General features: G+C 63.0%; 56 protein-coding genes and 1 pseudogene (1 of these 57 running past the window's edge). 26 read left to right on the forward strand and 31 right to left on the reverse strand.

Features of this window, described 5'->3' with window-relative positions; translation table 11 throughout:
* Positions 1 to 154 precede the first annotated feature (154 nt).
* From R3F72_RS13045 to R3F72_RS13065, 5 genes and pseudogenes are all read right to left on the reverse strand, one after another.
* Positions 155 to 436 (reverse strand): copper resistance protein B, encoded by a 282-nt coding sequence (locus R3F72_RS13045; RefSeq protein ID WP_143543278.1) that lies wholly within the window; start codon positions 434 to 436, stop codon positions 155 to 157.
* Between the two features lie 10 nt (positions 437 to 446).
* Positions 447 to 1,436, reverse strand: a pseudogene (locus R3F72_RS13050) (multicopper oxidase domain-containing protein); the annotation flags it as partial.
* A complete protein-coding gene (locus R3F72_RS13055) occupies positions 1,406 to 1,609 on the reverse strand; it encodes a hypothetical protein (protein WP_087719668.1) in 204 nt (67 codons plus the stop codon). The pseudogene R3F72_RS13050 and the gene R3F72_RS13055, both read right to left, overlap by 31 nt.
* On the reverse strand, positions 1,596 to 2,261 hold the full coding sequence (locus R3F72_RS13060) for a response regulator transcription factor (protein ID WP_087719667.1): 666 nt from the start codon (positions 2,259 to 2,261) through the stop codon (positions 1,596 to 1,598). Before R3F72_RS13060 ends, R3F72_RS13055 begins: the two co-directional genes overlap by 14 nt.
* 9 nt (positions 2,262 to 2,270) lie before the next feature.
* Complete coding sequence (locus tag R3F72_RS13065; protein WP_087719666.1) at positions 2,271 to 2,768, reverse strand: cupredoxin domain-containing protein; 498 nt, start codon at positions 2,766 to 2,768, stop codon at positions 2,271 to 2,273.
* A 404-nt stretch (positions 2,769 to 3,172) separates the two neighbouring features.
* Here R3F72_RS13065 and R3F72_RS13070 point away from each other — a divergent pair, with 404 nt between their 5' ends.
* A complete protein-coding gene (locus R3F72_RS13070) occupies positions 3,173 to 3,619 on the forward strand; it encodes a DUF411 domain-containing protein (RefSeq protein ID WP_087719665.1) in 447 nt (148 codons plus the stop codon).
* A 51-nt stretch (positions 3,620 to 3,670) separates the two neighbouring features.
* On the opposite strand, the gene R3F72_RS13075 is transcribed toward R3F72_RS13070, so the two are convergent.
* Together R3F72_RS13075 and R3F72_RS13080 are read right to left on the reverse strand one after the other, a co-directional pair.
* A complete protein-coding gene (locus R3F72_RS13075) occupies positions 3,671 to 4,180 on the reverse strand; it encodes a cytochrome b (RefSeq protein WP_179208907.1) in 510 nt (169 codons plus the stop codon).
* A 327-nt stretch (positions 4,181 to 4,507) separates the two neighbouring features.
* Positions 4,508 to 6,688 (reverse strand): malate synthase G, encoded by a 2,181-nt coding sequence (locus R3F72_RS13080; protein ID WP_332779849.1) that lies wholly within the window; start codon positions 6,686 to 6,688, stop codon positions 4,508 to 4,510.
* A gap of 235 nt (positions 6,689 to 6,923) precedes the next feature.
* Between R3F72_RS13080 and R3F72_RS13085 the strand changes: the two genes are divergently transcribed.
* The 3 genes from R3F72_RS13085 (at position 6,924) to R3F72_RS13095 (ending at position 9,674) form a co-directional block, all read left to right on the forward strand.
* The gene (locus tag R3F72_RS13085) at positions 6,924 to 7,925 is read left to right on the forward strand and encodes an alpha/beta hydrolase (RefSeq protein WP_332779850.1); all 1,002 of its coding nucleotides are present in this window, start codon (positions 6,924 to 6,926) and stop codon (positions 7,923 to 7,925) included.
* Entirely contained in the window at positions 7,922 to 8,443 is a 522-nt protein-coding gene (locus R3F72_RS13090; protein ID WP_332779851.1) for a hypothetical protein, read from the forward strand. The genes R3F72_RS13085 and R3F72_RS13090 overlap by 4 nt, the downstream gene beginning before the upstream one ends.
* Positions 8,444 to 8,561: 118 nt before the next feature.
* A complete protein-coding gene (locus tag R3F72_RS13095) occupies positions 8,562 to 9,674 on the forward strand; it encodes an aminotransferase class I/II-fold pyridoxal phosphate-dependent enzyme (RefSeq protein ID WP_087719660.1) in 1,113 nt (370 codons plus the stop codon).
* Between the two features lie 10 nt (positions 9,675 to 9,684).
* Here R3F72_RS13095 and R3F72_RS13100 read toward each other — a convergent pair whose 3' ends face one another.
* Together R3F72_RS13100 and R3F72_RS13105 are read right to left on the reverse strand one after the other, a co-directional pair.
* The gene (locus tag R3F72_RS13100; RefSeq protein ID WP_332779852.1) at positions 9,685 to 11,205 is read right to left on the reverse strand and encodes a YifB family Mg chelatase-like AAA ATPase; all 1,521 of its coding nucleotides are present in this window, start codon (positions 11,203 to 11,205) and stop codon (positions 9,685 to 9,687) included.
* Between the two features lie 199 nt (positions 11,206 to 11,404).
* Positions 11,405 to 11,731, reverse strand: a complete 327-nt coding sequence (locus tag R3F72_RS13105) for an accessory factor UbiK family protein (protein WP_087719658.1) — start codon at positions 11,729 to 11,731, stop codon at positions 11,405 to 11,407.
* A 317-nt stretch (positions 11,732 to 12,048) separates the two neighbouring features.
* Between R3F72_RS13105 and R3F72_RS13110 the strand changes: the two genes are divergently transcribed.
* From R3F72_RS13110 to glnK, 3 genes are all read left to right on the forward strand, one after another.
* Entirely contained in the window at positions 12,049 to 12,387 is a 339-nt protein-coding gene (locus tag R3F72_RS13110; RefSeq protein WP_071231037.1) for a P-II family nitrogen regulator, read from the forward strand.
* 25 nt (positions 12,388 to 12,412) lie between these two features.
* Complete coding sequence (locus tag R3F72_RS13115; protein WP_332779853.1) at positions 12,413 to 13,663, forward strand: ammonium transporter; 1,251 nt, start codon at positions 12,413 to 12,415, stop codon at positions 13,661 to 13,663.
* Positions 13,664 to 13,832: 169 nt separating this feature from the next.
* A complete protein-coding gene (gene glnK / locus R3F72_RS13120) occupies positions 13,833 to 14,171 on the forward strand; it encodes a P-II family nitrogen regulator (protein WP_087719656.1) in 339 nt (112 codons plus the stop codon).
* A gap of 136 nt (positions 14,172 to 14,307) precedes the next feature.
* Here glnK and R3F72_RS13125 read toward each other — a convergent pair whose 3' ends face one another.
* Complete coding sequence (locus R3F72_RS13125) at positions 14,308 to 15,084, reverse strand: ferredoxin--NADP reductase (protein WP_087719655.1); 777 nt, start codon at positions 15,082 to 15,084, stop codon at positions 14,308 to 14,310.
* Positions 15,085 to 15,238: 154 nt separating this feature from the next.
* On the opposite strand from R3F72_RS13125, the gene R3F72_RS13130 reads away from it, so the two are divergent.
* A complete protein-coding gene (locus tag R3F72_RS13130; RefSeq protein WP_332779854.1) occupies positions 15,239 to 16,165 on the forward strand; it encodes a LysR family transcriptional regulator in 927 nt (308 codons plus the stop codon).
* A 28-nt stretch (positions 16,166 to 16,193) separates the two neighbouring features.
* On the opposite strand, the gene R3F72_RS13135 is transcribed toward R3F72_RS13130, so the two are convergent.
* From R3F72_RS13135 to hemE, 8 genes are all read right to left on the reverse strand, one after another.
* Positions 16,194 to 16,619, reverse strand: a complete 426-nt coding sequence (locus R3F72_RS13135; protein ID WP_071231041.1) for a baeRF12 domain-containing protein — start codon at positions 16,617 to 16,619, stop codon at positions 16,194 to 16,196.
* Between the two features lie 152 nt (positions 16,620 to 16,771).
* The gene (locus R3F72_RS13140) at positions 16,772 to 17,500 is read right to left on the reverse strand and encodes an amino acid ABC transporter ATP-binding protein (RefSeq protein ID WP_442978350.1); all 729 of its coding nucleotides are present in this window, start codon (positions 17,498 to 17,500) and stop codon (positions 16,772 to 16,774) included.
* A gap of 132 nt (positions 17,501 to 17,632) precedes the next feature.
* Positions 17,633 to 18,742 carry an amino acid ABC transporter permease gene (locus R3F72_RS13145; protein WP_332779856.1) on the reverse strand — a complete coding sequence of 370 codons (1,110 nt, stop codon included), beginning with the start codon at positions 18,740 to 18,742 and terminating at the stop codon, positions 17,633 to 17,635.
* Position 18,743: 1 nt separating this feature from the next.
* On the reverse strand, positions 18,744 to 19,934 hold the full coding sequence (locus tag R3F72_RS13150; RefSeq protein ID WP_087719651.1) for an amino acid ABC transporter permease: 1,191 nt from the start codon (positions 19,932 to 19,934) through the stop codon (positions 18,744 to 18,746).
* An 85-nt stretch (positions 19,935 to 20,019) separates the two neighbouring features.
* A complete protein-coding gene (locus R3F72_RS13155; RefSeq protein ID WP_087719650.1) occupies positions 20,020 to 21,048 on the reverse strand; it encodes an amino acid ABC transporter substrate-binding protein in 1,029 nt (342 codons plus the stop codon).
* A gap of 311 nt (positions 21,049 to 21,359) precedes the next feature.
* The gene (locus R3F72_RS13160; RefSeq protein ID WP_256961282.1) at positions 21,360 to 21,728 is read right to left on the reverse strand and encodes a VanZ family protein; all 369 of its coding nucleotides are present in this window, start codon (positions 21,726 to 21,728) and stop codon (positions 21,360 to 21,362) included.
* Positions 21,729 to 21,794: 66 nt separating this feature from the next.
* Positions 21,795 to 22,289: a thiol-disulfide oxidoreductase DCC family protein gene (locus tag R3F72_RS13165; RefSeq protein WP_332779857.1), complete on the reverse strand. Its 495-nt coding sequence runs from the start codon at positions 22,287 to 22,289 to the stop codon at positions 21,795 to 21,797.
* A complete protein-coding gene (gene hemE, locus R3F72_RS13170) occupies positions 22,261 to 23,349 on the reverse strand; it encodes a uroporphyrinogen decarboxylase (RefSeq protein WP_332779858.1) in 1,089 nt (362 codons plus the stop codon). The genes R3F72_RS13165 and hemE overlap by 29 nt, the downstream gene beginning before the upstream one ends.
* 229 nt (positions 23,350 to 23,578) lie before the next feature.
* Here hemE and ribA point away from each other — a divergent pair, with 229 nt between their 5' ends.
* From ribA to R3F72_RS13185, 3 genes are all read left to right on the forward strand, one after another.
* Entirely contained in the window at positions 23,579 to 24,214 is a 636-nt protein-coding gene (gene ribA / locus R3F72_RS13175) for a GTP cyclohydrolase II (RefSeq protein ID WP_110631072.1), read from the forward strand.
* A 150-nt stretch (positions 24,215 to 24,364) separates the two neighbouring features.
* Positions 24,365 to 25,087, forward strand: coding sequence for a PAQR family membrane homeostasis protein TrhA (gene trhA, locus R3F72_RS13180; RefSeq protein ID WP_332779859.1), 723 nt, complete (start codon positions 24,365 to 24,367; stop codon positions 25,085 to 25,087).
* Between the two features lie 127 nt (positions 25,088 to 25,214).
* Positions 25,215 to 27,074, forward strand: a complete 1,860-nt coding sequence (locus R3F72_RS13185; RefSeq protein WP_332779860.1) for an ABC transporter ATP-binding protein — start codon at positions 25,215 to 25,217, stop codon at positions 27,072 to 27,074.
* 18 nt (positions 27,075 to 27,092) lie between these two features.
* Here R3F72_RS13185 and R3F72_RS13190 read toward each other — a convergent pair whose 3' ends face one another.
* From R3F72_RS13190 to R3F72_RS13200, 3 genes are all read right to left on the reverse strand, one after another.
* Positions 27,093 to 27,599 (reverse strand): DUF421 domain-containing protein, encoded by a 507-nt coding sequence (locus R3F72_RS13190; protein ID WP_087719644.1) that lies wholly within the window; start codon positions 27,597 to 27,599, stop codon positions 27,093 to 27,095.
* A gap of 129 nt (positions 27,600 to 27,728) precedes the next feature.
* A complete protein-coding gene (locus R3F72_RS13195) occupies positions 27,729 to 28,058 on the reverse strand; it encodes a DMT family transporter (protein WP_332779861.1) in 330 nt (109 codons plus the stop codon).
* Positions 28,058 to 28,375: a DMT family transporter gene (locus tag R3F72_RS13200; RefSeq protein WP_322528246.1), complete on the reverse strand. Its 318-nt coding sequence runs from the start codon at positions 28,373 to 28,375 to the stop codon at positions 28,058 to 28,060. Before R3F72_RS13200 ends, R3F72_RS13195 begins: the two co-directional genes overlap by 1 nt.
* 102 nt (positions 28,376 to 28,477) lie before the next feature.
* On the opposite strand from R3F72_RS13200, the gene R3F72_RS13205 reads away from it, so the two are divergent.
* Positions 28,478 to 29,062 carry a TetR/AcrR family transcriptional regulator gene (locus tag R3F72_RS13205; protein ID WP_322528247.1) on the forward strand — a complete coding sequence of 195 codons (585 nt, stop codon included), beginning with the start codon at positions 28,478 to 28,480 and terminating at the stop codon, positions 29,060 to 29,062.
* On the opposite strand, the gene R3F72_RS13210 is transcribed toward R3F72_RS13205, so the two are convergent.
* The 5 genes from R3F72_RS13210 to R3F72_RS13230 all read right to left on the reverse strand — a co-directional run bounded on the left by R3F72_RS13210 (position 29,063) and on the right by R3F72_RS13230 (position 33,867).
* Positions 29,063 to 29,662, reverse strand: coding sequence for a methyltransferase domain-containing protein (locus tag R3F72_RS13210; RefSeq protein ID WP_332779862.1), 600 nt, complete (start codon positions 29,660 to 29,662; stop codon positions 29,063 to 29,065).
* Positions 29,663 to 29,903: 241 nt separating this feature from the next.
* Positions 29,904 to 30,677 carry a co-chaperone DjlA gene (djlA, locus tag R3F72_RS13215; protein ID WP_332779863.1) on the reverse strand — a complete coding sequence of 258 codons (774 nt, stop codon included), beginning with the start codon at positions 30,675 to 30,677 and terminating at the stop codon, positions 29,904 to 29,906.
* 10 nt (positions 30,678 to 30,687) lie between these two features.
* Positions 30,688 to 32,664: a 1-deoxy-D-xylulose-5-phosphate synthase gene (gene dxs, locus R3F72_RS13220; protein ID WP_332779901.1), complete on the reverse strand. Its 1,977-nt coding sequence runs from the start codon at positions 32,662 to 32,664 to the stop codon at positions 30,688 to 30,690.
* Between the two features lie 17 nt (positions 32,665 to 32,681).
* On the reverse strand, positions 32,682 to 33,572 hold the full coding sequence (locus R3F72_RS13225) for a farnesyl diphosphate synthase (RefSeq protein WP_332779864.1): 891 nt from the start codon (positions 33,570 to 33,572) through the stop codon (positions 32,682 to 32,684).
* The gene (locus R3F72_RS13230) at positions 33,562 to 33,867 is read right to left on the reverse strand and encodes an exodeoxyribonuclease VII small subunit (protein WP_322529621.1); all 306 of its coding nucleotides are present in this window, start codon (positions 33,865 to 33,867) and stop codon (positions 33,562 to 33,564) included. Before R3F72_RS13230 ends, R3F72_RS13225 begins: the two co-directional genes overlap by 11 nt.
* A 393-nt stretch (positions 33,868 to 34,260) precedes the next feature.
* Here R3F72_RS13230 and R3F72_RS13235 point away from each other — a divergent pair, with 393 nt between their 5' ends.
* Both R3F72_RS13235 and serA read left to right on the forward strand, forming a co-directional pair.
* Entirely contained in the window at positions 34,261 to 35,427 is a 1,167-nt protein-coding gene (locus R3F72_RS13235) for a zinc-dependent alcohol dehydrogenase (RefSeq protein ID WP_332779865.1), read from the forward strand.
* A gap of 366 nt (positions 35,428 to 35,793) precedes the next feature.
* Positions 35,794 to 37,044: a phosphoglycerate dehydrogenase gene (serA, locus tag R3F72_RS13240; protein ID WP_332779866.1), complete on the forward strand. Its 1,251-nt coding sequence runs from the start codon at positions 35,794 to 35,796 to the stop codon at positions 37,042 to 37,044.
* Positions 37,045 to 37,141: 97 nt separating this feature from the next.
* On the opposite strand, the gene R3F72_RS13245 is transcribed toward serA, so the two are convergent.
* Both R3F72_RS13245 and R3F72_RS13250 read right to left on the reverse strand, forming a co-directional pair.
* A complete protein-coding gene (locus R3F72_RS13245; RefSeq protein ID WP_087719624.1) occupies positions 37,142 to 37,321 on the reverse strand; it encodes a hypothetical protein in 180 nt (59 codons plus the stop codon).
* Between the two features lie 82 nt (positions 37,322 to 37,403).
* Positions 37,404 to 39,503, reverse strand: a complete 2,100-nt coding sequence (locus R3F72_RS13250) for a TonB-dependent receptor family protein (RefSeq protein ID WP_332779867.1) — start codon at positions 39,501 to 39,503, stop codon at positions 37,404 to 37,406.
* Between the two features lie 243 nt (positions 39,504 to 39,746).
* Between R3F72_RS13250 and R3F72_RS13255 the strand changes: the two genes are divergently transcribed.
* Positions 39,747 to 40,544 carry an SDR family NAD(P)-dependent oxidoreductase gene (locus tag R3F72_RS13255; protein WP_332779868.1) on the forward strand — a complete coding sequence of 266 codons (798 nt, stop codon included), beginning with the start codon at positions 39,747 to 39,749 and terminating at the stop codon, positions 40,542 to 40,544.
* A gap of 435 nt (positions 40,545 to 40,979) precedes the next feature.
* Here R3F72_RS13255 and R3F72_RS13260 read toward each other — a convergent pair whose 3' ends face one another.
* Entirely contained in the window at positions 40,980 to 42,212 is a 1,233-nt protein-coding gene (locus R3F72_RS13260; RefSeq protein WP_332779869.1) for an amino acid deaminase, read from the reverse strand.
* Between the two features lie 220 nt (positions 42,213 to 42,432).
* On the opposite strand from R3F72_RS13260, the gene R3F72_RS13265 reads away from it, so the two are divergent.
* The 4 genes from R3F72_RS13265 to R3F72_RS13280 all read left to right on the forward strand — a co-directional run bounded on the left by R3F72_RS13265 (position 42,433) and on the right by R3F72_RS13280 (position 46,931).
* A complete protein-coding gene (locus R3F72_RS13265; RefSeq protein WP_332779870.1) occupies positions 42,433 to 43,296 on the forward strand; it encodes a MurR/RpiR family transcriptional regulator in 864 nt (287 codons plus the stop codon).
* 28 nt (positions 43,297 to 43,324) lie between these two features.
* Positions 43,325 to 44,794 (forward strand): N-acyl-D-amino-acid deacylase family protein, encoded by a 1,470-nt coding sequence (locus R3F72_RS13270; protein ID WP_332779871.1) that lies wholly within the window; start codon positions 43,325 to 43,327, stop codon positions 44,792 to 44,794.
* Between the two features lie 64 nt (positions 44,795 to 44,858).
* A complete protein-coding gene (locus tag R3F72_RS13275) occupies positions 44,859 to 45,251 on the forward strand; it encodes a RidA family protein (protein WP_071231068.1) in 393 nt (130 codons plus the stop codon).
* A 189-nt stretch (positions 45,252 to 45,440) separates the two neighbouring features.
* Positions 45,441 to 46,931 carry a sodium:solute symporter family protein gene (locus R3F72_RS13280; RefSeq protein WP_332779872.1) on the forward strand — a complete coding sequence of 497 codons (1,491 nt, stop codon included), beginning with the start codon at positions 45,441 to 45,443 and terminating at the stop codon, positions 46,929 to 46,931.
* 77 nt (positions 46,932 to 47,008) lie between these two features.
* On the opposite strand, the gene R3F72_RS13285 is transcribed toward R3F72_RS13280, so the two are convergent.
* Entirely contained in the window at positions 47,009 to 47,491 is a 483-nt protein-coding gene (locus R3F72_RS13285; RefSeq protein ID WP_332779873.1) for an ureidoglycolate lyase, read from the reverse strand.
* A 386-nt stretch (positions 47,492 to 47,877) separates the two neighbouring features.
* Between R3F72_RS13285 and R3F72_RS13290 the strand changes: the two genes are divergently transcribed.
* A complete protein-coding gene (locus tag R3F72_RS13290; protein ID WP_332779874.1) occupies positions 47,878 to 49,317 on the forward strand; it encodes an NCS1 family nucleobase:cation symporter-1 in 1,440 nt (479 codons plus the stop codon).
* A 28-nt stretch (positions 49,318 to 49,345) separates the two neighbouring features.
* On the opposite strand, the gene R3F72_RS13295 is transcribed toward R3F72_RS13290, so the two are convergent.
* Positions 49,346 to 50,239, reverse strand: a complete 894-nt coding sequence (locus R3F72_RS13295; RefSeq protein WP_332779875.1) for a LysR family transcriptional regulator — start codon at positions 50,237 to 50,239, stop codon at positions 49,346 to 49,348.
* Positions 50,240 to 50,396: 157 nt separating this feature from the next.
* Between R3F72_RS13295 and R3F72_RS13300 the strand changes: the two genes are divergently transcribed.
* From R3F72_RS13300 to R3F72_RS13325, 6 genes are all read left to right on the forward strand, one after another.
* Complete coding sequence (locus R3F72_RS13300; protein WP_332779876.1) at positions 50,397 to 51,110, forward strand: SDR family oxidoreductase; 714 nt, start codon at positions 50,397 to 50,399, stop codon at positions 51,108 to 51,110.
* A 63-nt stretch (positions 51,111 to 51,173) separates the two neighbouring features.
* A complete protein-coding gene (locus tag R3F72_RS13305) occupies positions 51,174 to 52,226 on the forward strand; it encodes an SDR family oxidoreductase (protein ID WP_332779877.1) in 1,053 nt (350 codons plus the stop codon).
* Positions 52,227 to 52,467: 241 nt separating this feature from the next.
* Entirely contained in the window at positions 52,468 to 53,418 is a 951-nt protein-coding gene (locus R3F72_RS13310; RefSeq protein WP_332779878.1) for a 4-hydroxyproline epimerase, read from the forward strand.
* 66 nt (positions 53,419 to 53,484) lie between these two features.
* Positions 53,485 to 54,435, forward strand: a complete 951-nt coding sequence (locus R3F72_RS13315; RefSeq protein ID WP_332779879.1) for a dihydrodipicolinate synthase family protein — start codon at positions 53,485 to 53,487, stop codon at positions 54,433 to 54,435.
* Positions 54,436 to 54,574: 139 nt separating this feature from the next.
* Positions 54,575 to 55,237, forward strand: a complete 663-nt coding sequence (locus R3F72_RS13320; protein ID WP_332779880.1) for a GntR family transcriptional regulator — start codon at positions 54,575 to 54,577, stop codon at positions 55,235 to 55,237.
* A 41-nt stretch (positions 55,238 to 55,278) separates the two neighbouring features.
* A protein-coding gene (locus R3F72_RS13325) for an NAD(P)/FAD-dependent oxidoreductase (RefSeq protein WP_332779881.1) crosses the window boundary here: on the forward strand, positions 55,279 to 55,940 show its 5' portion. 640 nt of this gene lie beyond the right edge of the window; only the first 662 of its 1,302 coding nucleotides appear in the window; the start codon lies at positions 55,279 to 55,281; the stop codon falls past the right edge of the window.

Genomic DNA, 55,940 nt, shown 5'->3' on the forward strand with positions numbered 1-55,940 from the left:
GCATCTGCCGGTCATCGCGGCGTGGGCGTCCACGCCCAGCGGGCGTGCCAGGCGAAACGATATCTTCAATCAATGTCCAACCCTGATCGGAAATCTCGTAACGTCCTGCCATGACAATACCTCCAAGTCTGAGGGAGGAAAGGCTAGCAAGACATCATTTTTCAGACAAAGCGTAGACGTTTTCGCCTTCCGACTTGATGTACACACGGTTGACGTCACCGCCGTACCAGCCTTGAAAATCCCATACAACGGTATCCAGGCCTTTATCAGGCATGCTGTATTCAAGCCTGTCGAACAGCGCCATGCCCATGTTGTGTTCCTGCATGGGCGAGGGCCAACTCTCTGGAGCGTCGTAGCCGTCATCGGCGTTGGCCGTTGCCGTGGTGACCACCATGAACGCCGCGCTGGCAGCGGTCAGGAAATGCTTGGTCTGCATGAAAGCCTCCTCAAGAAACCTGAACAACGCGGAACATGCCGGCATCCATGTGGTAAAGCAGATGACAATGGAAGGCCCAACTGCCTTCGGCATCCGCCGTGATCAGCGCCGAAACCCGCTCGCCAGGCTTCACGTTCAGGGTGTGCTTGCGTGGAATCAGCTCGCCTTGACCGTTTTCCAGCTCCATCCACATGCCATGCAGGTGAACGGGGTGCTCCATCATGGTGTCATTAATCAGGATCAGGCGTAGGCGCTCATTCTTTTCGAAGTGAATGGGGCCTGAGACTTCGCTGAACTTCTTGCCGTCGAACGACCACATGTAGCGCTCCATGTTGCCGGTGAGGTGAAGCTCCAGCTCACGGCCGGGTTCGCGGCGGTCGGGCCAGGGCGTGAAAGATTTCAGGTCGCGGTAAACCAGCACGCGGCGCTCATCGGGATCAATGCCAATGCCGGGCTGGCCAAAGCGCGACCCCGGCTGTGCTTCACCAGCAGCCAGCATGCCGTTCTCCCGGATTTTGGCCTGTTCACTCTCCATGCCCTGCATTTCACTATCAGACATGCCTGAGTGATCCATGCCCTTCATATCGCCGTGGTCCATGCCCTCCATATTGCCGTGGTCCATGCCCTCCATCCCACTCGCGGACATGTTGGAATGATCCATACCGTCCATGTGGACGCTCATAGCCTCCATGCCGCGGTCGGCAATCTGGCGGCGCTCAGGGATCTTCGCCTGCATACCTTCGCGTGGGGCCAACGTGGCGCGGGCGTAGCCGCTACGGTCCATGGATTCGGCGAAAATCGTATACGCCTGATCGTCTTCGGGTGACACCAGAACGTCGTAAGTCTCGGCAACGCCAATAAGGAATTCATCCACGGGCACAGGTTGAACCGGCTGGCCGTCGGCGGCCACCACGGTCATTTTGAGGCCAGGGATGCGAACGTCGAAGTAGGACATCGCCGAGCCGTTAATCACCCGCAACCGCACGCGCTCACCCGCCTTTGCGTGATCGCGTACGCCGCTTCGCGTTTCAGACGCTCGCCCAGGAAGTCCTTGGCCAGGCTTTCCAGAAACACGCCGTGCAACAGCCACGTCAGGCCGACCACGAGCAACGCGACGCCCCCTAGCCAGGTCAGCAGACGCACCCGCAAGCTGCGTCGGTCAACGTGAAACAAAGATATAACCTTGGCCGCGGCGAGTCTGGATGACCGACTTGCCCAGGTAGCGACGCAGGCGTGCCACGTAAACCTCGACCAGGTTGGGGGCGGCGGCGTCTTGCTCCAGGGCGTAGAGTTGCTCCAGCAAGCGTTCCTTGGAGTGTATGCGGTCTGGGTGATGCATCAGGTAGCGCAGCAGCCGATACTCGGTGGCGGTCAACGAGCGCCATGCCGCGCCTGCACTGCAGACTCGCTGGCCCGCTTCATCCAGCGACACGCCATTCAGCGTGACGACTTGGGAGACTTGCCCGGACCGCCGGCGCAACAGGGCCTTCAGGCGCGCCATCAGTTCGGCTTCGTGGAAGGGTTTGGTGAGATAGTCATCGGCCCCGGCCTCCAGGCCGACCACTTTGTCTTCCCAGGTATCGCGCGCAGTGAGTATCAGAATCGGCATGGTGCGCTTTTGCTTGCGCCATTGCACCAGCAGATCCAGTCCCGAGCCATCGGGCAGGCCCAGGTCCACGATGGCGAGCACGTATTCTTCGGTGGCCATGAAAGACGCAGCCGCCTGGACAGAGGCGGCCACATCGACCAGGTAACCGTTGTCTTTCAGACTCTCCGCCAGGCTTTCCGCCAGCAGGTCATCGTCTTCCAACAGCAACAGTTTCATCGCGCTACGTCACAGGTTGATATCGCCATACATGCCGGATTCGTAATGCCCTGGAATGTTGCAGGCATATTCGAGGTGCTCGACACCGGTGGGTGCCGTCCACACCAGTGTTCTGGTTTCCCCCGCGCCGATGGTAACCGACGGCATCCGTCCGCCGTGCTCGCCTTCCGCCATGTCATGACCGCCGTGACCGCCGTGACCACCGTCGCCGTGGCTGCCCATCTCTTGCATCATTTCGCGGTGGGCTTCCTGGGCGGATTCGTCACCGATCACGAACTCATGCTCGATGCTACCGGTATTGGTGATCTCGAACTTGACGGTCTCGCCCGGGGCAATGTTCATTTCCTCGGGATCGAACCACATATCGCCAGCTTCAACGCTGATCGTACGTTCCACTTCGGCATTGCCGTTCGCCCCGTGGCCGCCCTCGTGCTCGCCTTCGGCCCAGGCTGTTACGGTCATGCCGCTCATGATGGCAAGCGTCAATGTCAGGGATGTCTTCTTCATACTCGGTACCTCATCGCGTGCAAGTATCAAACTACTGACTGGGCATTTATAAGATACCAGCCTGAAACGAGCCTGAACCCTTTGATGAGTCATGTCTGGTCGGCCTTGCGTCTTCCCCCGCCAGTTGACCGATCCATGGGTATTTTCCTGGCGGACGGCATGGCACGCTTGACATGAAGGCAAACCATAGGTTGTAAGCTTGAAAAGGCTATTCAACATCACACTACCATCAAGAGGCCCCTATGAATGCCGACTGCTTCGCATTAATGGGTTCCATGGGGTGGCTAGGCTGGCTCATGCCCCTCACACTTTTGTTACTCGTCGGGTTGAGCATTGCCTCGCTTACCAAATATCTATTCCACCGCTCTTAGTGGTTGTCAACGCCACCCAATCAGGAAAACACCATGAAAGGAACTTCGCTCTCGTTATGGATCTCGGGCGTGTTGTTGCTGGGCACCTCAGCGGCCCAGGCAGCCCTGCCCGATGAAGCGACAATTTACAAGGATCCACAGTGTGGTTGCTGTGATGGCTACGTGCGCCATCTGGAAGAACAGGGCGTCAACGTCACCAACGTGCATGACGCCGAGCTGGGTAAAATCAAGCAACAAGCGGGCATCCCCCATGGCCTGGGCTCATGCCACACTATTGCAATGGGGGGGTACTGGATCGAGGGCCACGTGCCGATGGAGGCCGTAAAGGCACTGTTCGAAGAACGGCCCGAGGTGGACGGCATCGGATTGGCGGGAATGCCGACGGGGACACCGGGCATGCCCGGCGAACAAAGCGCACCTTACGATATCTACTCGTTCAGCGATCAAGAACATGCACCATTCATGACGCTGGAACCATAACCGACCTGGCCTGGCGAGTCATGCCCGCCAGGCCACGGCAGCCGGCTTCCCTCAGGTGTTCGCTTTCCCCACCATGCGCTTTAGCGTGCCGTCTCGACGGATCAGATGGTGAAACAGCACCATGAACACGTGTCCCATCACCAGTGCCGTCAGCACATAGGCAAACAGGCCATGGAGCGCCTGAGCCGCTTCCGCCAGCGGGGTGTCGAGCCCCTTGGTCACCAGATGACCGAAAAGTTGCACGCCGTAGCCTTGCAGCAAACCGCTCAACGGTACCATGAGCAGGACCACATAGAGGAAGACATGCCCCAGCAGTGCCGCTTTGCTCTGATGCGGCGGCCGGTGGCGCATTTGGCGGCAAAGCCAGAGCAGGCGTACCACGACAAGCGCCAACACCGTCACGCCAATCGTCATGTGCCATGGCTGCACGTATTGGCTCAGCCAATTGCCCGGTTGCCAGCGACTCATGTAGACACTGGTGAGTTGCAGCGTGACCAGCAGAGCGGTTGCCCAGTGCAGCAAGCGGCTAATCGCGCCGTAGCGTTCACGTGAATCCGTCATGGCCATTGGCGTTTCCTCCTCCTGGTTTCTTGTTCTTGTCTCCATGATCCATAAAAGAAGGCAAATGGCTCGGCCGCGCGCAACGTACCGCGGCTGAACGGCAGCGCAGTACCGTCGAGACCTTGGGGTAGCATGGCATAAGCCTCTCCCGGTTCAGGAACACGGCAGGTTATACGCCATGAAACTGAAACGACGCTTAATAAATACGCCATCACGGACGCTCGATACCATGTGGCGAGTCACGGGGAGGTGGGAAGCGGGAAGCGGGAAGTGGGGAGTGCCTGGGTGTCGCCTGCCATCCGGACAGGCGACACACATGACCATCGCTTAGTGCTTCGCCTTGTGCACCGCGCGCCAGTGGTGCAGCAACGGCTCGGTGTAGCCGGAGGGCTGCTCGCGTCCCTTGAAGATCAAATCCGAGGCGGCCTGGAAGGCGGTGGAGTCGGCCAGATGCGAAGTCATCGGCGTGTAGCCGGGGTCGCCGGCATTCTGCTCGTCCACGACCTTGGCCATGCGCTCCAGCGTCTCGCGCACCTGCGCTTCATCCACGATGCCGTGGTGCAGCCAGTTGGCGATGTGCTGGCTGGAGATACGCAGCGTGGCACGGTCTTCCATCAGCCCGACATCGTGGATATCCGGCACCTTGGAACAGCCGACGCCATGTTCGACCCAACGCACCACGTAGCCGAGAATGCCCTGGCAGTTGTTGTCGAGCTCCTGCTGGATCTCTCCGGCGCCCCAGGCGGCCTTGGGGTCGACCGGCACGGTCAGCAGGTCATCGAGCAGGTCGGTTTCGCCCTGATCTTCCAGGTCGCGCTGAATGGCGTCCACATCGATCTGGTGATAATGCAGCGCATGCAGCGCCGCCGCCGTCGGTGACGGCACCCAGGCAGTGTTGGCGCCGGCCTTCGGATGCCCCACTTTCTGCTCGAGCATCGCCGCCATCAGATCCGGCATTGCCCACATGCCTTTGCCGATCTGGGCCCTTCCGCGCAGCCCGCAGGCCAGCCCGATTTGTACGTTGCTGCGCTCATAGGCGGCGATCCACTTGCTGCCTTTCATGTCGCCCTTGCGCAGCATCGGTCCCGCGTTCATGGCGGTATGCATCTCGTCGCCGGTACGATCGAGGAAGCCGGTATTGATGAAGGCGACCCGCGAGGAGGCCGCGTCGATGCAGGCCTTGAGGTTGACGGAGGTGCGGCGCTCCTCGTCCATGATGCCCATCTTCAACGTGTTCGCAGGCAGCCCGAGCAGTTGCTCGACACGCCCGAAAAGCTCGTCGGCAAAGGCGACTTCCTTGGGGCCGTGCATCTTGGGCTTGACGATATAGAGCGATCCGGCACGCGAGTTGCCACGCTCCTGCTTCAGATCATGCAGGCCGATCAGCGAGGTCATCACCGCATCCAGAATGCCCTCGGGAATCTCGCTGCCCTCGCCATCGAGAATGGCCGGCGTGGTCATCAGGTGGCCGACGTTGCGCACGAACATCAGCGAGCGGCCCGGCAGCGTCAGCGAGCCACCATCCGGCAGGGTATAGTCGCGATCCGGATTGAGACGCCGGGTCACGGTCTTGCCGCCCTTCTCGAAGCGCTCCTCGAGATCGCCCTTCATCAGGCCGAGCCAGTTGCGATAGACCAACGTCTTGTCTTCGGCGTCGACGGCGGCGACGGAGTCCTCGCAATCCATGATCGTGGTGACCGCCGCCTCGACCAGCAGATCCTTCACGTGCGCCGGATCCGTCTTGCCGATCGGATGCTCGGCATCGAACTGGATCTCGAGATGCAGGCCATGGTTGGAGAGCAGGATCGCCTCGGGCGATGCCGCGTCGCCGCGGAAGCCGACGAACTGGCCGGGATTCTTCAGGCCGGTGTCGCGCCCGCCTTCGAGCGTGACCGACAGCCGGTTGTCGCGAACGGCATAGCCAACCGCTTCCCGATGCGACCCGGTAGCCAGCGGTGCCGCCATATCGAGCACGTTGCGCGCGTAGCCGATCACTTTGGCGCCCCGCTTGGGGTTGTAGTCACTGCCCTTCTCGGCGCCATCGGCCTCGCTGATCACGTCGGTGCCGTAGAGCGCATCGTAGAGGCTGCCCCAACGCGCATTGGCCGCGTTGAGCGCATAACGCGCGTTATTGACCGGCACCACCAGCTGCGGCCCGGCCTGGCGCGCGATCTCGGCATCGACGTTGGTCGTGGTGGCCTGCACGTTGGCCGGCGCCTCGACCAGATAACCGATCTCCTTCAGGAAGGCGCGGTAGGCCGACATGTCCTTGATCTCGCCCGGATTGGCCCGGTGCCATTCATCGAGCCTGGCCTGGAGGCGATCGCGCTCGGCCAGCAGTTCCCGGTTGCGGGGGGCCAGATCGTGAACCAGCGCATCGAAGCCGGCCCAGAACGCCTCGGCCTCGACGCCGGTGCCCGGCAGGACTTCGTCGATGATGAAGCGTTCGAGCTCGGCGGCTACCTGTAGCCGGTGATGAGTGGTACGTTTTGTCGTATCGGATGTCATGTCAGCCTCCAGATCGGCGGTCGCTCGGGCCACGGCTATCTACTTGCAATGCCATCGATCCCGAAAAAGCGTTTGTGGAAAATATTTCCATAACCGTTCGACATCATAATCAGCCCGGCGGGCGTTGTCTCCTTCGACCTTCGTTACCACCATCGTTACCCACCAGCCCGCCTAGGGCCTGTCATGGTCTAGACAGCACACGGCGAGTAGCATAGAAGGACCAGGAGACACACGCATGCTCGACTTTTCGCCACTGAAGGCCGTTGGCACCGTCCGCCATATCGAAGCGCCCGCCGATTCGCCGCTGGCGAGCTATCTCGACCACTACCGGCTGGCGGCACTACTGCAAGCCGATGACGATATCCGGCTCCATGCCGGTTTTCTGCAGGCCGAGGGAGAGGGAGGCCGAACCTTCGAACTGTGGACCCAGGTATGGGCCCCGCCCGCGCCTCGCGGAACGATCTTCGTGGTTCACGGTTACTTCGATCATCTCGGTCTTTATGGCCATCTGCTCGAGCGCCTGCTGGCACAGAACTGGCAGGTCGTGATGTGGGATCTGCCCGGACACGGGCTCTCCAGCGGCGCCCGCGCGACCATCGATGACTTTACCGATTACGTGAAGTGCTTCAACCACATCGAACGGCAGATAGCGGATTTGTCTCTCGCCCCGGGGCCGTGGCTGGCGATCGGACAGAGCACCGGCGCCTCGATCGTGGCTACCGATGCGCTGGCTCGCGGCGAACAGGCGCCCTGGCAAGGCCTGGTACTGCTGGCGCCGCTGGTCCGTCCCTGGGGCTGGAATCAGTCGCGCTGGCTCCACCGTATCGCCAGCCCTTTCGTGGATACCATTCCCCGCAAGTATCGCGCCAACACCACCAACCTCGATTTCGCCGATTTCCTGCGTCTTCACGACCCGCTGCAGGACGATCATCTGGCCTTGACCTGGGTCACCGCCATGCGCCGCTGGATGCCGACACTGCTCAAGCGCCCGCCCAGCGAGCTGCCCGTGCTGATTCTGCAGGGGGAGCAGGATCTGACCGTCGACTGGAGCTGGAACCTGAAGGCACTGCGCAGGAAGTTTCCGCAGGCCCAGGTGGTGCGCCATCCCGAGGCACGACACCATCTGGTCAACGAGGCGGAGCCGATTCGCCGCGTCCTGTTCGCGGCGCTCGACGACTTCCTGATGCGCTTCGCCGCGACGCACCCGCCCGCCCCCCTGATCAAGCCGGTGCCATGAAGCCGCTGTTCGACACGCTCCTGCTCGGTGCGCTGCTCATCCTGCTCGGCGGCTGCGCGGGGCTGGCCCCGGCCCCGCCGGACGCTCGCGAAGCGCTGCGGGGGCTGGCGGACAACGCGGCGCATGGATTGCTCGAGGCTCCGCCCTGGGCGCCCGCCGACCCTGCTGCCGTCACGATCCTGCTGCAGCCGGCGGAGGTCGACGCCACCTTGCCGATCACGCCCGACGCGCTCAACGAAGCGTTGGCACGCGGGCTGCTGAGCCAGGAAAATTCTCCTCATGTCCTGGACTGGATGCCCGCCTCGATGTCGCGGAGCAGCAGCGAACAGTGGCTGCTGCAGGCTCGCCTGAGCGCCGAGGCACCGCCACTGCGCTTGAGCGACCGCGTCCTGCAGCCCTATCGGCTGCAGTTCGACCTCTCCCGGCCGGGAGACGAGCGCTCCCATTGGCAGTGGCAAGCCAGCGGTGCGGTGGATCTCGATGCGCTGCCGGAGACCGAATCCATGCCGGCACCGTGAGTCTCGCCGGCGCCGTGAGTCTCGCCGGCAATCACCCGCTATCCTTGTCCGCCATCGCCAACTGTTACTCTCAACCACGACCGCCATTCACATCGCCAACGTCATCACCGAGATGCCCATGTCACGCTTTGCTCGTCACCTCGTCGACCAGGACGGCCCCCACAACCCGTTCCCCGGGCTGCAGGCGCTGGAACGCCGCCTAGGTCATTCACTCCCCCACCGCATCGGCTCCAATGAGGGGCTCGACATGCCCCACCGCGCACTGACGGCGCGATTCGGCAGCGAGTTCGCCGATCTCGCCCGCACCTACGGCGACGCCGAAGCGTGGCAGGTTCGCCGGCTGCTGGCCGAAAGCCTGACGCTGCCGGAAGATGCCCTGCTGGTGGACGCAGGCGCGGACAGTCTGATGGCGCTGACGCTGCGCGCCCTGTGCGAACCGGGCGACACGGTCATCACCAGCGCGGGTACCTACCCGACCTGGAGCTACTTCGTGCGCGGGCAGGGCTGCCGTCAGGTGGAAGTCGAGTATGCCGCCGGCCCAAAATATCTGGCGCCGGATCTCGGCGCGCTGGCGGCCGCGGCCAACCGCGAGAACGCCCGCGTCGTCTATCTCGCCAACCCGGACAACCCAAGCGGCCACCTCCACAGCGACGCCGACGTGCTGGCGCTGCGCGAGAGTCTTCCCGACGACTGCACGCTGGTGCTGGACGAGGCCTACCATGACTTCCGCGACGATGCGTGGTCGCCGGCCGCCAGCGCGGTATGGCCCGGCGTGATCCGGCTCCGTACCTTCTCCAAGGCTCATGGGCTCGCCGGCCTGCGCGTCGGTTATGCCATCGCCACGCCGGAAACCCACGCCATGCTGTCGAAGGTGAGGATTCACTACGCCGTGTCGTCGCTGGCGCTGGCGGCCGCGGAGACCGTGCTGATGCATCCCGACGAAACTCGCGAGCACGTGGCGGCGGTCGTGAACCGGCGCGAGGCGCTGAGCCAGTGGCTGCGCGACTGCAGCGCCGAAGTGCTGCCCAGCACGACCAATTTCGTCGCGCTGCGACTGAACGATGCCGAACAGGCCAAGAGGGTTCACCAGCGGCTACTGACGGAGGGCACGCTGATTCATCGGCCGGCACACCCGGCATTGGGTCACGTGCTGCGTATCAGCGCGCTCGATGACGCGCTGGTGCCAGGAAGACTCGAGACGCTGGCCTCGGCGCTGCCAGACGGGATTTGAGCAGCCCGGATCAGGCGCGCGTGGGGTCGTTGGCCTTCAACATGCGATCCAGCTGGCGATAGCCGATCGCCTCCATCAGTTGCGCCTTGCCGACTCGCGCTTCACCGCCGAGGTCGGCCAGGGTCAAGGCCACGCGCAGCACGCGATGGTAGGCCCGAGCCGAGAGGTTGAGGCGGTCCAGCACGCTGGCGAACCACTGACGTTCATCCGAGGATAGCGCGCATGCCGCTTCCAGCTCGGGGCCCGGCAGATGGGCATTGAGTGATCCTCGCGCCTGCTGGCGCTCGCGGGCGGCAAGCACCCGCTCCATCACGCTGGCGGAAGACTCGCCGGGCGTCTGGTCGGTGAGCTGCGTCGCGGGTAGCGCCGGCACTTCGACCTGCAGATCGATGCGATCCAGCAGCGGCCCGGATAGCCGCGACTGGTAGCGCTGGATCTGCGCCGGGCTGCAGTGGCAGCGCTGACGCGGATCCCCGAGATGGCCGCAGGGGCACGGGTTCATCGCGGCAACGAGCTGGAATCGGGCCGGAAAGCGGCGCTGGTGATTAGCGCGCGAGATCAGGATCTGGGCGGATTCCATCGGCTCCCGCAGGACCTCCAGCACATGGCGGTCGAACTCCGGCAGTTCGTCCAGGAACAACACGCCCTGGTGCGCCAGCGATATTTCGCCGGGCCGCGGCCGTGAACCCCCGCCCACCAGTGCGACACTGCTCGAGGTGTGGTGCGGGTTGCGAAACGGCCGCTGCCCCCAGCGCTCCATGATCGGCAGACCGCAGACCGAGCGCACGGCCGCGACCTCGAGCGATTCGTCCTGGGTCAGTGGCGGCAGGATGCCGGCCAGGCGGCTCGCCAGCATGGTCTTGCCGGTGCCTGGAGGCCCCGCCAGCAGCAGGTTGTGGCCACCCGCCGCCGCGACTTCCAGCGCTCGGCGCGCCTGATGCTGACCTTTGACGTCCGCCATGTCGGGCTGCGCCACGCGAGCGCGAATTGGCGCGCCAAATTGGTGCGGGGTGAGTTTCTCGCGACCCAGCAGGTGACCGACCACGTCGAGGAGATGCCCTGCCGCAAAGACTTCGACGCCATCGGCCAGCGCGGCTTCGTCGGCATTGGCGAGCGGAACGATAAGGCCGCGGCTCGCCCGGCGCGCCGCCAGCGCCGTGGGCAGAACACCGGTAACGGGACGTAGCGCCCCGTCCAGCGCCAGTTCGCCGACGACTTCGAGCTTCTCGGCCGCTTCGACAGGGACCTGGCCCGATGCCATCAGGATGCCGAGCGCAATGGGCAGGTCGAAACGCCCGCCGTCCTTGGGCAAGTCGGCAGGCGCCAGGTTGAGCGTGATGCGGCGAGAAGGGAATTCGAACCCGGCATTGATGAGCGCACTACGAACGCGCTCGCGGCTCTCCTTGACCGCCGCTTCCGGCAGCCCGACCAGCGTCAGCCCCGGCAGGCCGTTACTGAGATGCACTTCGATCAGGACTTCCGGGGCCTCGAGTCCGAGGCTGGCGCGGGCGCGCACGATGGCAAGGGTCATGTCGTCTCCCAGGTCGGCACCTGGGCTGTCGCCGCAGGCCAATAGCATGCCAGAGCGGCATGCCCTTCAGCCTATACAACTACATTCTGTTACGCGTTATCGCAACCGTTGGTAACGACAGGAAGCGGATATGTCGCAATACGGGGTTCGACGGGAGCCAGCCATCCGGAAGATAGGCCCCGATAGGGACTCGTTTCGATCAGGGCTTCGTGCCATCCGCGCTGCCATCCACGTCATCGGCGGGCGGCGCATGGGGCTCGATCTTGGGCTGGGACGCCTGCTCGCTCTGGAGCGTGTTTTCCAGCGCGGCGACCTGCTCCTCCAGCGCCTCGACGCGCTCCCGCGTGCGCTGCAGGACTTCCATCATGATGTCGAAATCTTCCCGGGAGACGATTTCCATGCGCTCCAGCGCCCCGCGCAACACGCCCTGCACGTTACGCTGAATATCCCCCGGCGCCTGAGACGCGCCATGCAACCTGTCACCCAGTTGTCTGGTCAAGCGTTCGAATCGATCCTGTGCCGACATGACGTTCTCTCCTTGCTGCCTGGTGCGTTGATAACCCGGACCTTGATGATAGTGCCTCGAGATAGAGCCTTGAGATAGCCTCGATGGCTGGCCATTCAGCATACGCAAAGTCGCGCCATCTCGCTTGCGCATAAAAGGTGCAGACGCAAAACCCGAATGCATTTCTTTGGTGCATTTGCCCGGAACGCTAGTGACGAATCGACACGTCGCCTCGCCGAACCCTTACTCAAGTCATTGATTTTGAAACAACCTGGTGCGAGTGGCATGTGTCCTGCCTGTAACCTGAAGGCGCAAGCCGACTACGGGAGAGATAAGGGATGAAACTCATCACCGCCATCATTAAACCCTTCAAGCTCGACGATGTGCGTGAAGCACTGGCCGACAACGGCGTGCAGGGCATCACCGTCACAGAAGTGAAAGGGTTTGGTCGTCAGAAAGGCCATACCGAGCTGTACCGCGGCGCGGAGTATGTCGTCGACTTCCTGCCGAAGGTGAAGGTCGAAGTCGCTGTCGAAGACGATCGTGTCGATGGTGTGCTGGATTCGATCCGCAATGCCGCCAACAGCGGCAAGATCGGCGACGGCAAGTTGTTCGTCACGCCACTCGAAGATGTGATCCGGATTCGCACCGGGGAACGCGGGGCCGACGCCGTTTGACGGCGCGGAACGAGGAGACAAAAGAATGAATGATCAAGTAGTTCAACTTTCCTATGCGCTCGACACCTTCTACTTTCTGGTGACGGGTGCTCTGGTGATGTGGATGGCGGCCGGTTTCGCCATGCTCGAGGCGGGTCTGGTACGCGCCAAGAACACCACCGAAATCCTGACCAAGAACGTTGTCCTCTACGCCATTGCCTGCACCATGTATCTGCTGGTCGGCTACCACATCATGTACTCCAGCGAGAGCGGCGGTTTCTTCCCGAGCCTCGGCTTCCTGATCGGTGCGGAAAACAGCGTCGACGACGTGATGTCCAGCGGCGGTGACATCTACTATTCCGCGCGTTCCGACTTCTTCTTCCAGGTCGTCTTCGTCGCGACAGCCATGTCGATCGTTTCCGGTGCCGTTGCCGAACGCATGAAGCTGTGGGCGTTCATGATCTTTGCCGTCATCATGACCGGCTTCATCTACCCCATCCAGGGCTACTGGAAGTGGGGCGGCGGTTTCCTCGACGCAGCCGGTTTCCAGGATTTCGCCGGTTCCGGCGTCGTCCACCTGTGTGGCGCGACTGCCGCTCTGGCCGGGGTTCTGCTGCTGGGCGCACGCAAGGGCAAGTACGGCAAGAACGGCGCGATCTACGCCATCCCGGGCGCCAACCTGCCGCTGGCCACGCTGGGTACCTTCATTCTGTGGCTGGGCTGGTTCGGCTTCAACGGTGGCTCCGAGCTGATGGTTTCCAATGTCGATGAAGCCAACGCCGTCGCTCAGGTCTTCGTCAATACCAACGCAGCCGCAGCCGGTGGTGTCATCGCCGCGATCATCCTGGCCAAGCTCTGGTTCCGCAAGGCGGACCTGACCATGGCATTGAACGGTGCCCTGGCCGGCCTGGTCGCCATCACTGCCGAGCCGCTGGCCCCGACCGCTTTCGGCGCTACGCTGATCGGCGCAGTGGGCGGCCTGCTCGTGGTCATCGCCATCGTGACCCTCGACAAGGTCAAGATCGACGATCCGGTCGGTGCGATCTCCGTCCATGGTGTGGTTGGCATCTGGGGCTTGATCGCCGTTCCCCTCTCCAACGGTGACGCCACCTTCGGTGCACAGCTGCTGGGTATCGTGACCATCTTCGCCTGGACCTTCATCGCCAGCTTGATCGTCTGGGGCATCATCAAGGCGGTCATGGGCATCCGGGTCTCCGAAGAGGAAGAATACGAAGGCGTCGACATCGCGGAATGCGGTATGGAAGCCTATCCTGAATTCAACGTCGGCAAGAAGTGAGCCGATACACCGAGTGAGCTGGCGTGCTCCCCTGGCCCCCTTCGGGGGGCCTTTTTTAATTCCCGCGATTGGCGGTGTATGCTTAAACTAGCAATCGTCGAGTATTCATAACGGCTACTCAAAGACTTGAGCGCACATCATCCGCCTATCGCACGCGAGGAGAACTTCCATGAAACTGGTTACCGCCATTATCAAACCGTTCAAGCTGGACGACGTGCGTGAGTCTCTATCCGAGATCGGCGTACAAGGCGTTACCGTGACCGAGGTCAAGGGTTTCGGGCGTCAGAAAGGTCACACCGAGCTCTACCGTGGTGCCGAGTACGTGGTCGATTTTCTCCCCAAGATCAAGCTCGAAGTCGCCGTCGACGACAACATGAGCGATCAGGTGATCGACGCCATCACCAAGGTGGCCAACACCGGCAAGATCGGCGATGGCAAGATCTTCGTCTCTCCACTGGAGCAGGTCATTCGGATTCGTACCGGCGAGACCGGCAAGGACGCGGTTTAAAGCTGCGAGAATCAGGATGCCGCCCTTGAGCGAGAAGATGCCAGCGACGATATCGTCGCTGGCATCTTTCCGTTCGGAACTAGAAACCGGCTTTTGGTTTTGCTCGAAGCCCGTAGCTCGCGACTCGTGGCTAGGGTTACTTCTCGACGAACGCCCGCTCGATGACGTAATCCCCCGGCTCGCCCATGCGCGGCGATATGGCGAAACCCAGTTCGTCGAGCAGCCCGCTGGTTTCCTCGAGCATCGCCGGGCTGCCGCAGATCATGGCCCGATCCTGCTTCGGATCCAGCGGCGGCAATCCGGTATCCTCGAACAGCTTGCCGCTGCGGATATGGTCGGTCAGACGCCCCGTGGTGTGGAACTCTTCGCGAGTCACCGTCGGGTAGTAGACCAGCTTCTCACGGATCTCGTCACCCAGGTATTCATGCGCCGGCAGCTCCTTGGAGATGAAATCGGCATAGGCCAGCTCGCTGACGGTCCGCACGCCATGGATCAACACGACCTTCTCGAAGCGTTCGTAGACTTCGGGATCCTGGATCAGGCTCATGAAAGGGGCAAGGCCCGTACCCGTGGAGAGCATATACAGGTTGCGCCCCGGCAGCAGATCGTCGCAGACCAGCGTGCCGGTGGGCTTGCGGCTGACCATGATCTGATCGCCGACCTTGAGATGCTGCAGACGCGACGTCAACGGGCCGTCCTGCACCTTGATGCTAAAGAACTCGAGATGATCTTCGTAGTTGGGGCTGGCAACAGAGTAGGCACGCACCAGCGGCTTGCTGTCGACTTCCAGGCCGATCATGACGAACTGACCATTCTTGAACCGCAGGCTACGCTCGCGCGTCGTCCGGAAGCTGAACAGCGTATCGTTCCAGTGATGAACGCTCAGCACCTCTTCCAAGGCAAACTTGCTCATGACCCGCTCCTTAATCTCTTAACACGGACAGTAATAACGAAAAAGAATAAACTGGTTTCAGAATAGATAGATTAAGTATAAGAAAAGGCCGGTATTCTGTTAAGTGGGTTATTTGGATAACCTATATCCATAAAATCGATAACGGACGCTTCCCATGCGCTATACCCTGCGCCAACTCGAGGTTTTCGTGGCGATTGCCCAGCACCAGAGCGTTTCTCGGGCCGCCCGGGTGTTGTCGATGTCGCAATCGGCGACGAGCACGGCCCTGGCGGAGCTGGAGCGTCAGTTCGACTGTCAGTTGCTGGATCGCCTCGGCAAGCGTCTCAAGCTGAACGCGCTGGGTTTTCAGCTACTGCCCAAGGCGGTCGCCTTGCTGGATCGAGGGGAAGAGATCGAAGAGCTGCTGCAGGGCCAGAGCGGCATCGGCTCGCTGGAGGTAGGCGCCACGCTGACGATCGGCAACTATCTGGCGACGCTGCTGATCAGCGACTTCATGCAGCGCTATCCGGAAAGCCGGGTCAGGCTGCAGGTTCGCAATACCGCCTCCATCGTCGAACGCATCGCCTTGCATGAGCTGGATCTCGGTCTGATCGAGGGCGACTGCCAGCATGACGATATCGTCATCCAGCCCTGGATCGAGGACGACCTGACCGTGTTCTGCTCACCCCGCCATCCGCTGGCCGGCGAAGGCACCGCCGATGTCGAAAGGCTGCTGCGCGAAGCCTGGATCATGCGCGAAGTGGGCTCCGGTACGCGCCGGACGCTGGAACATGCCATGCGACATCGCCGGGGCCGCTTCAATATCCTGCTGGAACTGGAACACACCGAAGGGATCAAGCGTGCCGTGGAGTCCGGCCTCGGGATCGGCTGCGTATCGCGTCTGGCGCTCAGGGACGCCTTCCGCCGAGGCAGCCTGGTGCCGATCGCGACGCCCGAGCTGGATCTGACGCGTCGGTTCGCGTTCATCTGGCACCGTCAGAAGTACCTGACGACCGGCATGCGGGAATTCCTGCGGCTGTGCCGGGAGATGACGGCCGGCATTCAGCGCAGCGATCAGATCGATCTGCCGTCGATTCCCTGAGAAATCGACGGCATCACGAATAAACGCTTCACCAGCCCAGTTTCTGGGCAATCTCCTCTTCGCTGGCTTTCGAGAGATCCTTGTCGATCGTCTGGGTCACGCACTTCATCGTCGTCTTGTCGAGCTTATCGCGCAGATGGCCGAGAAACCTGGGCTCGGCGATCAGTACGATTTCGTCCGCCTTGCCCTGGGTCCGGGCGTCACGCAGATAGGTGGCAACTTCCTTGGCGAAAAACTCGGCTTCCTTCTCCGAAGTCGCCTGATCATTGCCGGTATGACGCTGGCTGGCGCCAGGGCCGGAGAACGCCTCGCCTTGACCACCGGTTCGAAGATCGCCGGCATGCAAACGCCCCTCGGGATGCGTCAGCGTATGCACTTCACGCAGTACTCTCGCTTCGCGGGCGAAGATACGGGCGCGTGACGCGTCGGCAGCCACTACATAAGTCTTGTCCATGATCGATTCTCCTGTTCCGTGGATCGTTCCTCTAGCGTGGTAGAGAATCGCGCCGCGCTCAACTGGAGGTTGAACGAATACGCCCTGCCGTTCGGCAGGGCGCAGGATGAGACCTTCTTCGACGCCAACAGGCAGCTAGCCTCCAGGGTTCATCAATGACCCAAGATCTGGCTGAGAAACAGCTGTGTGCGCTCCGAGCGCGGGTTGTTGAAGAACTCGGTGGGCGGCGCTTCCTCGATGATCTGGCCCTGATCCATGAAGATCACCCGATCGGCCACGGTCTTGGCGAAGCCCATCTCGTGAGTCACGCAGAGCATGGTCATGCCTTCATGGGCCAGCTCGATCATGACGTCGAGCACTTCCTTGATCATCTCCGGGTCGAGGGCAGATGTCGGCTCGTCGAATAGCATCACCTCGGGACGCATGCACAGCGCCCGGGCGATCGCCACACGCTGCTGCTGGCCGCCGGATAGCTGGCCGGGATACTTCAGCGCCTGATCGGCGATCTGCACGCGCTCCAGGTACTCCATGGCGGTCTTCTCCGCCTCGGCGCGCGGCTTCTTCTGCACCCAGATCTGGGACAGACAGCAGTTTTCCAGCACGGTCAGGTGCGGAAACAGGTTGAAGTGCTGAAAGACCATGCCGACATTGCGACGAATCTGTTCGATCCGCTTGACGTCATGGGTCATCGGCACGCCGTTGACCACGATCGAGCCTTGCTGATGCTCTTCCAGATGATTGATGCAGCGAATCATCGTCGACTTGCCAGAACCCGAAGGTCCACAGATGACGATACGCTCGCCTTTGGTCACGGTCAGGTTGATGTCGCGCAGCACATGAAAGCTGCCGTACCACTTGTTGAGATGATCGATTTCGATCATCGGTCCGTCGCTGCCGGGCGCGGTTGTCGGAGACGCTGTCGCTTCGCTCATGGCAATGATTTCCTGATCACGATCTTGTTGTGTAAGGGCACGAGTTGTGTGAGGGCATGAATTCGGAGACGTTCATCGCTCTCATCGTTTATGTCCGGTATTCAAGCGCCGCTCGATGTACTGGCTGTAACGGGACATGCTGAAACAGAAGACCCAGTAGACCGCCGCCGCGAACACGTAGCCCTCGGTGGAGAAGCCGAGCCAGTTCGAATCGGTCAGACCCGCGCGGATGATCGCCAGCAGATCGAACAGGCCGATGATCAACACCAGCGAGGTGTCCTTGAACAGCGCGATGAAGGTGTTGACGATGCCCGGGATGACCATCTTGAGCGCCTGCGGCAGGATGATCAGCCCCATGCGATGCCAGTAACTCAACCCCAGCGCCTGCCCGGCCTCGTTCTGCCCCTTGCCGATCGCCTGCAGGCCACTGCGAATGACCTCGGCCATGTAGGCACTCCAGAAGAACATGATGCCGATCAAGGCTCGCACCAGCTTGTCGAAATCGATGTTACCCGGCACGAACAGCGGCAGCATGACCGAAGCCATGAACAGCACCGTGATCAAAGGCACGCCACGCCAGAACTCGATGAAGATCACGCAGACGCCCTTGACGAAAGGCATCTTCGAGCGCCGCCCCAGCGCCAGGATGATACCCAGCGGTAGCGATCCCACTATGCCTACGACCGCGATCGTCAGCGTCAGCATCAGCCCGCCCCAGGCGCGAGTAGGCACGTGCTGGAGACCGAACATGCCGCCTACCAGCAGGACGAAGGCGATGATCGGAAAGCCGATCAACGTGAACAGCGCGACCCACTTCTTGCGTGGCATTTTCGGGATCGCCAGCCACGCGACCAGGATCGCCAGCAGCGCAAAGACGATATCCACCCGCCAACGCGCCGCTTCCGGATAGAAGCCGTAGACGATGGATTCGAATCGCGCGGAGATGAAGACCCAGCAGGCGCCTTCGCCGGTACAGGCGTCGCGTGTCGTGCCGACCCAGTCGGCGTCGATCACCGCCCATTCGAGGAACGGCCAGGCCAGTCGCGCCAACAGCAATATGACCACGATCGAGATGATGCTGTTGATCGGCCCATTGAACAGATTGGCACGGAACCAGCCGAGTACACCCCGGCTCTGATTCGGCGCTTCACGCGCCTCGATCATTTCGGTGCGGAAGGTAGAGTCAGCCATCTCAACGCTCCTTCAGCAGCGTGCGCGCATTGTAGAGGTTCATCAAAAACGACACCGTCAGGCTGATGACCAGATAGACCGCCATGGTCATGGCAATGATCTCGATCGCCTGCCCGGTCTGGTTGAGCGTGGTGCCGGCGAAGACGGCCACCAGATCTGGATAACCGATGGCCGTGGCCAGCGACGAGTTCTTGATCAAGTTGAGATACTGGCTGGTCATCTGCGGAACGATGACGCGCATCGCCTGCGGAATGACGATCTTGCGCAGGGTGATGGCCTCCGGCAGGCTCAGCGAGCGCGCCGCTTCGGTCTGGCCGTGGGAAACCGACAGAATGCCCGAGCGCACGATCTCGGCGATGAACGCCGCCGTGTAGATCGACAGTGCCAGCCACAGCGCCAGCAGCTCCGGCAGAATATTGATGCCACCACGGAAGTTGAAGCCGGCCATTTCCGGCAGCGCCCACTCGAGCGGCGATCCGGTGGCCAGGAATACGATCAGCGGCAAACCGATGATGATGGCCGCACCGATCCAGTAGACGGGCAGCGCTTGCCCAGTGCGCGCCTGACGCCGCTTGGCGAGCAGCCCGAACACGATCGCGGCGACGATGGCGACCAGCAACGCCCACGGCGTGGCAGAGAACCCGTCCAGCGGCTGAGGGTCGGGCATCACCATGCCACGCACGTTGAAGAAGAAGGCATCGAACAGCGACAGGCTCTGTCGCGGCGATGGCAGTGCCCGCAGCACGGCGTAATACCAGAACAGGATCTGAACCAGCAGCGGGATATTGCGGAAAGCCTCGACGTAGATGGTCGCCAGGCGCGCCAGCAGCCAATTGGGCGACAGGCGTGCGATACCGACCAGGAAACCGATGATCGTTGCCGCCACGATCCCCAGTGCCGATACCAGTAGCGTATTGAGCAGCCCGATGACGAACGTTTTGCCGTAGGTGCTATCGCTGGTGTAGTCGATCAGCGTCTGCGGAATCGAGAAGCCGGCGCGCCCGTCCAGAAATCCGAAGCCGGTGTGGATACCGCGGGCTTCGAGGTTGAGCAGCGTATTGTGAACCAGATAGCCGATAAAAATCGCCAGGGCCAGAAACAGCACGGCCTGGATAATCAAGGCACGAACGGCGGGATTTCGCCACAAAGGGCCCCGCCCCCGTCGCGGGAGGGTCGTGGATGGACGCAGCATGAGCTGTCTCTACTCGAGCGTTGAGAGGCACCGCGCCCCGGCGCTCAGACCGAAAGGGCGCGGTGTCGAGAGGACGATTTGACGCTTAGCGAACCGGCGGGGCGTACTGAATGCCGCCATCGTTCCACAGCGCGTTGATGCCGCGGTCGATCTTCAGCGGAGAGTCAGCGCCGACGTTGCGTGCGTAGATTTCACCGTAGTTGCCGACCTGCTTGACGATGTTGTAAGCCCAGGCATTGTCCAGCCCCAGTTGCTCGCCGTACTTGCCATCCTTGCCCAGCAGACGTGCCACGCCGGGATTCGGCGGGTTGTCGCGCATCTCATCGACATTGTCACTGGTCACGCCCAGTTCTTCGGCGTTGAGCATGGCGAACAGCGTCCATTTGGCGATGTCGAACCACTGATCGTCCCCTTGGCGCACGACCGGACCCAGCGGCTCCTTGGAAATACGCTCGGGCAGAATGGTGACGCTGTCCGGATCCTTGAGCTGCAGGCGCAGCGCCGCCAGTTGCGAGGAGTCGGAAGTCAGCACGTCGCAGCGGCCGCTATCGAAGCCCTGGGCGGTCTGGTCGGGCGTGTCGAACGTCACCAGTTGATAGTCGAGATTGTTGGCCGGGAAGTAGTCGGCGATGTTGAGCTCGTGAGTCGTGCCCGACTGGATGCAGATCGTTGCACCATTGAGCTCCTTGAGGCTACTCACACCGAGATCCTTCGAGACCATGAAAGCCTGGCCGTCGTAGAACGTCACGCCGGTGAAGTTCAGCCCCAGGGCGTTGTCCCGCATGGCTGTCCAGGTGGTGTTGCGTGATAGCACGTCCACCTCACCGGACTGCAGCGCCGTGAAACGCTCTTTGGCCGTCAGCGGGGTAAACGCGACCGATTCGGATTTGCCCAGTGTGGCAGCGGCCATCGCCCGGCAGAAATCGGCATCGATGCCGGTCCAGTGCCCGTCCTGATCCGGTGCAGAAAACCCGGTCAGGCCCGCGTTGACACCGCAGCGGAGAGTACCATTGCTCTTGACGTCATCCAGCGTGGCGGCCTGAACTTGCGTCACGGCCAATGTTCCCAGAGCGGCGATGGAGAGCAGGGACAAGCTTTTGTTCTTGTGGCGCATAATGAAATCAACTCCCTAGCGTTATCGTATAAGTGCATGCCGAGCATGCTCGTACGACAGTAGCAAAGTCCATTCCACATCTGTCTTATTGTGCTTAAAAGTCTATTTTGAATGTCTTTTCGAGGCGGATGCCCCGTCATGACGCCCGGCATCGACATCCCGGCGGCAATAAATTGTTTCAAAACAGTGCTCAAAAAACACAGACGCACCAAAAAGGTGCCTGAGTCGAAGCGCGAGTCAACGTGGCATACATTGGAGATGGGTTATCGATCTTTCCGGCCATTGTCCAGAACGGCTTTCGTCCAGACCGGCTATTGTCCAGACAGACGACGGCGCCGCTTCGACTTCCCGCGTTGAACCAGAGCCAGCAATAGCAGGCCCGCGCCAGCGCCTAGTGCATTCGCGAGAATATCGCCCCAGTCGCCGCCGTGACGCCCCGGCACCCGGACCTGCAGATATTCGATGCCGATACTGAAGGCGACTGTCACGCCACAGGCGACCGACCACCGGCAACCCGTGAGACGCAGACCTGCTGCCAGGCCAGCGTAGGCGACGAAGTGATTGAACTTGTCCCACGGCAGATGCTGCGGCAGGTCGGTAGCCGGGCTCAAGCTGCCCCAGGCGATCCCCGCCGCCCAGATCAACGTGACCAGCGCGCACCCTTTTTGCCAGAGGCTCATGGGCATGGGCTCTCTCCTGGTTCGCTCTCTCGCCTGCCGGAACATTCACTGCATCGGGGCCAAGGTTCAACCTTCATCGGCGAGATCGGGCGGCAAGCCGCAGCGCCGGCAGAGTGCCGGCGTCAGCGATGTCAGCCAGCGCTCATGGCTCTCGAGACGGTCGGCGCCGAGGAAGGCCAATCGATGGCGGTGATCGCCGATGAATCGATAGGTGCGTTCACGCAACGCTCGCGGCACCCGGCGCAGCGCACTGATACGCTGCCACTCTCCCTGCAGTCGAGTCGCGAGGCGCCAGGCGGCATCGCTATTGCGGCTGAGTTCGCCATCGGCGATGTACCAGATGCTGTCGGTGCCCGAAAAGTCGATCTGAAAGTGCTCGCCCAGCCGGCGGGACACCGGGCTTTTCAGCCCGGCAATGCGCAGCCGGCTCTCGGGCCGCTCGTGCGCCAGCAGCCAGCGCACCGAACGCCGGCAGAACGGGCAGTCGGCATCGAACAGCAGCAGGCCGTCTCCGGTCTCGCTGCTGACAAGCTCATCGGTGGTAAGCGGGGCTGAGTTCATGCAAGGCGTCCATGAAAGCGGTGACATGGCCCGGGTCGGTGAACTGGCTGATGCCGTGTCCCAGGTTGAACACGTGGCCTTCGCCAGGCCCGAAGCTCTCGAGGATGCGCGCCACTTCTTCGCGAATCCGCTGCGGCGGCGCGAACAGCACGTTGGGATCGAGGTTGCCCTGCAGCGCGACCCGCTCGCCGACACGGCGCCGGGCATCGCTCAGCTCCGTGGTCCAGTCCAGGCCCACCGCGTCGCAGCCGCTGTCGGCGATCGACTCGAGCCACTGCCCGCCGTTCTTGGTGAACAGGATCACCGGCACGCGACGGCCATCATGCTCGCGAATCAGGCCATCCACGATGCGCTGCATGTAGGCCAGGGAGAACTCACGATAGGCCGGCGTCGACAGCGTCCCACCCCAGGTATCGAAGATCTGCACGACCTGGGCGCCGGCGCGAATCTGGGCATTGAGGTAGTCGGTGACCGCGGTTGCAAGAATGCCCAGCAGCGCATGCAGGGTTTGCGGATCGTCGTAGAGCATCGCCTTGAGATGGCGGAAATCCTTGCTCGAGCCGCCTTCGACCATATAGGTTGCCAGCGTCCACGGACTGCCGGAAAAGCCGATCAACGGCACGCGGCCATCGAGCTCGCGGCGAATCGTGCTGACGGCGTTCATGACGTAGTCGAGATCCCGCTCCGCATTCGGCGCGGTCAGCGCCGCGACGTCAGCGGCGGAACGCACCGTCTTGCGGAACTTGGGTCCTTCGCCGGTCTCGAAGTAGAGCCCCAGCCCCATGGCATCCGGAATGGTCAGGATGTCGGAGAACAGGATCGCCGCATCCAGCGGATAGCGCTCGAGCGGTTGCAGCGTCACCTCGCAGGCCAGATCGGCGTTGCGGCACAGATCCATGAAACTGCCGGCCTGGGCCCGGGTCTGACGATACTCGGGCAGGTAGCGGCCCGCCTGGCGCATCATCCAGACCGGCGTGCGGTCCACCGGTTGGCGAGCCAGCGCCCGCAGCAGGCGATCGTTGTGCAGCGCCCGCGGCTGGAGATCCTGGGATAGTGTCATGGCAGCCTTCATAGTCGAGGGGTTTAAATCAAGAGCCTCCGCATTGTAACGGATCGCCCGAACATGCAGTAAAACCTCCGGGTGTCAAAATTGATGTCAGCTATCGGCGCGATTTGCAGCCTTGTAACGGATCGGCCGGCAAGCCTGTTATAATGCCGCCCCTTTATTATTCATCGTCCGGCGCTTCGGCAACCGTATTCGAGCGTCTCCCCCACATCGCGAGGTCATCGTGACGATCCGCTTCATCGCCGCATCGCAACTGCCGACTCCCTGGGCGACGTTCATGCTGCACGGCTTCCAGGAAGCCTCCACCGGCAAGGAACACGTCGTGCTGACGCTCGGCGACATCACCACGCCTGAGCCGGTTCTCGCCCGGGTGCACTCGGAGTGCCTGACCGGTGATGCCCTGTTCTCGATGCGCTGCGACTGCGGCTACCAGCTGCAGGAAGCCCTCAAGCGGATCGCCGACGAAGGGCGCGGCGCGCTGCTCTATCTGCGCCAGGAAGGTCGCGGCATCGGCCTGCTCAACAAGATCCGCGCCTACGCGCTTCAAGACGACGGTGCCGATACCGTCGAGGCCAACGAACGGCTCGGGTTCGGCGCCGACCAGCGCCGCTACGATATCTGCGTGCCCATGCTCGAACACCTCGGCATCCAGTCGCTGCGATTGATGACCAACAACCCGCGCAAGGTCGAGGCCCTGAGCCAGGATGGCGTGACGATTCACGAGCGCCTGCCAATCACCACCGGTCGCAATCCGTTCAACGAGCACTACCTGACCACCAAGGTCGGCAAGCTCAATCACATGATGAATCTGGACGACTTCACCCCGGCCAGCGACGTCGACATCGAACGCGACGCCTGAGTTTTCTCGCACCCTGCGTTCGCGGGCTTTTGCCGGCGTCAACTCAGCGTCATGATGAGCCCATAGACTGAACCCGGGCCGCAACGGCCTGTCCAATCGGACAGCGCCTTGCATCCTGCACGCCCTGATCGTCGAGGGGGTTCGAATACCATGTCAGACGTTCAACCGGATTACCCGACCCAACGATCGGCTCCCTCGGGCAGCCGGCCCAGCGCCGATGAATCCGGTGCAGAGTTCTCGAGACTCGAGGAGTGGCTGCACAGCATCAGCCACGGTATCGGCGCCGCCTTGAGCCTCGCCGGCATGATCGTGCTCATCGTGCTGGCCAGCATCGCCGCCCATGTCGATCCGTGGAAGATCGTCAGCGTTTCGCTCTATGGCAGCTGCCTGCTACTGCTCTATACCGCCTCCACGCTCTATCACGGCTTTCGCCGCCAGCGACTGAAGCGCGTGTTCCAGGCTTTCGACCACTGCGCCATCTATCTGCTGATCGCGGGCACCTACACGCCGTTCCTGCTGGTCAACCTGCGCGGCCCGATGGGCTGGGCGCTGTTCGCCGTCGTCTGGAGTCTCGCCCTCGGTGGTATCGCCCTGCGCCTGATCTGGCCGCATCGATTCAGCGTGCTGCGGGTATTCATCTACCTGATCATGGGCTGGCTGATCCTGATCGCCTCCGGCGACATGGCTGACCACCTGCCGCAAACCGGCATCGCTCTGCTGGTCGCCGGCGGGCTTACCTACACGGTAGGCGTGCTGTTCTACGCCTTGCGCGTGATTCCCTTCCATCACGCCATCTGGCATCTGTTCGTGATCGGCGGCAGCGTCTGCCACTTCTTTGCCGTCTACACCGCCGTGCTGCCCTTTCAGGCCTGACGCCCGCGACGGCCGATTTCGACACGCGGATTGCCAAAGCGCCCGAGGCGGCTATGATCGTTAGCGGCTGGCAAGTGCCCCGCAGTGGAAACACGTCAGCCCGTCGCGCTTACCTTCAAGGATTGCCATGTTTCGCTGGTTCGAAAACCGTCTCGACCCTTTCCCGCCGCAGGAACCGCAACGTCCGCCGGACACGCTGATCGCCTTCTGCCTGCATTACACCCGTGGCGCCTGGCCGTATCTGCTGGCAGCGACGGTGCTGATGGCGCTGATCGCCGGCATCGAAGTATGGATGTTCGGGTTTCTCGGCAACATCGTCGACTGGCTGGCGGCCCAGGATCGCGAGACGTTTCTCGCCGAGCAGGGCTGGAAACTGGCCGGCATGGCGTTCGTCGTGCTGCTCCTGCTACCCGGCATGGTATGGCTGCATTCGCTATTCCAGCAGCAGACCCTGATGGCCAACTTCCCCATGCGCATCCGCTGGCTGGCGCATCGCTACCTGTTGCGGCAATCGATGGGCTTCTATCAGGACGAATTCGCCGGTCGCATCGCCACCAAGGTGATGCAGACGGCGCTTGCCGTGCGAGAGTGCGTGATCAAGCTGTTCGACGTCCTCAACTACGTCAGTGTCTATTTTCTCGGCACGCTGCTGCTGGTGGGCAACGCCGACTGGCGCCTGGCGCTTCCCCTGGTGGCGTGGCTGGCCGGTTATCTCGTTCTGCTGCGCATCTTCGTGCCGCTCATGGGCCGGGTATCGAAATCCCAGGCCGACGCGCGCTCGCGCATGACCGGCCGTATCGTCGACAGCTACAGCAACATCCAGACGGTCAAGCTGTTCTCCCATGCCAGCCGCGAAGCGACTTTCGCCAAGGAGAGCATGGATGGCTTCCTGGTTACCGTGCATCGCCAGATGCGACTGGTCACCGGCCTCTATGGACTGCTCTACCTGCTCAACGCGCTGCTGCTGTTCAGCATCGGCTGGCTATCGATTCACCTGTGGCTGACAGAAGCCGTCAGCGTGGGGGCGGTCGCCGTGGCGTTGGGGCTAGTCATGCGGCTGTGGGGGATGTCGCAGTGGATCATGTGGGAAGTCTCCGCACTGTTCGAAAACATCGGCACGGTGCAGGATGGCATGGCGACACTCTCCCTGCCCCGCCAGATCGAGGACGAGCCCGAGGCGAAGCCGCTCGCCATCGATCGCGGCGAGATCGTGTTCGACCATATCCGCTTTCACTACGGCAAGGGCAGCGGCGTCATCGACGACCTTTCGCTCCACATTCGCCCCGGCGAGAAGATCGGGCTGATCGGCCCTTCGGGCGCGGGCAAGTCGACCCTGGTCAACCTGCTGCTGCGCTTTTTCGAGCTGGAAGGCGGCGCGATCCGCATCGACGGGCAGAACATCGCCGACGTCACCCAGGAAAGCCTGCGCGCGAAGATCGGCATGGTGACGCAGGATACCTCGCTACTGCATCGCTCGGTACGCGACAACCTGCTCTACGGCCGGCCCGACGCCACCGACGAGATGGCGTGGCAGGCGGCGAAGCAGGCTCACGTTTCGGAATTCATCGAGTCGCTGCGGGACATTCATGGCCGGCAGGGCTTCGACGCCCATGTCGGCGAGCGCGGCGTCAAGCTCTCCGGCGGCCAGCGCCAGCGCCTGGCCATCGCCCGCGTCATGCTCAAGGACGCGCCGATCCTGATTCTCGACGAGGCCACCTCGGCGCTGGATTCCGATGTCGAGGCCGCGATCCAGGAGAACCTCGACCAGCTGATGCAGGGCAAGACGGTGATCGCCATCGCCCACCGCCTCTCCACCATCGCTGCCATGGATCGTCTGGTGGTCATGGAGCAGGGTCGCATCGTCGAACAAGGCAGCCACGCCGAGCTGATTCGTCAGAACGGCCTCTATGCCCGACTATGGCGACGCCAATCGGGCGGCTTCCTGGAAGCGGAACCCGCACAGCCCACGGCGGACGAGACGCGCTGACAGATGCGCTGGGCGTCTTCACGCCCGATGCGGCGACAGCCCCGCGACGCCCTGCAGCGCCGAATCGCTGCCGCCGGCGTCGGGAATGACGCTGAAGGTGCCGTCGGTTTCCAGCACCACGGCATGCACGCGCTCGACATCGGCGATACCGTTCTCGCGGATCGCCGCACGCACCTCGGCCTCCACGACCCGCTCCTGCGCCATCGCCTCCTGCCGGAACTGGCCCTGAAAGAGCAATAGCGTCGGCTGCGACTTGATCAGGTTCTTGATCGCGCGGGAGCGCACCGAGGAAAACGTGATCACGAACTGCAGCGCGACGATGACCAGAAACGCCGTGATGCTCTGCGCCAGCGAGACCTGGGTCGAGACCAGCGCCGTCGACAGCGTCGACCCCAGCGCGATGGTGACCACGAAATCGAAGGCGTTCCACTTCGACAGCGTGCGCTTGCCGGAGAGCCGGATGATGGCGATCAGGACCAGATAGCTGATGATCCCGACGACGATCGTATGGACGATCGGATGCATGGATAGACTCCTGATCAAGCGGTGATAGAGGAGCTGTCAGCGTAGGTGCCGTGGCGCGATGCGGCCAATCCTGCCCCGGCAAACGAGCATGGGCCGGCTGGCCGGCGACGGCGGACGCGGACCGCCTCCTCAACTCGCCAGCTTCAACCCCACTACCGCCGCGACGATCATCCCCACGAAGGCGAGCCGCAGCGGACGCCGCGATTCGCCCCACAGCAGCATGCCCATCAGCGTGCTGCCGAGCGTGCCGATGCCGGTGAAGATGGCGTAGGCCACGCCCATGTCGATCGAGCGCATGGCGATCGACAACAGGCTCAGCGAGCTGCCGAAACCCACGACGAGCAGCAGTAGGCCGTGCAGACTCTGGCCGCGATTGAGACGATCGAAGCCGGCGACGCCGACGATCTCGAAGCAGCCCGAGGCCAATAGCGCGATCCAGTGGAGAGTCGTCGATTCCATCAGTCATTCACCTGTTGAAGTCCAATCACGCCCACCAGCAGCAGCACGATGAATGCTAGTACCGGCCAGTGAAACGTCACGCCGAAGAGGAGCCAGTCGGCAATCGCGGTGCCCGCGGCGCCGAGGCCGACAAAGACCGTGTAGACGGTGCTCGTCGGCATATAACGTACCGCGCGCGAGGCGAGCCACAAGCTGGTGATCGCCAGCACCACCGTCAGCATCCAGTCGGTGGGCGTCTCGGCATGCTTCAATCCGGCGGCCCAGCCGACTTCGGCCAGGCCGGCCAGCGGCAGGATTCCCCATTGCGGTCGTATCATCGCTTGATCCACTCGATAAAAAATGGCTAACTAACGGTCGTTAGTTTATTTCGACCCACAAGTCTTGGCAAGCTACGCCTTCAATCACATCGGAAGATTCCCTTGAACACCCGAGACCGCCTCAAGCAGATCGGCCTTTCGCTGTTCGCACGCCATGGCTACGAAGGCACGACGCTGGCGCAGATCGCCACGGCTGCCGGCATCAAGAAGCCTTCGATCTACAACCATTTCGACAGCAAGGCGGCGCTGTTTCTGGAACTATCCCGCGATGCCGACGACGACCTGATCGCACTGATCGATGCCAGCCTGGCCGATATGGCAGACGCCCCGTTCGAACAGCGATTGCGCCACCTGCTGCAGCAGTGCGCCACGTTTGCCTACCGCGAACATCAGGGCGTGTTCTACAAGCGCTTCCTGCTGTTCCCCCCGCAGGATCTCGTCACCGAAGCCGAGGCCATCACCGAGCAGGGCGAATCACAAATAGATCGACGCCTCGTTGCCTTCGTGCAGGAGGGACGCCGAATCGGCGCCTTGCGGTCGACATTGACCGACGACCATTTCGTCGCAGCGTTCTACTGCGTCGTCGATGGGCTGCTCTCGGAGACGTTCATGTATAAAAAGCGCGAGCTCGAACGCCGGTTCGAAGGCGTCTGGTCGGTGTTCTGGGCGGGCGTGATGGCAGGCTGATCAGGCACTTTCCGGCTTGCGATACGCCTGGTAACAGTGCTTGTTGCGTTCGAGGGCAACCAGGGCGTGGGTGTCCAGGCCGGGGATATCGGCCGTTCCCAGCTTGCCCAGCGCGGCGATGGAATCCGGCGGATAGTGATTGCGCGGGGGAATGTCGTTCCAACCCAGCAGGAAGAGACCGCCGGGCTTCAGACAGACCGCCGCCCCGGCGAAGGCGGCTTCCACCGCACCGGGCTCGTCCAGGCCCCAGCCCAGCACGCCGTTGCAGATCACCGCGTCCAGGCTCTCCGGAGGCAGGTGCTCGGTGATATCGACCATGTTGGCCACGATATGCGAATCGCCGCCAAAGGCTGCCTTGGCAGGGTCGATCTCCATGGTCGTGACACGCTTGCGCGGCAGCAGCTGGGGATAGTGCCGGGTATACCAGGCGCAGCCGACCAGCAGTAGGGTCTCGACGCCGGGATCGCGATTCAGCGCAGGCAGCACGACGTCCTCGAGCAGACGCCGGTCGCCGTAGCGATAGCGCAGCACCCAACCACTCTTGTCGATCGTGCCCAGCATCCGGGCGGCAGTGCGGTAGAGATCGGCCTTCGCTGGCATGCAGTCACATCCTTGTTGCAGCTATCTCGACGGGCGAACCTCTATCTAAGCGTGTTAATCGATGAGAGACAATAGCGATCGCTGCCGGGACGGCCAGCGATCCGGCGCTAAAGAGAGGCGGCAGCCGGAACGCCCTGGCGAGCCGATTGCCATGACGGAAGAAGCCGCCAGTTTTTAAGCTGGCGGCGGCTACTGGAAGGATGGTCGGGATTCAGTCGTCGGGGGCGAGGCCCCGGGGCGATCAGCTTTGCTGCTCCCGCGTTTTCTTGATCAGGTCGTAGGCGTTGCTGATCTCGCTGGTGCGCTCCTTGGCCATCTCGCGCATGCTCTCCGGCAACCCCTTGCCGGCCAGCTTGTCGGGGTGGTTTTCGCTCATCAGCTTGCGATAGGCGCGCTTGAGCTCGGCATCGGAGACATCCTCGGACACACCGAGCACCCGATAGGCATCCTCCAGCGACTGGCCGCTGGTCGCACCGCCCGCCCCCTGATGGGCACCGCCGCGCAGCATCGCTTCGATCTGCTGGATCTCGGCTTCGGAGAAGCCCAGGCCGCGCGCCACGCGCAGCAGCATGTCGTGTTCGGCGGGATGCATCTGGCCGTCGGCGGCGATCGCTGCCAGCTGCACCTGCAGAAATACCTGCAGCAGCGCACGCTGGCCGCCAGTGACGCGGCGGATCGTCTCGACCTCGGCGTCGAGATCGAACTCCGGCGACTTGCCGCGATTGAAGGCAGCCTTGGCGCGTTCGCGCATCTCCCCGCTCAGGTTGAGACGATCGAACAGCATCTCCGCCGTGCGGATCTCGTCCTGGGTGATGTGGCCGTCGACCTTGCACACGCAGCCCATCACCGCGAAGGTCGACTCCAGGAACTGGTGCTGGATATTGACCACGCGCCCCAGCAGCGTGCTGCGCAGCTTTCGGCTGACCCACCAGCCGATGGCGGCGCCGATCAGAAGGCCCGGCAACTTGCCGAAGAGATAGCCGATGACGGCGCCGATTAGAATGGCAATTGACATGAAGATCCTATCAGTCGTTGTTGATGTTCAGGCGACGACGGATGGCCGCTTCGATGCCATCGGCATCCAGCCCGCAATCGCGCAGTAGTTCGGCCGGCTTGCCGTGTTCGACGAAAATGTCGGGAATGCCCAGATTGAGCACCGGCACCTGCACGCCCTCGGCCGCCAGCAGTTCGATGACGCCACTGCCGGCGCCACCGGCCACGACATTCTCCTCGAGCGTGACCAACAGATCATGGTCCTTGGCTGCCGCCAGAATCGCCTCGCGGTCCAGCGGCTTCACCGAACGCATGTTGAGGTGCGTCGCGTCGAGCCGCTCGGCGACCTCGGCCGCCGGCGTATTGAGGCTGCCGAATGCCAGCAGCGCAATACGCGCCTTGCCCTGTTCCGCCGTCGCTTCACGACGCCGCTCGGCCTTGCCGATCGGCACTCGCGCCTCGAGATCCGCCGGGATCTCGCTGCCCGGGCCGGTGCCGCGCGGATAGCGCACCGCCGCCGGGCCATCGTGGTGATAGGCGGTGGAGAGCATCGCCCGGCATTCCGCCTCGTCCGCCGGAGCCAGAATGATCATGTCCGGTACGCAACGCAGATACGAAAGATCCATCGCCCCGTGATGCGTCGGGCCGTCCTCGCCGACGAGGCCGGCGCGATCGATGGCGAAGGTGACATCGAGATGCTGCACGGCAACGTCGTGGATCAACTGGTCGTAGCCGCGCTGCAGGAACGTCGAGTAGATCGCCACCACCGGCTTCATCGCCTCGCAGGCCATTCCCGCCGCCAGCGTCACCGCATGCTGCTCGGCGATCGCCACATCGTAGTAACGTTCGGGATAGATCTGCGAGAAGCGGATCAGATCGGAGCCCTCGCGCATGGCCGGCGTGATGCCGATCAGCCGCGAATCCGCTGCGGCCATGTCGCACAGCCAGTCGCCGAAGACGTTGCAATACTTGCGCGGCTTGGGTCTGGTGGGCTTGGACCGGGTTTCGGATGAAGCCGATAGTCCACTCGCCGGCGGCGTGGTCGCGTCCATTTCGGGCGGTGTCGGCGGCGTCTTTTCCAGTTTGGTGATGGCGTGGAAGCCGATCGGGTCGGCTTCCGCCGGCCGAAAGCCGCGCCCCTTGCGGGTACGGACATGGAGGAACTGCGGCCCATCGAGATCGCGCACGGCCTCCAGCGCCTGATTCAGTGCGGCCAGGTCATGGCCGTCGATCGGCCCGAGATAGTTGAAGCCCATCTCCTCGAACAGCGTCGCCGGGCTGATCATGCCCTTGACGTGCTCTTCGGTGCGCCGCGCGAACTCCAGCGCGCCCGGCAGGTGCGACAGCACACGCTTGCCGTTCTCGCGCATGGCGGTATATGGCTTGCTGGTGAGAATCCGCGTCAGGTAACTCGCCATACCGCCGACGTTTTCCGAGATCGACATCTCGTTGTCGTTGAGCACGACCAGCAGGTTGGCATTGACGTGCCCCGCATGGGCCAGTGCCTCGAAGGCCATGCCGGCGGTCAGCGCGCCATCGCCGATCACCGCGCAGACGCGGCGCTGCTCGCCCTTGGTCCGGGCGCTCATCGCCATGCCCAGCGCCGCCGAAATCGAGGTGCTCGAATGGCCGACGCCGAAGGTATCGTAAGGAGACTCCTCGCGCCGCGGGAACGCGGCAAGACCGCCGTACTGCCGGATGCTCGACAGCGCTTCGCGCCGGCCGGTGAGAATCTTGTGCGGATAGGCCTGGTGGCCGACGTCCCACAGCAGGCGGTCGTGGGGGGTATTCAGGGCGCGGTGGAGCGCCACGGTCAACTCGACCACGCCGAGCCCGGCACCGAAATGACCGCCGCTGCAGCCCACGCTATAGAGCAGATAGGCACGCAGCTCATCCGCGACCTGCCGCTGCTGGGACAGTGACAGGTGGCGCAACCCCGCCGGCGACTCGAGCGTATCGAGCAGCGGCGTCAGGGGGCGCTGAGTAGGAATCTCGTCGAACAGCTTCATAGACATGTCGTTACCGGTCAGTGATCGCGATCGATCATGAAACGAGCCAGCGCCGCCAGCGGCTGGCCGGCCTCGCCCAGCGGCTCGAGAGCGGCGAGCGCCTCGTCGAGCAGATTGCGGGCGCGGCGCTGCGCCTGCGCAACGCCAAGCAGGGCGGGATAGGTGGGTTTGTCGCGGCGCGCGTCGGCGCCGGAGGTCTTGCCCAGCGTCTGGGTGTCGCCGGTGACGTCGAGAACATCGTCGTGAATCTGGAACGCCAGCCCCATGGCCGATGCGTAGCGGTCCAGCGCCGCGACCCGCGGGTCGGACTCGTCGACCGCCACCAGCGCGCCCAGGCGCACCGCGGCCCGAATCAGCGCGCCGGTCTTGTGCTGATGCATCGCCTGCAGCGCCGCGAGATCCATCGGCGCCCCGACGGCGCCCAGATCGATCGCCTGCCCCGCGGCCATGCCGTCACGGCCCGCCGCCTGTGCGAGCGTCGTGATCAAGGCGCCCAGACGCGGATGCGGCCGGGAGGCCAGTGCCTCGAAGGCGAGCGTCTGCAGCGCATCGCCCGCCAGGATCGCCAGCGGCTCGTCGAAGGCGCGATGAACCGTCGGCCGGCCGCGGCGCAGGTCGTCGTCGTCCATGGCCGGCAGATCGTCATGGACCAGCGAATAGGCATGGATCATTTCGATCGCCGCCGCCGGCGCGTCCAGCGCCTCGTCATCGGCGCCCAGCGCGCGCCCGGCCAGGTAGACCAGCACCGGTCGCAGCCGCTTGCCGGTCCCCAGCACGCTGTAACGCATGGCATCGTCGAGCGAAGCGCTGGCGCCATCCGCACGATTGAGCCATGCGGCCAGCACATGCTCGCTGCGCGACCGCGCGGCGTCGATCAGCCCCGCGGCGTTAGGCGTCTCAACGTTCATGGTTCGGCTCCTGGTCGAACGGCTCCGGGTCATCGAACGGAACCGCCTGCAGCGAGCCGTCGCTCTGCTCGAGCAGCGCCTGCACCTTGAGTTCGGCGCTGTCGAGGCGGTGCTGGGCATCCCGCGTCAAACGGATACCGCGCTCGAACGCGGTCAACGACGCTTCCAGCGTCAGTTCGCCGGATTCGAGCTGGGCAACCAATGTCTCGAGCTGATCCAGCGTCGCGGCAAAATCCTTGGCAACGTCAGCGTTCTGGGAGGCGTCAACGTCCTGTGAAACGTCCTTGTCGGCCATCTTGTCGGGCATGGGGCTCTCATGTCATCGCTCGAGGACGCCCCAATGGCGCCGAGAGCGTTCTTCGAGGCACGGGCGTCGAAACGCTGCCGCACCGGTTCGGAAATGGCTCCTCAGTATACACCGCCGCCCCCCGGGGTCGTCTGCCCTTGGCGGCAAATCCGACGGCCTCGCGACGCTATCGCCATCGACACGCTTCCTGATTCGGTCGAATTCCGCCTTCATTGTTAACCCAGATCAACTTGAAAGCCGTTAACCGCATTTATCGGCACTATCGCGGCCATTCCATCCGAGATGCGCTGGAAGAGAGCCGACATGCGTTCTAACTTCAGGTGGGCGCAAGCGACCGTTGTGTCATCACGGAAGCCAAAATCATTGCAAGGAGCCACCTGCATGAAAGCACTGGTCTATCAGGGTAGTCACGACGTGCGCGTCGAAAACGTTCCCGAACCGAAAATCGAGCAGGACGACGATATCGTCCTGCGGGTCACCGCCACTGCCATCTGCGGCTCCGACCTCCACCTCTACCGGGGGTCGATGCCAGCCACCGAACCGGGCGACATCTTCGGCCACGAGTTCATGGGCATCGTCGAAGAAGCCGGCCCGGCGGTCACCCGCGTCAAGAAAGGCGATCGCGTCGTGGTGCCCTTCGTCATCGCCTGCGGCAGCTGCTTCTTCTGCCAGCACGCGCTCTATGCGGCGTGCGAGACCACCAATCCCGACGAGGGCGGCGCCCTCAACAAGAAGTCGATCCCCGCGCCGGCCGCGCTGTTCGGGTTCTCCCACATGTACGGCGGCATCCCCGGCGGGCAGGCCGAATACGTGCGCGTTCCCCAGGCGAATACCGGCCCGTTCCCCATCGCCGACGGGCTCGACGATGAACAGGTGCTGTTCCTGTCCGACATCCTGCCGACCGCCTATCAGGCGGTGCTGAACGCCAGCATCACGCCCGGCTCGAGCGTGGCGATCTTCGGTGCCGGTCCGGTGGGGCTGCTGTCGGCGGCCTGCGCCAGGATGGAAGGCGCCGAACGGATCCTCATGGTCGACAATCAGCGCTATCGTCTCGACTTCGCCAAGCAGGCCTACGGCGTCGAAACGCTCAATTTCGATGAGGTCGACGATGTGGCCGAAGCGATCATCCAGATGACCGACGGCTACCGTGGCGTGGATGCGGTGATCGATGCCGTGGGCTACGAGGCCAAGGGCCACGGCGGCAAACTGCCGGCGATGGACAACTTCGAGGTCGAGAGCAGCGACATCGCTCTCCATCAGTGCCTGGCAGCGGTGCGCCGCGGCGGCAATATCAGCGTCCCGGGCGTCTATGCCGGCGCCGTCGACGGCTTTCTGATCGGCGATTTCTTCGACAAGGGCCTGACCATGAAAGGCGGGCAGACCCACGTTCATCACTACCTGCCCAAGCTGCTGGAAGCCATCGAGCAGGGCAAGCTCAAGCCCGACGCGATCATCAGCCACCGCATGACGCTGGATCAGGCCGCCGACGGCTATCGCATGTTCGACGACAAGCAGGACGACTGCCGCAAGATCGTGCTGACGCCCTGAACCGCCGCGCTGCCGGCAAGCTTCACTGCTGTCGACCGCCCCCCTCCAATAAACCGCCCCCAACGAAACAAAACGGAAAAACAAAACGGCATCTCGGACGCCCCCATGCGGGGCGTTTCGCGTCCGTCGTCTCCTGCCTTGCCTCCAGCTCTCGTCGCCTGTCGCGGCGGATTGTGGATGCATGGGCTTCATGTCGAAGCCGCGTCATTTTCATCCCGCCCGGCAGTGCCTGTGTTAAGCTGTGCGCCCGCTGGCGCCGCTGAGGCGGAGATTTCTGCCCCAGTCCCGCCAGGTCTCCCCCCATGATCGCGACGCGGCTTTCATGCCACCGTCGCCACAAGCCGATGAAGAAGGGTTGATCCACCAATGGCCAAGACGTCTCTGGACAAGAGCAAGATCAAGATCCTCCTGCTCGAGGGCATTCACCAGTCCGCCGTGGATACGCTGCTGAACGCGGGTTACACCAATATCGAGACGCTCTCCACGTCGCTGGCCGAAGACGCTCTGATCGAAAAGATCCGCGACGTGCACTTCATCGGCATTCGCTCCCGGACCCAGCTGAACGAGCGGGTCTTCGCCGCGGCAGAAAAGCTGACTGCCGTCGGCTGTTTCTGCATCGGCACCAACCAGGTCGATCTCGATGCGGCGCTCAAACGCGCCATCCCGGTGTTCAACGCGCCCTACTCCAATACCCGTTCGGTGGCGGAGCTGGTGCTGGCCGAAACGATCATGCTGCTGCGCGGCATCCCCGAGAAGAACGCTCGCGCGCACCAGGGCGGCTGGCTGAAATCCGCCAAGAACTCGCATGAAACCCGTGGCAAGACGCTAGGCATCATCGGTTACGGCAGCATCGGCGCCCAGCTCTCCGTACTTGCCGAATCGCTCGGCCTCGACGTGCTCTACTACGACGTGGTGACCAAGCTGGCGATGGGCAATGCGCGCCAGGTGGGCAGCCTCGAGGAGCTGCTGGCCCGCGCCGACGTGGTCAGCCTCCATGTGCCGGATCTGCCATCCACGCGTTGGATGATCGGCGCCGAGCAGATCGCGCTGATGAAGCAGGGCGGCATCCTGATCAACGCCTCTCGCGGCTCGGTCGTGGATATCGAGGCCCTGGCCGAAGCGCTCAAGAGCGGCAAGCTGCTGGGCGCGGCGATCGATGTCTTCCCGGTCGAGCCCAAGGGCGCCGACGAGGAGTTCACCTCGCCGCTGCGCGGTCTCGAGAACGTGATTCTGACCCCGCATATCGGCGGTTCCACGCTGGAAGCGCAGCAGAACATCGGCATCGAAGTCGCCGAGAAGCTGGTGACCTACTCCGACAACGGCACCACCATCACTTCGGTCAACTTCCCCGAGGTGGCGCTGCCTTCGCATCCGGACAAGCATCGCCTGCTGCACATCCACGAGAACGTGCCCGGCGTGCTCTCCGAGATCAACCGCGTGCTGTCCGAAAACGGCATCAACATCGCCGGCCAGTTCCTGCAGACCAACGACAAGGTCGGCTATGTTGTCATCGACGTCGACAAGGCCTACGGCAAGCAGGCGCTGGAAGCGCTCAAGCAGGTCGACCACACCCTGCGCCTGCGCGTGCTCTACTCCGAGAGCGATTATCAGGCCTGAAGCACGACCAGGCCTGAAAAGATGCTTTAATGAGCCGACGATCGAAAAGCCGTCCTTGGGCGGCTTTTTACGTCAGGTCAGGCGTATCGCTACGTGTTTACGGCAGCTCGCCGGAACCATTCTGCCCACGCGAAGCATCCGCCGGATTGCTGGTCGGCCCTTCCTGAGGCACGCCCGCTTTCACCTCGCGCTGCCCGTCGTTGTAACGATTGAACGTGCAGCCGCCGATCAGGGAGAACAGGACCAGCGCCCCGGCAAACGCAATGAGAATTCGCATAACGGTTCCTTGAATCATCGTTGATGGCGGCGATGCTCGAACGCCGCTCTTTTAGAGATCGAACCAGGCATCTGGTCCAGAATCAAAAATCGATACCGATACCAGCATAGACCGTCCGCCCCGGTGCCGGATCGAAATAGCGCGCGTTGGTCGCGTTGATGATCACGTTGGCATAGTGCTCGCGGTCGAACAGATTGCGGATGCCGACATAGCCCTTCAGCCACGTATCGCCGCCCAGGCGCCAGCCGTCGCCGCCGCGCAGGTTGACCAGCCAGACGTCGTCGATCTTCACCTCGTTGGCATCGTCGGCCATCATCGAACCGATGTACTGGGTTTCCACCGTCGCGAACCTCTGGCCGAGCCCCTGCCAGGTCAGGCGATTGACCCAGGTCTTCTCCGGCAGGCCGGGAATCCGGTTGCCGTCATAGTTGCCGTCGGCATCCTCGAAGTCATCGAATTCGTACTTGGCCAGCGTCAGCGCGCTATCCAGGCGCCAGCTGGGCTGGAACTGCCAGCCCAGCGCCGCCTCGATACCGTCCTGCTGGCTCTTGCCGGCGTTCCGATAGTAGTCCCGGCCATCGATCTGATAGGAGACCAGTGAATCCCGCACCCGGGTCGAGAACAGCGCCACGTCGTAATCGAGGCCGTTGTCGAAGTTGCCGCGCAGGCCGACCTCGCGATTCCACGCCTTCTGCGGTTCGATGCCGGGATTGAAGCCCCCGACACCGGCCGGGTTGGCGAACTCGGCAAAGGTCGGCGTCTCGAACGAGGTGCCCGTGGAGAGATAGACCTGATGCGTGGGCAGGTAACGGAAGCTGAGCCCGGCACTGCCGCTCCACTGCTCGAAGGTACGGTCGCCGCTGTCGTCGCCGTCGCTCCGGTAATCATCATCGATATCGAAATCGACCCGGTCGTAACGGGTGCCGAGCGAGAGCGTCCAGCGCTCGGTCAGGTCGAGATCGCCCTGCAGAAAGGCGCCCAGCGAGGTCGCCTTCTGCGTTTCGTCGGCGGTGCGCCCCTGATGATCGCCATCGATATTCACCGCCTCCCGGTAGCGGTCATCCACCTGACGTCCCACGTCCACGCCGGCCATATAGCGCAGCGGCAGCTCGCCCAGCCTCAGCGACTGGTGATACTCGGCGCTGCCACCGTAGTAGTCGCGATCGTAGGCAACGAAGTTGTCGTCACCCGCATAGGCCAGCTGCTGCTGGTAGTCGCGCTTGAGATAGAACCCCTTGAGGTAGAACTCGCCGGGGCCGGCGGAGAGATCCTCGTACTGCAGGCCAATCACCTGCTGATCGACCTCCTGCCCTGCATCGATACGGGTCGGCGAGTAGAAATCATTACCCGTTATCGTCCCATCACGGTCGCTGGACACAGTTGCTGCATCCAACCCACCCGGATCCTCGGCGTAGGGACTATCCAACAGATTGACGATCGCCGTGAGCGCGCGATCACTCCCCAGTTCACGACGCAGCTTGGCGTTGAGCAGGTATTTCTCGGTCGAACTATGGTCGCGATAGCCGTCGACATTGAGCGCCGACACGCTGATGTGGTGCGACCAGGGGCCGTTGACGCCGCCATTGCTGACCGATGTCTTCTGATAGCCGTCACTGCCACCTTCGATACGGATATGGCTGCCCGGATCGTCGCTGCCGTCCGCGGTGGTCACGCTGATCACGCCGCCGGCGGCATTGCCGTACTGCACCGCGCTGGGGCCGCGAATCACTTCGATGCGCTCGGCGCTGTCGAGATCGATCGCATCCAGCTGCGCCTGACCGTCCGGCAACGTGTAGGGAATGCCATCGACCAGCACGGTGATGCCACGCACGCCCCAGGGCGTCCGCGCGCCAAACCCGCGAATGGAAACCCGTTCGCCCTGGGCGAAGTTGTCGCGATTCTGCAGGAAGAGCCCGGGCACCGTGATCAGCGACTCGTCCAGACGGACCCGTTGCTGGCCCTGCTGAATCTCCTCGCGCTCGACCACCGAGACGGCGGCCGGCGTGGCATACAGCTCGCGGGAAAGTCGCGGCGCGGTGACCTCGATCACCGGTTGCGCGGCCGCCGACGGGCTCGCGGCAGACGGCGCCGAGCCGGACTGTGCCGAGCCGGACTGTGCCAGCGCCACGCCGGGCAGGACGGCACCCAGACATAGGGCCGTTGGAAGGTAGCGAAATTTCATGGCGTTCCCTGCAATGGAGGTGTTGCCGCTTTTCCAGCGGCTTGTGAAGACGTGATGTGTCGCTTTTGGCGAGCGTTCCGACTCGCACGGTCACAGACGGGCGCCATTTTTACGCCTCGATGGCGCTCCCGCAAGGCCAAGCCTCACGGCTGCCGGTTGGCAAGAATTCGCGACCTTGACCATGCTGGAGGCTCGAATACTGCATTCCTCGAGCAATCCAATCGTAAGCAGGGAGGCTTGGCAATGGATTTGGGCATTCTCGGTAAAACCGCATTAATCACCGGCGCGCAAAGTGGTATCGGCCTGACCACGGCCCATACCTTGGCGGCCGAAGGCGTCAATCTGGTGCTCACCGATCTCGACCCGCAAGCGCTCGAGCGCGCCGCTAACGATTTGCCGGGCGAGCCGCTATGCCTGACGGCAGACGTGACGCGGCAAGCGGAAGTGGACGAACTGGTCGCCAAGGGCGTGCAGCACTTCGGCGCGATCGATATCGTCATCCACACCGCCGGCGTCACCGGCGCCAAGGGCGATCCGCTGGAACTCACCGACGGGGATTACGAACACGCCTGGCAGATCGACTTCTTCTCTGCCGTGCGAGTGGCTCGCGCCACCATTCCCGCCATGCGCGATCGCGGCTGGGGCCGTTTCATCTGCATCACGTCGGAAAACAGCGTTCAACCCTACTGGGAAGAGGCGGTCTACAATACCGCCAAGGCGGCGCTGAGCACCTTCGTCAAGAACCTCTCCTACAAGGAAGCGGCACACGGCGTGCTCTGCAATACCGTCGCCCCTGCCTTCATCGCCTCGCCGATGACCGACGGCATGATGACACAGCGCGCCGATCAACTGAGCGTTTCCTTCGAAGAGGCGATCGCAAGTTTTCTCGAGAACGAGCGCCCCGGCATCGTCGCCAAACGCCGCGGCGAAGCGCAGGAAGTCGCCCATGTGATCGCCATGCTGGTGTCGCAGCACGCCTCTTTCGTCAACGGCAGCAATATCCGTGTCGACGGCGGCTCCGTCATCTCCGTTCAGAATTGAGCGCGCCGCCAGGCAGCCAGCCATTCCAACGAACGACGGCGCCGAGCCGACGAGCGACAGGGCGGAGAGCCCCGTCGCTCGCTCATGCGTCACCGGCAGATGGCGTGTACCGAACCTTCCCTCCGGCATCAGCCTTCACAGCAGCAATCCCAGGCATAAACCAGACATAAAAAAGGCGAGCCAATGGCTCGCCAAAAACTTCCGTCAATGATTCGTTAGGTCTCATCCCGACGGAAGAGCGCTCGGGAATGGCACGCCTGCCCGGATACCGCCGGGCCTGATCCGCGAACCATCGCATGACTGTCGTGCAGCCAACGGCGCGGAAAAATGGCCGCGACCGATGCTCACAGGGTGCCAAATTAAGCGAGCAACGCCCGAGCGTCAATATTTATGGAAACCGTTTCCACTTTTTTAATGGCGGATGCGGCGCCGTTATCAGAAGCAGGTTTCGAGAATCTCCTTCACCCCCAGCCGTTCGTCGACCAGCAGCAGACGGCGCCACTTGTCGAAGGTCAGGCAGGGATGCGAGGTGCCGAAAGCGATGACATCGCCGACGGCGATCTCGGCATTTGCGGGAATCTCGAGAAAGACGTGCTGGTCCATGATGTGCGTCGTTCGCCACGCGCTGATATCAGTTGGCGTCGCGTTCTCCGTGGCCGATGAATAAAGACGCAGCGGCAGCGGCAGATCCGGTTCGTGGCCGATATCGCGCTTGCCCAGCGCGACGATAGCCAGGCCCGGCTCGGGTAACGACTGCACATGGGCGAACACCTCCAGCGCCGGCTGCAATTCTCCTTCGAGCCCGGGGTGGCGCGATTTCACGGCGTCCATGGCACCGGCATAGAGCTTGTGATCGTGAACCACGTAGCAGCCCGGTCGCAGTACCGGCGTATAGCGTTCGCGCGACTCAGTCTTGAAGAACGCCTTGTCGAAGGCTTCGGCGATCAGATCGAACCACTTGGAGCCGGACGCGGTGACGATCGGCGCCTCGCGCTGGAGCACGCCACTGGCTTGCAACTTCCGGACGGTATCGACCAGTCGCTCGCCGTAGGCGCGCACGGCGGCGATCTCGTCACCGCCAGCGATCATCCCCTCGTAACCTTCGATACCCACCAGCGCCAGCGCCGGCTGCTCCGCGATCGCCGCCACCAGCGCCTCGACCTGTTCGGCGTCGCGACAACCGCAGCGACCGCCATCGATGCCCAGCTCGATCAGCACGTTAAGCGTGAGCCCACGTTCGGCGAAATAGCGCCCCAGATTGCGCACGTTATCGGCACCATCGACCACGCAGTAGTATTCGAGGCCACGCTCGATGGCATCCGCGATCAGCGTCATGTTCGGTCGGCCGACCAGTTGATTGACCATCAGCACGCGATCGATGCCATGCGCATGCGCCGCCACCGTCTGCACCGCCGTCGCCAGCGTGATACCCCAGGCGCCCGCCTCGATCTGACGCTTGAACAGCGCCGGCGCCATCGTCGTCTTGCCGTGGGGCGCGAGTTTGGCGCCGTGATCGTCCGCGAAACGCTGCATCCAGGCGAGATTGTGCGCCAGCGGTGCCTCGAAGACCGCTGCCGCCGGCAGCGGCACGTCCGCCAGCAGACTGGCGGGGGTCGAAAGCGGCGTGCCTTTCTGCGGCGGCGCCGAAGACGTTATCGGGTCAGCCATCGGTTCTTCTCCTGTCGCGAATGTTGTGCTTGTGGTGATCGTCGTCACCAAGAATGCCGGGGCGAGTCTGTCTTCTCAGCTCTTTGTCTCAGCTCAGCTCTTTGTCTCAGTCCTTTGTCTCAGCCCTATTTCTCAACCCTTTGGGGTATTTACTAACACACAAAATAAAAATATGTTAGCAACTAACATCGACTGACTACTACCGACTATCGAGCCCAACGTGAGCCAGGAAATCGACATCTTGTCGCACATCACCGCTTGCTTGCCGAGTCTGCGCGAGGCGGAGAAGAAGGTCGCCAATCTGATCTTCGATGATATCGACTTCGTCGCGGAGGCGAGCATCGGTGACATCGCCAGGCGCGCCGAGGTGAGTGATGCCACGGTGACCCGCTTTGCTCGGGCAGTGGACTGTCGCAACGTGCGCGATCTCAAGACGCGCCTGACCCGCGCGCTGGCTGCCGGCCGCCGTTTCATCCAGGAAGCGAGCGAGGACGATGGCCTCGGGGTGATCTACGACACCGCCGCCCAGACGCTGGCGCTCAACCGCACGCTGATGGAGCAGGCGGACGTCGAGGGCGCAGTGGCGATGCTCGACGACGCCCGCCAGATTCTGGTGTTCGGGGCCGGCGGCGGGTCGACGGTGATGGCGCAGGAGCTGCAGTTCCGGCTGGTCCGCCTCGGCTACGCGATCAGCGCCTATCCGCAATCGCTGCTGCCGCGCATGGTGGCCTCGACCCTGGAGCCCAGCGACGTGGTGGTCGCGCTTTCCGTTACCGGCTACACACCGGAAATCGTCGAAGCCGCCGAACTGGCGCGCCAATACGGCGCCCGGGTGCTGGCCGTCACCGCGGTCGGCTCGCCGTTGGCCAAGGTCGCCGATATCACGCTGCCGCTGGCCGCCCGCGAGACCGATTACATCTATTTTCCGTCGTCGTCGCGCTACGCCATGATGGCCGCCATCGACATGCTGGCCCTCGGTCTGGCGCTGCGCCACCGCTCGCGCACCCGCGACAAGCTGCGACGACTCAAGATCACTCTCGATGCCCACCGCGGCGGCGACAACCGCCAGCCGCTGGGGGATTGAGCGTCACGAGCCGCTTTCAGGAGCCACCATGCCCCATGATTTGTTGATCCGCCGCGCCAGCGTCATCGACGGCAGCGGACGCGAGCCTTTCATTGCCGATGTGGCGATCGAGGGCGACCGGATCGTCGCCATCGGCGATCTGGGTGATGCCGATGCCCGCGAGACCGTCGATGCCACGGGGCTGATTCTCACCCCCGGCTTCATCGACGTGCACACCCACGACGACACCAACGTCATCCGCACCCCCCAGATGCTGCCCAAGCTTTCCCAGGGCGTCACGACGGTGGTGGTCGGCAACTGCGGTATCAGCGCCAGCCCGGTGAAATTGGCCGGCGAGGTGCCGGACCCCATGAACCTGCTCGGCCGCGCGGAGGATTTCCGCTACCCCACCTTCGCCGCCTATGCCGAAGCGATCGAGCAGGCGCGACCGAGCGTCAACGTGGCGGCGCTGATCGGCCATACCAGCCTGCGCAGCCAGGTCATGGATCGCTTCGACCGTGCCGCCAGCGACGGCGAAATCGCCGCCATGCGTGAACAGCTGGAAACGGCACTGACCGAGGGCGCCGTCGGCATGAGCTCCGGGCTAGCCTACCGCAACGCCTATCACGCCCCCACCGCCGAGATGAACGCGCTGGTCGAGGCGGTCGGCCGCGCCGGCGGCGTCTACACCACGCATCTGCGCGACGAGTTCGCCGGGCTCCCCGAAGCCATGGACGAAGCCTTCGCCACCGCCAGACATGGCCAGGCGCCGCTGGTGATCTCGCACCTCAAGTGCGCCGGCGCCGGCAACTGGGGCAACGCGCCCAAGGCACTGGCGAAGCTCGACGCCGCCGCGCTTTCCCACGGCGTGCACTGCGACTGCTATCCCTACACCGCCGGCTCCTCGACGCTGGATCTGGGTCAGGTCACCGACGAGATCGACATCTTCATCACCTGGTCCGACCCGCATCCGGAGATGGCGCGCCAATCGCTGAAAGCGATCGCCGAGCAGTGGGAGCTGTCGCTGATGGACGCCGCCCGGCGTCTGCAGCCGGCCGGCGCGGTCTATCACAACATGAGCGAGGCGGACATGCGCCAGGTGCTGTCGCATCCGCTGTCGATGGTCGGCTCCGACGGGCTGCCCAACGATCCGCATCCGCATCCGCGTCTATGGGGCGCGTTCCCGCGGGTGCTGGCGCACTACAGCCGCGATCTGAAACTGCTGCCGTTGACCGAGGCGGTGCGCAAGATGACCGGGCTTTCCGCCGCCAACTTCGGCCTGACCGACCGCGGCGAGATCCGAGTCGGCGCCTTCGCCGACCTGGTGTTGTTCGATCTCGACGCCCTCGAGGACACCGCGACCTACACCGCGCCGATCGCCAGGGCGAGCGGCATCGAGCGGGTCATCGTCAACGGCGTGGTCAGCTATCGCCAGGGCGAGGCCAGCGAATACCGAGCCGGACGTTTGCTGCGACGCCGAACCCGGCTGTCGGCGGAGCCTTCCCGCACCGCCTCATGATTTTTCATTCACCCGATAACCCGAAACCGTTATCCCCAATCCCGTCAATCCAGGAGATTCAACCATGAGTATCAAACGTTATGGCGTCGAAGGCGGCGTCGGCACCGGTGGCCAGAAACTGCCCTTCGCTCGCGCCACCGAGGCAGCCGGCTGGCTGTTCGTCTCCGGCCAGACACCGATGACCGACGGCGAAGTCGTCGAGGGCAGCATCATCGAACAGTCGCGACTGGCGTTCGCCAACTGCCTGAAGATCGCCGAAGAGGCCGGCTACGGTGTGGAAGACGTGGTCCACGTCACCGCCGTGCTCACCGACGCGCGCTACTTCAGCTCGTTCAACAAGGTGTTCAAGGAAGTGTTCGGCGACCATCCGCCGGCGCGGATCTGCAGCGTTCAGGACCTGGTGGTGGACTGCAAAGTCGAAGTGGACATCAAGTGCTATCGCGCCGACAGGGCCTGATACGTGCCTGCGCGTACGCATCGCTCGAAAGATGATCGAATGCGTTGACGAGACGCTTTGAAACATCTGCAAGAAAGGTGGTCACGCCCCGGCAAGGGCGCGACCGGCAGCATAAAACCCTATGGACCAGGTTGTTTAACACTGCTCCGGTCGCGGCAACGACCGGAACGACAATTATAAGAGGTCAATATGAACAGTCACGTTTTCCTCGGGGCCTTCATCGCCTACGTGCTCGTCATGATCGCGTTCGGGTGGTGGGTGTCCCGCAACAGTCGCAGCACCGGCGACGATTTCCTGCTGGGCGGACGTAGCGTCCCGATCTTCCTCACCATCGGCACCACGGTGGCGACCATGGTCGGTACAGGCTCCAGCATGGGTGCGGTCGGATTCGGCTATGCCAACGGCTGGGCCGGCGCGCTCTACGGCATCGGCGGTTCCATCGGCGTGCTGCTGCTGGCGTTCTGGTTCGCCCCGGTGCGCCGCTTCCGCTTCATGACCATGAGCGAGGAACTTTCCTACTACGTCGGCGCCAATCGCTGGGTGCGCAATATCGTTGCCGTTTTGATCTATATCGCCTGCATCGGCTGGCTGGGCGCGCACATTCTCGGCGGTGGGCTCTATCTGTCATGGATGGCGGGGATCGATCTGACCACTGCCCGCATTCTGGTCGCGCTGGGCTTCGGTATCTACTGCGTGATCGGCGGCTACATGGCGGTGATCTGGACCGATACCGTGCAGGCGGTGGTGCTGTTCGTCGGCTTCATCGTGATGGCGATCATCGCGCTGTTCGAGGTCGGCGGTTTCTCCGGTCTCGGCGCCAACATGGACATCGCGGCCACCAGTTTCCTGGGCATCGACAAGATCGGCCTGGTGCCGGCGATCTCGCTCGCTGCCGTCATAGCCGTCGGCGTGCTGGCAACGCCCTCCTACCGTCAGCGTATCTACTCCGGCAATTCGGTCGGCTCGGTGCGCAAATCGTTCGTGATTACCGGCATCCTCTATCTGTTCTTCTCGATCATCCCCGCGATCATCGGCATGGCGACCCATGCGCTGAATCCCGGTCTCGACAACAGCAACTTCGCCTTCCCGTTCCTGGCGACGGAAATCCTGCCGCTGTGGCTGGGCCTGCTGCTGCTGGTCGCGGGGCTGTCGGCGACCATGTCCAGCGCGAGTTCGGATGCCATCGCCGGCGTGTCGATCCTGCTGCGCGACGTCTACGTGCTGTTCACCGGCCATACGCCGTCGGCACGCAAGGTGGTGGGCCTGTCGCGGCTGGCGCTGGTCGCCACCATCGGCCTGGCGCTGCTGTTCGCGCTGACGTCCGACAACGTCATCAGCTACATCACCAGCATGATCGCCACGGTCATGGCGGGGATGTTCGTCTGTGGCGTGCTGGGGCGCTTCTGGCCGCGCTACAACTGGCAGGGCGCCATCGCCACCCTGATCGCCGCCTCCGCCACGTCACTGGCGGTGATCAACGTGGATAGCTGGACGACGTTCTGGGGCAACCCCAGCATCCCGGCGGTGCTGGTGGCACTGGTCGTGGGCGTCGTCGTCAGTCTGGTCACGCCGGCCTCGAAGGTGACGCCGGAACAGGCACTCAAGATCATCGACGACGAACGTGAGCGCATGGAGCTGGAGGAAGATCCGGCGGCGGCGGTCAGCGGCAAGACCGCCTGAGCCAACTGCAAATGATGCTTTCGATGCCCCGCTAGCGCGGGGCATCCTCGTTCTCGACTCTCGCCCGCTGATCCGCTCTAGACCACCACCCGGATCGCCATCGGCCGCTCGTCGAGATTGTCGGCGCCAGCGCGGTCAACGACGAAGAACTCGCCCTCGCGCTCCAGCACCGAATGGATCGCGTGCCAGGTGCCGGCGCGGTAGTTGACGCCCTGGCGGCCGTCGGTGACGAAGGCGCGGATCTCGTCCGGATCGATGTCGTCTCCCGGCGGCGCCACGACGACGACGAAGCGCTCTTCGTGCAGCGGCATGAACGCCTGGCTGCCCAGCGGATGGCGTTCGAGCAACTCGAGCTCCAGCGGCAGCGTGACCGGCTGGCTGACGAACACGCTGATCAGCGGCCGCGAAGGGGCGTCCAGGATCTCCACCCGAGCCAGATCGTGATGGCGCTGCGTGCGCCCGCCGTTGATCGCAAATGACTCGCTGATACGAGCGTCGATCACATCGCCGAACGGCGCGAAAGCCTCCGGCGTCAGCTTCTGGGCCTTCAATTCCAGCATGACTCTCTCCCCTTGGTGCTTCGTTCCAATCTAGCTTCGTTTCAATCTAGCGCTTCATCGTATACAAAACGAAACCGTTTTTCTTTTCTGCACTTGTATGGTGCATGCCGCCATCCAAGCGCACATCGATTGTGCGTTTCCAGCCCGACTGGGCCTGAAAGCTTGCTCGCCGCACTCGGTTCATGAACCAGCGCAAGGTTTGGCCGGAACCATGCCATGCGCTGGTCTTTGGGTTAAAAGTTTGAGCGCTGGCGTCTTTTCCAGAAGCGACCCCTTCCCATATCGTTTGCGACTCTCTCTTCTCGTTGTGATGACGGATATGGCACGCATCTTGTATACAAAAACAGGAACCACAATCACAAACCACCCTGCGGAGGGCATCCGCCATGCCACAGCAACCGCACCACTCACCTCACCAGTACAGCGACCGGCTCTACAACGCCGATCTTGCGCCCACCAGGCAGAACTGGAACTGGTACAACATCCTCGCCTTCTGGCTTTCCGACGTGCACAGCGTCGGCGGCTACGTGGTCGCCGCCAGCCTGTTCGCCCTGGGCCTGGCCGGCTGGCAGGTGCTGATCTCGCTGTTGATCGGTATCTGCATCGTGCAGATCTTCGCCAACCTGATGGCGAGGCCGAGCCAGAAAGCCGCGGTGCCGTTCCCGGTGATCTGCCGGCTCTCGTTCGGCGTGCTGGGAGCGAACATCCCGGCGATGATCCGCGGCCTGATCGCCGTGGTGTGGTACGGCATTCAGACCTATCTGGCCTCCAACGCCCTGACCATCGTGATCCTGCGCCTGTTCCCCGACATGGAATCGCTGGCCGGCCCCAGCTTTCTCGGCCTCTCCTATCTGGGCTGGATCAGCTTCATGCTGCTGTGGTGTCTGCAGGCGATCGTGTTCTGGCGCGGCATGGACTCGATCCGGCGCTTCATCGACTGGAGCGGCCCGGCGGTCTATCTGGTGATGTTCGCCCTGGCCGCCTGGCTGGTGTGGCAGGCGGGCTGGGCCAACATCAGCTTCACCTTGAGCGACATCCAGCTTTCCCCCGGCGAGCAGCTGTGGCAGATGGTGATCGCGGCCGCCATCGTCGCCGGCTACTTTGCCGGGCCGACGCTCAACTTCGGCGATTTCACCCGCTACGCGCGCACCTTCGATGACGTCAAACGAGGCAACTTCTGGGGCCTGCCGGTCAACTTCCTGGTGTTCTCGGCGACCACAGTGATGATGGTCTCGGCGACACTGCCGGTGTTCGGCGAGATGATCGACGATCCGATCGAAACGGTTTCCCGCCTCGACAATACTTTCGTTGCCGTGCTGGGCGCCGCGACCTTCGTCACCACCACCATCGGCATCAATATCGTCGCCAACTTCGTCGCGCCGGCGTTCGACTTCTCTAACATGGCGCCCAGCAAGATCAGCTTCCGTACCGGCGGCTTCATCGCCGCCGTCGGCTCGATCTTCCTGACCCCGTGGAACCTGTTCAGCAATCCGGAGATCATCCATTACACCGTCGACCTGCTCGCGGCGGCCATCGGCCCGCTCTACGGCATCCTGATCATGGACTACTACCGTATCCGCCGGGGCGAGATCGATGTTGACGCCCTGTTCAGCGTCGATCCCAGCGGCCCCTACTGGTATCGCAACGGCTTCAATCCGGCCGCGGTGAAGGCGGTGGTCGCTGCGTCGTTGATCGGCATCGTGATCAACTTCCTGCCGCTGGGCGACCTGGGGCACTTCTCGGTCTTCATCGGCGGCGCACTCGGCGCGACTTTCTATGCCATGGCGATGCGCCGCGCCACCGCCGCGGCGGCTGTGGCGTCATGAGCTGAGCAACGCTTTCGGCCTGCCAAGGCTACGGCCGGATATCCGCCAGAGCCGCGACCATAGCATCGAGAAACAGGCGCGTCTTACGCGGTAACTGCTTCCCCATGGGATACAGCGCCATGATCGGCGCTTCGCCGAGATGCCATTCCGGCAGCACACGCTCGATGGTTCCCGCCGCCAGATCGGCGGCGACATCGACCTGAGACTTGATAAGAATCCCCTGGCCCGCCCGCGCCCAATCGTAAGCCGCATCGGCATTGTTGACCGACAGCCGCGTTTGGCCGATCCCGGAAGCGGCTCGCCCGTCGTCATTTATGAGCCGGACGTTCGCGGTGAAGCTGCCATGGCGAATGAAGGCATGCGCCTTCAACGCATCAGGCGTGGTGGGTCGACCATAGCGGTCGAGATATGCGGTCGAGGCCACCAGTATCCGGCGATTGTCCGCCAGTTTTCTCAACCGAAGCGTGCTATCGGCTGGCTGCCCGATGCGAATCGCGATATCCACGCCATCCGCGACCAGATCGACCAGAGAGTCATCCAGTCCGAGCGATACCTTGAGCTGGGGATGGTCCTCGCTGAGCTGAAGCAGGACCGGCGAAACGTGGCGACGTCCGAAAGAAACGGGAGCCACGACCGTCAAGGTGCCGAAAACTTCATCGCGGCCCGAGACCAATCTGGCTTCGCCGATCGCCAAGGCCTCTAAGGCTCGCTCGACATCGTTGCGTAGTCGCTCGCCCTCTTCCGTCGCGGAAAGAGCCCGGGTGGTGCGATGGATCAATTCGACGCCGACACGCTGCTCCAGCGATTTCAGCCGTTTGCTGACAACGGCAACACTGGTATCTAGCTCGCGTGCCGCGGCAGAAAGACTGCCTAAGCTTAATATGTAGCAGAAGGTCTTGAGTTCATTGAGATCATCAAGCACACGACACCTTTATCAACCCATATTTGAATATGTTTCTAACATAAGACCATTTATATCGCTCAATGCAACAGCTAAGCTGATTTTCGATCACGGTTGATACGAACAATTCAATCTTTGGCCATCCCCCTGAATAGAAAGACACGTCGGGAGTCATCATATGTTTTCACTCGAGCAACAGCGCGTTCTCGTCATCGGTGGTAGCTCCGGCATCGGCTTGGCAACGGCCATGAGCGCTGTGGCAGCGGGAGCTGCTGTCACCATCGCCTCACGTTCGCAGGACAAGCTGGACACCGCCGCCGCTCGAATCGCCGGCAGCGTCGAAACTGCGACACTCGACACCAGCGACAATGCAGCCATCGAAGCGTTCTTCGCCAATCATGCGCCTTGGGATCACATCGCTATATCAGCAGCCCAGACTCCGACTGGACCGGTAAGAGAGTTGCCGCTAGATCAAGCCCACGCCGCGCTCGAAAGCAAATTCTGGGGGGCATACCGCATTGCGCGTGCAGCATCGCTCAATCAAAGCGGCTCGCTGACGTTCGTTTCCGGCTTTCTTGCCGACAGACCGTCGGCCAGCTCGGTGCTGCAAGGCGCGATCAACGCAGCGCTGGAAGGCTTGGCCCGCGGCTTGGCACTCGAACTGGCCCCGGTACGCGTGAATGCCGTTTCACCCGGCATGATTGATACGCCGTTGTGGCATGGCATGGACGAGGCCAAGCGCAACCGGACCTTCGAAGCGGTCGCTGACGCATTGCCCGTCGGTCGAGTCGGCCAGGCCCAAGATATCGCCAACGCTATCGTTTATCTGATGGCGACCGGCTTCGCTACGGGCTCCACGGTCCGCGTGGATGGCGGCGGCGCCATCGCCTGACGCCCCGCCCCCGAAAACAGCTTCGAACACGATATCGCCAATGCACCATCCAGGAGTCATGTCATGAGCACAGGCACTCAGAATCCCGTTGCCCTTGTCGCCGGCGCCGGCGGAATCATCGGCCATGCTACCGCTCACGAGTTGGCCGACAGCGGCTGGAAGGTACGCGCTCTAGGCCGACGAGACGTAGAAGGTTTCGATACCCTCAAGGCCGATCTCACCGACCCCGAGACCACACGCGAAGCCCTGAAACGGGCGGCCGACACGACGCATGTCTTCTATGCGGCGCTAAAGCCGGGAGACGATCTCGCCAAGGAAGCGGAAGAGAACGGCCAGATGCTGGCCAATCTCCTCGATGGGCTGAAAGCCGTCGGCGCGCCGCTCCAACGTGTCGTGATCTACCAGGGGTTCAAGATCTACGGTATTCATCTGGGGGCCAAGGTTCGCACGCCCGCGCGTGAATCCGATCCGCCGCACATGCCACCCAACATCTATCAATCACAAGAGGCTCAACTCAGCGCGCGCGCCGAAAAGGCGGACTGGGACTTTGTCGCGTTGCGGCCAGACGTGGTGGTGGGCGATATCCATGGCAATCCGATGAACATCGCACTGGTGATCGGCGTCTATGCCGAAATTTCTCGCGCGCTGGGGATTCCGCTTCGATTCCCCGGCAGCGACAAGGCGTTCCAGCAACTCGTGCAGACCACCGATTCCGCCCTGCTCGGACGCGCCAGCCGCTGGGCCGCTCTACACGCGCCGGGTGGCGAAGCCTACAACGTCACCAATACCGATACCTTCCGCTGGGAGCGGATGTTTGGCGACGTCGCCAGACATCTCGGCATGCCATCTGCCGAACCGGTGCCGCTGAACCTTAAGACGCACATGGCTGACAAGGGCCCGCTCTGGCGCGAGCTGGCTTCAAAGCACAATCTGGTGGAGCCGGACCTCGCCAAACTCGTTGGCTGGGGATTTGGTGACTTCATCTTCCACACTGAAACCGACGTCGTCTCCGACACCAACAAGATCTACTCCGCGGGTTTCACCGAACGCATGGATTCGAGTCAGTCGCTGCTGGCCGCCATCGATAGACTCAAGGCCCAGCGAATCATTCCTTGAGCCTGCATACCGCAGGAAAACGGGATTCTCGAAAGGGCGTGATTCACGCTGAGATCTTCTCTCCTTTCCTGGTCTTCTCTTGCCGGCGCCTTTGGCGCCGGCTTTTTCGTTTTCCCTTTGTCATACGGTATGACTTCACATCGCGCCACGAAGATTGTATAAAATCTACAATATCGGGAAATTCATGCGTTCGGTGCCTGCCGAACGTTTCGCAGGTCCGCTCAGATCGGGGGAAACCAGCATGAAGCGCATCCACGTCATCGATTCCCACACCGGAGGAGAGCCGACACGCCTGGTCATGTCCGGCTTCCCGGCGCTGCCGGGCGACACTCTCGTCGAGAAGCGCGATGCGCTGCGGGAATCCCACGATCACTGGCGGCGCGCCTGCCTGCTCGAACCGCGGGGCAACGATGTCCTGGTCGGCGCGCTCTACTGCGAGCCCGTCACGCCGGGCGCGACCTGCGGCGTGATCTTCTTCAATAACACCGGCTATCTGGGCATGTGCGGTCACGGCACCATCGGCCTGGTGGCGTCGCTGCATCATCTCGGGATGATCCAGCCCGGCGATCACCGGATCGATACCACCGTCGGCCCGGTCAGCGCCACGCTGCACGAAGACGGCGCGGTGACGGTGCGCAACGTACCGGCCTACCGCTATCGCCAGCGCGTGCCGGTCGAGGTGCCCGGCTACGGCGTGGTGCATGGCGATATCGCCTGGGGCGGCAACTGGTTCTTCCTGGTCGGCGAGCATGACCAGACGGTGACGCTGGCCAACGAGGAAGCGCTGACGGCCTTTACCTGGGCGATCCGTCAGGCGCTGGACGCACAGGCGATCACCGGCGAGAACGGCGGCCACATCGATCATATCGAGCTGTTCGCCGCCGACGACACCAGCACCGGCAAACCGGCCGACAGTCGCGATTTCGTGCTCTGCCCCGGCAAGGCCTACGACCGTTCCCCCTGCGGCACCGGCACCAGCGCCAAACTCGCCTGCCTGGCGGCGGACGGCAAGCTGGCCCCCGGCGAGACCTGGGTGCAGGCCAGCATCACCGGCAGCCGCTTCGAGGGGCGCTACGAGTGGCAGGGCGATCGCGTACTGCCAGCCATTACCGGCAGCGCCTACATGACCGCCGATGCCACGCTGCTGATCGATGAAAACGATCCGTTTGCCTGGGGCATCACCGCGTCGTAGCTGTTCGCTCAGTCATTTCCGAAAAGCCATTCCCGACAGACCATTCACGGATTTCAGAGGACAACCATGAACGACTCCATCTTCACCGGCTGCATTCCCGCCCTGATGACCCCTTGCACCGCAGACCGCACGCCGGATTACGACGCGCTGGTCGCCAAGGGTCGCGAGCTGGTCGATCTCGGCATGCGCGCGGTGGTCTATTGCGGCTCGATGGGCGACTGGCCGCTGCTGAGCGAGGCCGAGCGTCAGGAAGGCGTGGCGCGACTGGTCGCCGCCGGCGTACCCGTCATTGTCGGCACCGGCGCGGTCAACTCGAAGGAAGCGGTCTCCCACGCCGCCCATGCGGCCAGGGTCGGCGCGCAAGGGCTGATGGTGATCCCCCGCGTGCTCTCCCGCGGCACCGCCCCTGCCGCCCAGAAGGCGCACTTCTCGGCGATTCTGAAGGCCGCGCCCGAGCTGCCGGCGGTGATCTACAACAGCCCCTATTACGGCTTCGCCACCCGCGCCGAGCTGTTCTTCGAGCTGCGTCGCGAGCATCCCAACCTGATCGGCTTCAAGGAGTTCGGCGGTGCAGAGGATCTGCGCTACGCGGCCGAGCACATCACCTCCCAGGATGACGAGGTCAGCCTGATGGTCGGCGTCGACACCCAGGTGTTCCACGGCTTCGTCAACTGCAATGCCACCGGCGCCATCACCGGGGTCGGCAACGCGCTGCCGAGAGAGGTGCTGCAACTGGTCGCGCTCTGCGAGAAGGCCGCCAAGGGCGATCTCGTGGCCCGGCGCCAGGCTCAGGAGCTGGAATCGGCGCTGGCGGTGCTATCCTCCTTCGATGAAGGCGTGGATCTGGTGCTCTATTACAAGCAGCTGATGGTGCTCAACGGCGACAGCGCCTACGAGCTGCATTTCAACGAGAGCGACGCCCTGAGCGATGCCCAGCGGCGCTATGTCGAGACCCAGTACGCGCTGTTCCGTGAATGGTACAAGCAGTGGTCGGCGCAGCTCGGCAACGTCGGCTAGCGAAACCTGCCGGTCGCGCATGCGTCCGTCGTCAAGGCCGATGCCGCGTTCCGGCGAGACGGGAAATGGCGGGAAAAGTCGGCGAGCGCCTCCTGGATTGCATACAATATCCAACATTCTGCAGACACGATGGCACTCCATGGCGACTTTCAAGACCCGAGCCCAGCACGTGGCGGACGACCTGCGCGAACGCATTCTCGGCGGCGAGTTCAAGGGCGGCTCCCAGCTGCGACAGGATGCGCTGGCCAAGGACTACGACGTCAGCCGCATTCCCGTCCGGGAGGCGCTGCTGACCCTGGAATCCGAGGGGCTGGTGGAATTTCACGCCCATCGCGGCGCCTTCACCACCGAACTCTCCGTGGCGGCGATCCGCGAACTGTTCGATCTGCGTGTGCTGCTCGAGACCTACGTGCTGCGCTACGCGATCCCGAACCTGACGGCGGCGGACCTCGATCACGCCGAAAGCATCCTGCGCCAGTACGACGCCGCGCTCGATTCCGGCAGCCAGATCGACAACTGGAGCGACTACAATTTCGCGTTTCACCACGCGCTGTACGCCCCTTCCGGGCTGCCCGAGACGCTGGCCATGATCGGCCAGTTGAACACCAAGTCCGGGCGTTATATCCGCATGCAGCTGCTCTATACCCGCGAGATCGAGAAGGCGGAACTCGAGCACCGTCAGCTGCTGGAACTGGCGCGCCTGGGCGACGTCGACAAGGCCTGCCAGTTGCTGGAAAACCACATAAAAGACGCCGCGGAGGGCATCGCGGCGGTGCTGGAAAAGAATCTGCGCAGCGCCTGAGTCGCTGCCCGCTCCCCATCGATCTGGTCGTGAGGTAGTGCATGTCGGACTCATCTCCTTCGGCTTCGTCCGATGCCGATATCATCGTCGTCGGTGCCGGCCTCGTCGGCGTGACCAGCGCGCTGGCACTGGCGCGACAGGGCCAGCGCGTGCTGGTCCTCGACAAGCAGGAACCCGGGCGCGGCGCCTCCTACGGCAACGCCGGGCATCTCGCCACCGAGCAGGTCTTCCCGATCGCCGACGCCTCGATCCTGACGTCGCTGCCCGGCATGCTGATGGATCCGATGGGGCCGCTGCGGCTGGACTGGAAATATCTGCCCCGCGCGCTGCCGTGGCTGACCCGACTGGTCCTGAACCTGCGCCCGGCGCCGTTCCGCCAGAGCGTGGCCGGCATCCGCGCCCTCAACGAACGCAGCCTGGCGGCGTGGCAACGCCTGCTGGCATCGGTCGACAGCAGCCACCTGCTCAAGGCCGATGGCTCGCTGCTGGTCTACGAGAAGCCGGAGTCGCACTCGAAGCTGGAAGCGCTCGAGTCGCGCATGCGCGAACAGCAGGTGCCGGTCGAACTGTGGGATGGGAACGCGATCCAACGCGCGGCGCCGCAGCTCTCGAACGCGCTGCTGGGCGGGCTGTTCTTCCCGGCCACGGGCCATGTGCTGGACCCGTGGCGGGTGGTCACGACCCTGGTGGAAGCTGCCCGGCG

The sequence above is a fragment of the Salinicola sp. 4072 genome, from assembly GCF_036663415.1.
Taxonomy (GTDB): domain Bacteria; phylum Pseudomonadota; class Gammaproteobacteria; order Pseudomonadales; family Halomonadaceae; genus Salinicola; species Salinicola salarius_A.

Coding starts and splice junctions, on each gene's coding strand:
- R3F72_RS13315 (WP_332779879.1), top strand. CDS start 53,485: ATGAACGACTCCATCTTCACCGGCTGCATTCCCGCCCTGATGACCCCT.
- R3F72_RS13255 (WP_332779868.1), top strand. CDS start 39,747: ATGGATTTGGGCATTCTCGGTAAAACCGCATTAATCACCGGCGCGCAA.
- R3F72_RS13230 (WP_322529621.1), bottom strand. CDS start 33,867: ATGGCCGACAAGGACGTTTCACAGGACGTTGACGCCTCCCAGAACGCT.
- R3F72_RS13270 (WP_332779871.1), top strand. CDS start 43,325: ATGCCCCATGATTTGTTGATCCGCCGCGCCAGCGTCATCGACGGCAGC.
- R3F72_RS13245 (WP_087719624.1), bottom strand. CDS start 37,321: ATGCGAATTCTCATTGCGTTTGCCGGGGCGCTGGTCCTGTTCTCCCTG.
- hemE (WP_332779858.1), bottom strand. CDS start 23,349: ATGACACTATCCCAGGATCTCCAGCCGCGGGCGCTGCACAACGATCGC.
- R3F72_RS13320 (WP_332779880.1), top strand. CDS start 54,575: ATGGCGACTTTCAAGACCCGAGCCCAGCACGTGGCGGACGACCTGCGC.
- R3F72_RS13160 (WP_256961282.1), bottom strand. CDS start 21,728: ATGAGCCTCTGGCAAAAAGGGTGCGCGCTGGTCACGTTGATCTGGGCG.
- R3F72_RS13280 (WP_332779872.1), top strand. CDS start 45,441: ATGAACAGTCACGTTTTCCTCGGGGCCTTCATCGCCTACGTGCTCGTC.
- R3F72_RS13140 (WP_442978350.1), bottom strand. CDS start 17,500: ATGATCGAAATCGATCATCTCAACAAGTGGTACGGCAGCTTTCATGTG.
- R3F72_RS13195 (WP_332779861.1), bottom strand. CDS start 28,058: ATGGAATCGACGACTCTCCACTGGATCGCGCTATTGGCCTCGGGCTGC.
- dxs (WP_332779901.1), bottom strand. CDS start 32,664: ATGAAGCTGTTCGACGAGATTCCTACTCAGCGCCCCCTGACGCCGCTG.
- R3F72_RS13260 (WP_332779869.1), bottom strand. CDS start 42,212: ATGGCTGACCCGATAACGTCTTCGGCGCCGCCGCAGAAAGGCACGCCG.
- R3F72_RS13150 (WP_087719651.1), bottom strand. CDS start 19,934: ATGCTGCGTCCATCCACGACCCTCCCGCGACGGGGGCGGGGCCCTTTG.
- R3F72_RS13105 (WP_087719658.1), bottom strand. CDS start 11,731: ATGTCGGCACAGGATCGATTCGAACGCTTGACCAGACAACTGGGTGAC.
- R3F72_RS13145 (WP_332779856.1), bottom strand. CDS start 18,742: ATGGCTGACTCTACCTTCCGCACCGAAATGATCGAGGCGCGTGAAGCG.
- R3F72_RS13235 (WP_332779865.1), top strand. CDS start 34,261: ATGAAAGCACTGGTCTATCAGGGTAGTCACGACGTGCGCGTCGAAAAC.
- R3F72_RS13275 (WP_071231068.1), top strand. CDS start 44,859: ATGAGTATCAAACGTTATGGCGTCGAAGGCGGCGTCGGCACCGGTGGC.
- R3F72_RS13090 (WP_332779851.1), top strand. CDS start 7,922: ATGAAGCCGCTGTTCGACACGCTCCTGCTCGGTGCGCTGCTCATCCTG.
- R3F72_RS13200 (WP_322528246.1), bottom strand. CDS start 28,375: ATGATACGACCGCAATGGGGAATCCTGCCGCTGGCCGGCCTGGCCGAA.
- R3F72_RS13060 (WP_087719667.1), bottom strand. CDS start 2,261: ATGAAACTGTTGCTGTTGGAAGACGATGACCTGCTGGCGGAAAGCCTG.
- R3F72_RS13100 (WP_332779852.1), bottom strand. CDS start 11,205: ATGACCCTTGCCATCGTGCGCGCCCGCGCCAGCCTCGGACTCGAGGCC.
- trhA (WP_332779859.1), top strand. CDS start 24,365: ATGTCAGACGTTCAACCGGATTACCCGACCCAACGATCGGCTCCCTCG.
- R3F72_RS13190 (WP_087719644.1), bottom strand. CDS start 27,599: ATGCATCCGATCGTCCATACGATCGTCGTCGGGATCATCAGCTATCTG.
- R3F72_RS13310 (WP_332779878.1), top strand. CDS start 52,468: ATGAAGCGCATCCACGTCATCGATTCCCACACCGGAGGAGAGCCGACA.
- serA (WP_332779866.1), top strand. CDS start 35,794: ATGGCCAAGACGTCTCTGGACAAGAGCAAGATCAAGATCCTCCTGCTC.
- R3F72_RS13085 (WP_332779850.1), top strand. CDS start 6,924: ATGCTCGACTTTTCGCCACTGAAGGCCGTTGGCACCGTCCGCCATATC.
- R3F72_RS13185 (WP_332779860.1), top strand. CDS start 25,215: ATGTTTCGCTGGTTCGAAAACCGTCTCGACCCTTTCCCGCCGCAGGAA.
- R3F72_RS13300 (WP_332779876.1), top strand. CDS start 50,397: ATGTTTTCACTCGAGCAACAGCGCGTTCTCGTCATCGGTGGTAGCTCC.
- R3F72_RS13065 (WP_087719666.1), bottom strand. CDS start 2,768: ATGAAGAAGACATCCCTGACATTGACGCTTGCCATCATGAGCGGCATG.
- R3F72_RS13130 (WP_332779854.1), top strand. CDS start 15,239: ATGCGCTATACCCTGCGCCAACTCGAGGTTTTCGTGGCGATTGCCCAG.
- R3F72_RS13080 (WP_332779849.1), bottom strand. CDS start 6,688: ATGACATCCGATACGACAAAACGTACCACTCATCACCGGCTACAGGTA.
- R3F72_RS13290 (WP_332779874.1), top strand. CDS start 47,878: ATGCCACAGCAACCGCACCACTCACCTCACCAGTACAGCGACCGGCTC.
- R3F72_RS13075 (WP_179208907.1), bottom strand. CDS start 4,180: ATGACGGATTCACGTGAACGCTACGGCGCGATTAGCCGCTTGCTGCAC.
- R3F72_RS13285 (WP_332779873.1), bottom strand. CDS start 47,491: ATGCTGGAATTGAAGGCCCAGAAGCTGACGCCGGAGGCTTTCGCGCCG.
- glnK (WP_087719656.1), top strand. CDS start 13,833: ATGAAACTGGTTACCGCCATTATCAAACCGTTCAAGCTGGACGACGTG.
- R3F72_RS13155 (WP_087719650.1), bottom strand. CDS start 21,048: ATGCGCCACAAGAACAAAAGCTTGTCCCTGCTCTCCATCGCCGCTCTG.
- R3F72_RS13070 (WP_087719665.1), top strand. CDS start 3,173: ATGAAAGGAACTTCGCTCTCGTTATGGATCTCGGGCGTGTTGTTGCTG.
- R3F72_RS13045 (WP_143543278.1), bottom strand. CDS start 436: ATGCAGACCAAGCATTTCCTGACCGCTGCCAGCGCGGCGTTCATGGTG.
- R3F72_RS13210 (WP_332779862.1), bottom strand. CDS start 29,662: ATGCCAGCGAAGGCCGATCTCTACCGCACTGCCGCCCGGATGCTGGGC.
- R3F72_RS13225 (WP_332779864.1), bottom strand. CDS start 33,572: ATGAACGTTGAGACGCCTAACGCCGCGGGGCTGATCGACGCCGCGCGG.
- R3F72_RS13135 (WP_071231041.1), bottom strand. CDS start 16,619: ATGGACAAGACTTATGTAGTGGCTGCCGACGCGTCACGCGCCCGTATC.
- R3F72_RS13250 (WP_332779867.1), bottom strand. CDS start 39,503: ATGAAATTTCGCTACCTTCCAACGGCCCTATGTCTGGGTGCCGTCCTG.
- R3F72_RS13095 (WP_087719660.1), top strand. CDS start 8,562: ATGTCACGCTTTGCTCGTCACCTCGTCGACCAGGACGGCCCCCACAAC.
- R3F72_RS13110 (WP_071231037.1), top strand. CDS start 12,049: ATGAAACTCATCACCGCCATCATTAAACCCTTCAAGCTCGACGATGTG.
- R3F72_RS13305 (WP_332779877.1), top strand. CDS start 51,174: ATGAGCACAGGCACTCAGAATCCCGTTGCCCTTGTCGCCGGCGCCGGC.
- R3F72_RS13165 (WP_332779857.1), bottom strand. CDS start 22,289: ATGAACTCAGCCCCGCTTACCACCGATGAGCTTGTCAGCAGCGAGACC.
- R3F72_RS13125 (WP_087719655.1), bottom strand. CDS start 15,084: ATGAGCAAGTTTGCCTTGGAAGAGGTGCTGAGCGTTCATCACTGGAAC.
- djlA (WP_332779863.1), bottom strand. CDS start 30,677: ATGTCAATTGCCATTCTAATCGGCGCCGTCATCGGCTATCTCTTCGGC.
- R3F72_RS13115 (WP_332779853.1), top strand. CDS start 12,413: ATGAATGATCAAGTAGTTCAACTTTCCTATGCGCTCGACACCTTCTAC.